This window comes from Pseudomonas sp. 21LCFQ02 (genome assembly GCF_024129895.2).
Taxonomy (GTDB): Bacteria; Pseudomonadota; Gammaproteobacteria; order Pseudomonadales; family Pseudomonadaceae; genus Aquipseudomonas.
Map to the genome: position 1 here is coordinate 341,927 of NZ_CM178749.1, position 57,456 is coordinate 399,382.

Here is a 57,456-nt window from a genome sequence, read left to right on the forward strand (position 1 = left end):
TCAGGCAGCTTCGTTGATCAATCCACCGACAGCATTGCCAACCTGGTCGCCCTCAACACGACCGCACTGGTCCGACTCTCCAGCGCTATCGCCCCTCGGCTCGCGCAAGCCGGTAGTGGTGCGATTATCAACATTAGCTCGGTCGTCGGGCTGGCACCGGAATATGGGATGGCGGTCTACGGTGCGACCAAGGCGTTTGTGCTGTTTCTCTCGCAAGGGCTGAACCTCGAACTCTCACCCAAAGGTGTGTACGTCCAGGCCGTACTGCCAGCCGCGACCCGTACAGAGATCTGGGAACGTGGAGGCTACGACATCAATACCATCAGCGAAATAATGGAAGTCGCAGACCTGGTCGATGCCGCACTGGTTGGTTTTGATCGCCGCGAACCGGTGACCATTCCACCTCTGCAAGAAGGCACTCGTTGGGATGCCCTACAGGCTGCCCGCCAAGGCTTACTGTCAGATATCCGCCAATCCGCAGTCGCCGAACGCTACAAAAACTGAGGTGCGATTGTCATGCAGCAAACGTTCATATGTTGCTGACACTGAAGCCAAAACAGTCCCTCCTGGACGCCTGAGCAAGTACGTCGATACACGTAGGTGCCACTGGCCTGCGCGCCGCTTTCTGCCATTAAGGGTCGAATAATCATGAAGGCTTTTTTTATCAAGCAATACGGCAAGCGCAGTGGCAGTATCGGTGAGTTACCGGAGCCAAAAGTAGGCGCCAACGACGTTCTGGTGCAAATAAAGGCCACCAGCATAAATCCTCTGGACGCCAAGATCAGATCAGGGGAATTCAAACAGATTCTTCCCTACACATTCCCTCTGATATTGGGCAATGATTTGGCTGGCGTTGTGGTTCGTGTTGGGCCTGGTGTTCGCCAGTTCAAACCTGGCGACGAAGTCTATGCACGGCCTGCGCAAGATCGAATCGGGACATTTGCCGAGCTTATTTCTGTCGACCAGGACTCGTTAGCTCTGAAACCTCGCAACATCAATATGGAGCAAGCGGCGTCATTGCCTCTAGTCGCGCTGACGGCATGGCAAGTGCTGGTTGAAACTGCCCAATTGAAGAAAGGCCAAAAGGTGCTCATCCATGCAGGGTCTGGAGGCGTAGGTAGCGTTGCCATTCAGCTTGCCAGGCATCTGGGTGCTTTCGTTGCCACGACGACAAGCACGCCGAATGTTGAGTGGGTAAAAGCACTCGGGGCTGACATCGTTATTGACTACAAAAAGCAGGATTTCGAGACTGCCCTGAATGACTATGACGTTGTAGTTAACAGCCTAGATCCGGTTGTTCTCAAAAAGTCGGTGAATTGCCTCAAGCCGGGAGGTCTGCTCGTATCGATCTCCGGGCCACCAACCCCTGAGTTTGGCGATGCACAAGGTTTGTCTTGGCCGATCAAACAGATCCTGCGCTTGCTTAGTTTCAGGATCCGGAAAATTTCACACGCAGCCGGGGTCAAATATTCATTCGTTTTCATGCGCGCCAATGGCGCGCAACTGAAAGAAATCACGTCGCTGGTTGAATCGGGCGCCATCAAACCGGTTATCGACAAAGTCTACCCATTTACATCGATCGCTGACGCACTCACGTATGTCGAACAGGGAAGAGTCAAGGGAAAAGTCGTGATTAACCTTGCGTAACCCGGAGTGGGCGAGGATCCAGAAATGGGCCGTAGAAACATCGAAACATCGGGCTCAGTCGTGGGAATGCCAGATGAAGCTTTTTACCGGCAGCGGCAGCCGCAGCGTTCGTGGACTCAAGTGCATCAACATCCCATGTGGAGATAACTATGAACTACCAAACGTTCGGCAATACAGGGCTGCGTGTCTCAGAACTCGCACTCGGCACAGGCAACTTCGGTACTGGCTGGGGCTATGGCGCAGATCCCGACTCCAGTGCGGCGATCTTCAACGCTTACGCAGAGGCCGGTGGCAACTTCATCGACACCGCAGATATCTATCAATTTGGCCAGTCCGAGGAGTTGCTCGCAACGCTGCTTGAGGGACGACGCGACGACTTCGTGCTAGCCACGAAATTCACCAACGGTGCGGCAGCCAGCCCTAACAGGCTTGCGACAGGTAACAGCCGTCGTGCTTTGGTGAGCTCGGCAGAAGCGAGCCTGAGACGTCTTAAAACAGACCGGATCGACATTTACTGGGCCCATCACCCAGACGGTGTAACTCCGGTGGAAGAAATTGTCAGAGGCTTCGAGGATTTGGCACGCGCAGGGAAGATTCTGTACGCGGGCCTGTCCAACTTTCCGGCGTGGCGACTTTCCCGAGCCGTCACGTTAGCCGAGCTCACCCATGCGTTGCCTATTGCAGCGGCTCAATTCGAGCACAGCCTGGTCCACCGGGAGCCCGAAGCTGATCTGTTCCAGGCTTCATATGCTCTGGGTCTTGGCATCGTGACGTGGTCGCCGTTAGGCGGAGGCATGCTGACCGGTAAATATCGACAAGGCGAAAAGGGTCGTGCCGAAGGTTTCGGTGGCAAAGTATTTCAAGCTGAAAACTCCCCTCAGCGCAGCTTGATCCTGGATACAGTTCTGGAGATTGCAGGTGAAATCGGCGTCAGTGCTGGCCAGGTTGCGATTGCATGGGCTGGCACCCACGGGTCGATTCCAATCATCGGGCCGCGCTCCAAGCAGCAACTTACCGACAACCTGGGCGCATTGTCTGTGAACCTCACACATGAACAAATTTGCAAGCTCGATGCGGTCAGCAGCGTGGTTCCTTCTGCGCCGTTGAGGCTGTCAGGGTATGAAGCGGACCGGTCTCGCGCAAGGGTCGTTGCTTAAGGTGATGGGAACTTAACCGGAGGCCCGGCCAGGCCTCCGTGTTTTGGCCGATCCCGAACGCTCAAGGCAATCCAATGCGCGACGCAGTGCGTCGCGCATTGATGAGCCACCAAATTAAAAAGGACTCACCTGTCCACACTCAGGCGCCACGTCCCCCGTGGTAAGCCAAAACGCATATTTCCTGAACCGCTCATGATTGGCGACTTTCAGGAAAGGCTGCCGCCCCATCTCAGTGATCGCAGCTTCGTACTTTTTCCAGCTACTGATACTGATGCCAACAACCTCACAAAACTCACCCTGCGTCAGGCCCTCCCGGGCGCGGATGGCTTTCATTTTTTCAGGCAGATCCACGCTTCGACATCTCCATTGACAAGTTCCACCCCGCCCCGCCAGCGCCATTGATCACACCGGCAAGCGTCGCGGCAAGATGACGGCCATTGCCTGGTATCGCCGTAGCCATTCCGGCAAAGCCACGGTCTGGCTGTGCCGCTGCGATTGCGGGCTGTTTGAATACCGGCGCCCCGGCACCTGGGTTGCCCGGCCTTTCCCTGATGATATGTGTCGTGCGTGTCTGCGAGGCAAAGGCCCCAATGCCCGGCATACAGCCCCGGAGCGTCTGCAGCGATGGTGTGCTGAACTGCGCAGCCTTGGCCTGACCGACGTGGAGATTGCCCGGATTCAGGCACCTGGCGCGACTGTGGAGACCAGAGGCAAGACTGCGGCCGAGATCCGCGAGCAGCTGTAGCTGCAACAGTGTTCACCAAGGTACTGGATGCCCGCGGTGGGAGCTACCTTGGTAGCGAAGAGGCCGGTAAAGTCACAGCAACTGCTGCGAATGTGCTGGCGCCTTCGTCGGCAACCGGAGCGTCGGCCGACTGCTCCCACCGGGGGCATACGTGCTTAAGTGAACAGCCTTGCGGCTAAAGCCGCTCACAAATTGCTGAGGCCCAGCCAAGCGATTATCCGGCCCCACTCAATCCGCTATGCATTGAATTCCGGATCGGGAGCGCCGGCTAGAACGCATGCAATGTCCCGGTCTACTTCGGGTTCTGGAACTGGCCGATCAATGATCAGTTGCTGGACGAGCTATCGGCCATGACCGGGCATCGCTATCGTCTGGTGCATCAGCACACCTGAATCGGGAGCACACAATGAATCTCGACAACGATACGTACGTGACGACCAGCGAGGCGCTGGCGCAGCTCTGCGGCGCCGTGGCCCGGCCCTTAAGGAAGTCGATCACCTGATTGATAGCGAAGCCGATGATAAGGCGCTGCCTGGGCGTATTGCCGCCAGCTTGTATCAGGCTTGCAGAAACAGTGATTGGACCCGCTGCCAGTGCTCTGGAAAATCGGGTCGCAAGATTCATTTACCAAGCTGGCGCGAAAAGCCCCTTCCTTCAGGTGGGGGATAAAAGCGCCACCGCGAAGCGGTCATAGGGGTTAACATCCATAAAACCGCCCCATCCTGTGTTTCATGACTGAAATGAAAGCGACCAAAACCCTCAGGATTCGAGTGCGAGACAAGCACGCAGCGCAATTGAGTGAAGCTTCTCGTGCTGTGAATTTTGTGTGGAACTACGTAAACGAGTTGAGTAGTCGCTCGATTCGCGAGCGTGGTCGTTTTCTGTCGGCGTTCGACATTCACAAGTACACCAACGGGGCCGGCAAAGACCTGGGACTGCACAGCCAATCGGTGCAGGCTGTTGCCGACGAATATGTCACACGGCGCAAGCAGTTCAAAAAGCGTCAGCTACGCTGGCGCTGCTCGGGCGGCGCTCGGCGCAGCCTGGGCTGGGTGCCCCTCAAGGCCGGCGCTGCTGTCTGGAAAAACGGCCAGGTCGTCTTCAACAAACAGCACTTCAAGGTCTGGGACAGCTACGGCCTGGCGGGCTTTAAATTCAGATCCGGTAGCTTCAACGAGGACAGCCGTGGACGCTGGTATTTCAACGTCGTGATCGAAGTCGACCGGCAGTTATCGCCAGGCCAGGACGCGGTGGGTATCGACCTCGGACTGAAAACCACGGCCACCTGCAGCGACGGTGATCGCCTTGAAAGCGGTAGGTTCTACCGGGATCTGGAAAGAGCCCTGGGCACGGCCCAGCGGGCCGGCAAGAAGGCCCGTGTACGGGCGATTCACGCCAAGGTTGCGAACCGCCGCAAGGATGCCCTGCATAAGTTCAGCAACGCGCTGGTCGCGCGTTGTGGCGTCATTGTGGTGGGCGATGTGAGCTCACTGAAACTCGCGAAAACCAGGATGGCCAAGTCGGTGCTGGACGCCGGCTGGGGCCAATTGAAAACCATGCTGGAATACAAATGCGATCACGCAGGCACGGTTTTCAAGGTTGTCAGCGAGAGAAACACCACCCAAACCTGTTCGAGCTGCAAGCAATTGCCGGACTCGAGGCCCAGAGGTATCGCAGGGCTTGGAATAAGGGAATGGACTTGTTGTGGGTGCGGTGCCACCCACGACCGCGACGTCAACGCCGCAAAGAACATTCTCGCGCTCGGGCATGAGCGTCCAATTGTGGGAATCCCCGCCCTTTAGGGCGGGGAGGATGTCAATTCAGTGCTTGCTGAACGCGCCCGATCGAACATGCTGAAAAAACTGACCCACTCATCAACTAACAAGTTCGGGCTTCATAACTTCCTCACCATCGAGGTATAACGCCTGCTTCAAGTTATCTTTCCCATACGAACGTTTAGCCGTTCCAGAAGAAGCTTGACCACCTCCTCCTGACTGAGCGCACCGCGCTTTGCGTAGCACACGACCAATAGTTCCAGCGGATGGACGCCCATCCTCGCTGCCAGTTGATCGAGCTTCTCCAGCGTGGGGCTTTTCAAGCCCCGTTCGATTTCAGAAAGGTAGGTCCGGCCGCTGACCCCGACAAAATCTTCCTGGGTCAGTCCTTTGGACTCTCGAATTTCTTTCAGCGCAGCACCGACGGCTTTGCTCAGCTCCATGGCGTGCCCCTTTACAAAAGAAAGGGTTTTCGCTTGAATGCATGCAATAGCACTACACGCTATAGCAGTCGCACCTAAAATTTATCCCCTCAGTTTTAGTACCGCCCCCAGCAGGAAGCAACTCGCTCATGATCACCAAGGACTTGCAAACGCAACTAACGGCCCATCTTTTTTCATTATTGTCCCCCGATTCCCCGTCAGGCTCAGCGCTCGAAACTTGCACCACAAATGAACAGGCCCATGTGCGTGCCGAAATGGTCAGCGCGCTCTGCTGCTATTTAATGAAAGACTGGGAACAGCTGCCCGAGTACAGCAAGCGCCCAATCGATTTCAACTTCGTGGCCGGCAGCGAGGCTGAGGAAGTCGCCCTGAAACAACTGGCCAGGGTCTTCATGGAATACGCGGAGATTGCCTTGAAAAACGCGCTGGCTTCGCAGCGCGAGCGGCAGGCAGACAAGTAACCAAACGTTTCTTTGCGCACAGCGCCCGGTGCTGCCCCGCCAAGCCACAACAGGTTCAGGCTGGGGCTTTCGGCTCGTTGCTGACGGGAGTTCTGCGAACATCGCTTGATCTGGATCAGCTCGTAACGCGGCGCCGCCGTTAATCTTGGCAAAATGCCACTAAAGTTTTCGCACTTCTGTTCGAGACACTGGCTACAGAAAATAATTCAGCCTGGATGCTGCACTATGCCTTTGCGTAATTTCAGTTTGCAAACCAAGCTGCTGCTGGTGTTGACCGTGGTCAACCTGATCAGTGTGGTGTCGTTCATCAGCTACGCCCAATACGCCAAGACTCAGGACATCCGCCAGCAGATCGACAATCGCCTGCGCACCGCAGCTTATGCGGTGCCACGAGTGCTGGGCGACAACTACCTTGACCGCGCGCGCAAGGCCGATGGCCTCAAGGAAGGCGAGTACCTCAGCCAGGTGCGCAACCTGGGCGAGTACGCCGGGGATGTGGATCTCAAGTATGCCTACAGCATGATGGTCGATGCGCAGGGCCAGGTGTATTACCTGGCCGACGGCTCCAGCGCTGCCGACATTGCCAATAACAGCTATTCAAAACACCTGCAGCATTACACCGATGCCAGCCCGGCAGTGCTGGAGGCGGCGCGCAGCGGGCAAGCGCAGTTTGACGAGTACACCGACAGCTATGGCAGTTTCCGCTCGATCTTCCTGCCACTGCGCACCGCCAGCGGCCAGGCCTATGTGATCGGTGTGGATGTCACCCTGACCGCCCTGCAACAGGCTATCCGCGCCAGCCTGTACAGCCTGTTGCTGATCGGCGCCGCCACCTTCGGTATCGGTTTGCTGCTGTCGTGGCTGGCGGCGCGGATGCTGGTGCAGGGCATTCACCACCTGACCGGCCAGCTCAACCATATTGCTGACAAACGCGACCTGTCGACCACCGTGACCGTCATCACCGGCGATGAAATGGGCCAGATGGGCAAGCGCCTGTCGAGCCTGTTGCAGGACGTGCGCCAGACCCTGGGCAGCGCCTCGGGCATGGCTGACAACAACCAGCGGCTGGCCGCGACCTTTCTGTTGCTGGCTGAAGACATTGCCAGGCGCATTCAGCAAGCCGGTGGCCAACTGGCCGATATCAACCAGCACGGCCAGTCGATTCGTCAGTCGGCCGAGCAGTCGTCCAATCTGGCCGGCACGGTGCGCGGTTACCTGGAATGCGCCACCAGCGAACTGACCCGCACCCATCAAGACCTCAAAAGCCTGATCGGCGATGTGCACCACAGCACCTCGGCCAATATAGAACTGGCCGGTGACCTGAACCGCCTGAGCAGCGAGGCCGAGCAGATCGGTCAGGTGCTGCAGATGATTGCCGGGATTTCTGACCAGACCAACCTGCTGGCACTCAACGCCGCCATCGAAGCTGCGCGTGCCGGTGAAGCCGGGCGCGGCTTTGCGGTGGTGGCTGATGAAGTGCGCAAGCTGGCCGGCCAGACCCAGAGCGTGCTGACCGACGCCCAGCAAGTGATCAGCGCTGTAACCCAGGGTATCCGCCAGACCGCCCAGCGCATGGGCAGCGCGGCCGAACAGTCGCGCAACCTTGCCACCGCCTCGGACGGTACCCTGGATGTGATCGACGGGCTGGTCAAACAAATGGGCCAGGTCAGCGACACCATGGACCGCGCCCTGGCCAGCAGCGAAGAAATCCAGCACGCGGTGACCGACATCGCCGGCCGCCTGGGCGGCATGCATGAAACCTTCGAACAGACGCATCAGGGCGTGACCGAGATCCACGACTCGGCCACCACCCTGGGCAACAATGCTCAGGCGCTGAAGGTAGGGCTTGGCGTGTTCATGACCTGAGTAGTGGGTCTGAGTAGCGAGCTTTGCTCTCTCAGAATGCGGTTCCGTCTGCTGGAGCAAACATCGCTTACCAAAGCATCCATTCTGCAAGACCGGCTGCGGCGCAGTAGCCGGATTGTCAGAGCACCGGGCTGATTCCCGAATACAAACTCGCTGCGACACATCCTGACTATTGCCTGCTGCAAGCTGTCTCTACTGCCCCTCAGGAGAGACACCATGCCCACCAAGGCCCTTGCCCCCCATCGCCCACAACAGCCCGCGCGCCGAGGACACCTGCGCCTTGTCATTGAAGTGGTGCTATCAATTGCTGCTGGAGCTTGGCGAGCATCGGACTTTTATCAGGCGGCATGGCCTCAACGACGACGATCTGGCCGTCGAGTTGGGCCTTGGCAAGTGGGTGGACGCCGATGAGGCCAGCCCGGTCCAGTTGCGCCGCGCCCTGCGCGGGGCGGCGCGGTAGTTCGATGTGGATCATCCGTGCCTGACCTATCCCGACCGCCTGGCCGCTAACCTGATGGCGCTGGGCGAACTGTTGGCCTTGAACGAGACCGAGTTGCAGGTGCTGGGTTTCTGCGTGCTGATGTGCAGCGACCCGATTCTCAACGACACCACCGATCAACTGGGCATGCTCGGTTTCAACCGCGCTGTACGGGTCTTGTCGGTATTGTTGGGTTTGCCACAGCCCAGGGTCGAAGCCTGCCTGAGCAACGACAGCACGCTGGTGCGCAGCGGTTTGCTGGAAGTCAGCACCTCGGCCCGGGCCTCAATGGTACTCACGGCGATTATCTCGGTGGCTAACCCGGAACTGCCGGGGCTGCTGCGCTACAGCCAGGGCACGGCTCTGGAGCTGTTCAGCTATGCCTTTCGCCTGAGCCCGTCGGGTAACCTGGCTCACGAACATTACAGCCACTTGCGCCAGCCGCTGACCATTGCCGAGCGCTATCTGAACAAGGCGCTGATCAATAAACGCCGGGGCGTGAACATACTGCTGTACGGCCCGCCCGGTACCGGCAAGACCGCCTTCGGTCGCTGGCTGGCACAGGCGTTGGGCAAGCCGTTGCTGGCCAAGCGGGTGTCCGACCTGGTCTCGCCCTACGTGGGTATGACCGAGCAGAACCTCGCAGGGGCCTTCGAGCAAGCGCAACAGCAAGATGCAGTGTTGCTGCTCGATGAGGTCGACAGTTTCCTGCAAGACCGACGCAAGGCTCGCCAGAGCTGGGAGATCACTGCAGTAAACGAAATGCTGACGCAAATGGAGAGTTATCGCGGACTGTTCATTGCCTCGACCAATCTGATCGCCGATCTGGACCAGGCGTCGCTGCGCCGCTTCGACTTACAAGGTGTACTTCGGCTACCTGAGCGCGCAGCAGGCGCAGTCGCTGTTCGCCACGCACCTCAAGGGTCTGAATCTCAAGGATCCACAACAGGCCGCCGCCAGCCGCCTGCGCGGCGAAGCGCACCTGACGCCGGGCGACTTTGCCGCGGTGACCCGCCAAGCGCGCTTCAAGCCCTTCGCCACGGCCAACAAGCTGGCCACTGCCCTGCTCGCCGAGTGCCGCCTGAAACCTGCGGCGCAGCAACGGCCGATCGGTTTCATTCATTGATTGACACTCAAATTTTCGGGCTCTGCGCCGATAGCCCGCAAACCGGAATTATTAGACGGCTTACTGCCGCCTGGCCACAAGGAAGAATGCTTTGCCCTCTGCCAAAACGAAGTCGGCTTTGAGCCGCCAGTGGGACTTGCTCAAGCTGCTGCCACGCACCTCGCCAGGTTACACCGTGGCCGATCTGCACAAACGCCTTATCAATGGAGGGCATGAAATCACCCGGCGTACCGTCGAGCGCGACCTTCTGGATCTGTCCTTTGCGTTCAACCTGCACAGCGAGGAAAGCACTACCCCACGCGGCTGGTTCTTGCCTCGCGGAGCTGATCTGGCACTGTCAGGGATCAGCCTGCCCGAAGCCGTCAGCCTGCGCCTGGTCGAAGATGCCGTACGCCCGCTATTGCCAGCCAGCATGCTCAGTATTCTGGACTCACGCTTTAATCTTGCCCGCAGCAAGCTTGAGGGCGTTGAGGATGGCAGCCCTGGCGCACGCTGGCCCGAGAAAGTCGCCAGTGTGCGCTCTGACTTCAACCTGTTGCCGCCACAGATCAATGCCAGAACGTTGGAAACCATCCAGCAGGCGCTGATCACCGAAAAGCAGCTCCGCTGTCGCTACTACTCGGCGCATTCAGACAAATCCAGCGAACTGACCCTCAACCCGCTGGCCATCGTGCAAAGGGGCCAGATCACTTACCTGATCGCTACGGCCGAAGGCTACAGCGACATCCGTCAGTACGCGGCGCATCGCTTTCAGGACATCGAAGAACTGCAGGTGCCGTGTGAGGGCGTGCAGCAGTTCAAGCTGCAGGATTACCTGGCCACCGACGCTCTGCAGTTCGGCACGCCGACAAAAATCCGCTTCAAGGCCTGGATCAGTGCCCGCCAGGCCCGCCTGATTCGCGAAACACCGCTCAGCCAGGATATGGAACTGCAGGCGCAGGAGGACGGTTTTCTGGTGCAAGCCACCGTGAGCGATACCTGGCAATTGCAGTGGTGGGTTCTGTCTCAGGGTGATGACCTGGTGGTCCATGAACCGGTCGAGCTTCGCCAGCGAGTCCAGAATACGTTGCGCCGGGCTCTGCGGGCTTACGACGACAACCACTCTCATCAAGCAGCGCAACAAACCGAAGCAACAACCGACAACCAAGGAAAGTAATGAAAAAGGCCATCAGGAAAGAACACCGGGCGCGCCGTGCCATTCTGGTACTTGAATCGCCATGGCAACTGGATGAGCGGGATGCCAACCGCTCCAGTGTCGTACCCTTTGTGGAAGGCATCGCCAAATACGCTGGCGATACTGAGGTCTACCACGCCAACTTCTACAACAAGCGCACCTTCGAGCAGGCCTTTGATGTGCTGCGTCGTTGTGGCGCAGACAACGCTCTGGTGTACATCGCCGCACACGGCGCCAAAGGCAAGATTGCAGGGTCGAAAATCGAAGACCTGATTTTCACAATCGGCGCGCATGCCCAAGAGTCCAACATCACCGGCATCATGATCGGGTCCTGCTACGTGGGTGAGGACACAACCATGATGGAAGTGTTCATGGAAGGCACCGGGCTGCGCTGGTGCGCCGGTTATGGTTCCAGTTGCGAATGGCTGACCGGTACCATGATCGACTGCGCGATCATGGCGCAGATGCTCGAACTCGATGAAGATGATCTAAGCGACCGAGACCTGATGGTTGAAAACCTCGGAGCAGCATTGAGTCCGTTTTCCAGAAGTTTTGCTATTGGTGCCGACACCGCGAACAACGATGTCGCGCTGGAAGACTCCATCAACTTCGTCGTCCAGCCTTCCGGACGGGGCTTCCGGGCCCGGGACGTCAAGGCGGAAGTTCTCGCCGAGTACGAGTTCTTTCAGATCTACGAAGACTATGACGAAGAAGACGAGGACGATTGATCCTCGATACCCGCCTGAGGATGATCAGGCACTGGTCCGGCAACTGGAAGAAACACGTTATCCATCCCCGCCCTGACCGGCGGGGCTGGTCGCGCCCCGATGGTCAGGACATTCACGGCCCCTGCCAGAGTAGCCGCCGTCTGCCCATGAATACGTTTGGCGACATACCCCTGGAGCATACGACCCTGACCATCGATGCAGATCGACACCTGCGCCTTGTCTATTACACTCCGGGCGAAAACTGCAGCACAAAGATCGAGTTCGAACAGTGGCTGGCTTCACCGCAGTTGTGACGAAACAGAAACGGATCCTAGAATCCCCCCGAACCTCACAGGGAGTCACGCATGTCATTCAGGGTGCTGGTTGTCGGCGGCTACGGCAATTTCGGTTTTATCGTCTGTCGGCATCTGTCCGATGTGCCGGGCATCGAGCTGTTCGCGGCCGGGCGCGATGCGGCGCGTTTGCACAAGCTGGCAGGCCAATTCCCGCTGCAGACCTGGTGCGGTGACGCCCAGGGGGCAGGGTTTGCCGAGGCGCTGCGTCAGTTGCAGATCAATCTGGTGATCCACACCGGCGGGCCGTTTCAGGGGCAGCCCTACCGGGTCGCCGAGCAGTGCATCGAAGCGGGCGTGCATTACTGCGACCTGGCCGACTGCCGGACCTTCGTCAACGGTATTGATGTGCTCGATGCCCAGGCCAAAGCGGCCGGGGTCGCCGTGCTCAGCGGCTGCAGTTCGGTGCCGAGCCTGTCGGCGGCGTTGCTGGATGAACACCGCCAGCGCTTCAGCCGCATCGACCGGATCGAGCACGGCATTTCCTCGTCCTCGAAGATGCCCGGCCTGGCCACCATCGAGGGCGTCCTGGCTTACGCTGGCCAGCCGATCCTGCAACGCCGCAATGGCCAGCCCCACGCGGTGCCAGGCTGGCTGGGCTTGCAACGCCGGCATTTAGCGGGGCTGGGCTGGCGCTGGCTGGCCAATGTCGATGTACCGGACATGGACCTGTTCGGTGCCCGTTATGGCGCCCGTGAGCTGGTGTTCAAGGCCGGTCCCGGCCTGATGCCCGGCGCCTTGGCCAATGCGCTGCTGGCCCAGGCGCGGCGCATGGGGCTGATCAACGACCCGCAACCCTGGGCGCGGCGCCTGCACCGGCTGGGCACGGCCTGCGAACGGTTCGGTAACGGTCTCAGCGCGCTGTACATCGACGCCCATGGCGTGGACCACAACAACCTGCCGTTGCGCCTGAATATCCAGCTCACCGCCGCACGCGAGAAAGGCCCGGAAATACCCAGCTGCGCCTCGGTGGCGTTGGCCCGCAAGCTGGCCAACGGTTACCGGCCTGCAGCAGGCGCGCGCCCTTGCCTGGACGAAATCAGCGTGGCCGAGTACCTGGCCGCCATCGACGCACCGAACGATATCCGGCTCAGCGTGCAGTACCAAGGTCCGGCATGACTTACCTGTACCTCAAGTATCTGCACGTCATCGCAGCGGTATTTCTGTTCGGTTTCGGTATGGGTTCGTACCTGTACCTGATCGCCGCGCAGCGTACCCGCAACCCTGTGGTCATCGCCTCAGTGGCACAGATGGTGGTGCGCTTTGACACCTGGATCACCACCCCGGCCGGGGTCCTGCAATTGGCCACCGGCCTTGGCATGCTGCACCTGACCGGTCTGTCGATAGCCCAGCCCTGGCTGCGCGATGCGCTGATCGTGTTTGTCGCGGTCGGCCTGTTGTGGCTGCCGGTGCTGGTGCTGCAAAAACGCATGCAGAGCCTGGCCGAACACGCCGCCGAGCGCGGTCTGGCACTGCCGTCGAACTGGAACCGGCTGTACCGGCCATGGCTATGGATGGGCGTGGCGGGGTTCGCCGGGATGTTCGTGATTGTGCTGTTGATGGTGACCAAGCAGGGCTTGTTTTAAAGCATGCCCTCATGGCGCGGGCGGATCGTACTCGTTCACGTGCGGAATGTTTTTCTGTAAGCGCCCCAGCAGGTCGACGAGTGTATCCACCTCGGCGGACGACAGGCCGTCGAGCAACCGGCTCTCGCGCTCCAGCGCGACTTTCAATACCCGATCATGCAAAGCCTTGCCTTCTGGCGTCAGGCTGACGGTATAGCGCCGACCGTCGAGCTTATCCACCTGGCTGGTCGCATAGCCCTGTTGTTCCAGGGCCTGAAGGGATCTGCTGACCGCCCCCTTGTCCAGCCCGATGACCTGGCATACGCGGTTGGCCGTGATGTTGTTCTCCACCGCAAGCATTGAAAGCAAGCGCCACTCGACCACGCCGATACCAAAGTGCTTGCGGTACGTCAGAGAAGCGCCCGTAGCCAGTTTGTTGGCCAAGAAGGTCAGCAACGCCGGAACGTAGCGAACAAGATCAAGCTGAGTGGGTGCAGGCATAAAAATACGAACCTTAAGAATCAAACGTTTCAGGCAAATTGGTTGACACCGCAACTAAATACGCCGATTCTACATTCCACGAACCGTGCGTGCTGATCGCATCATAAGCGACAGCCTGATCCCACAAGAATAAATAACGGGAATCCTCATGAACCACACACCTATCCTGCACCCGCCCTCCGCCACCACGTGAGCTAAGCGCTCAGCCCCTATTGAACATTTTTGTGCCACTTGACTGTGGAGGGAGAAGCCATGCTCCGTGTAAAGGTTAGCCACAAGCACCTTGTGGCCGATGATATCTGCAGCTTCGAGCTGTCCCCCGTCGACGAGCAGATCCTGCCCGCGTTCACCGCAGGCGCCCATATCGATGTCTGGACCCCAGCAGGGACGGTGCGCCAGTACTCGCTCTGCAACCACCCTGAAGAACGCCATCGCTACCTGATTGGTGTCCTGCGTGATCCCCACTCAAGGGGCGGTTCGCAGGCCATGCACGAGCTTGTGCAGGAAGGCCAGGAACTCACCATCAGTGCGCCACGAAATCTTTTTCCACTGTCGCCCGATGGGAAAAAACACCTTCTGCTCGCCGGTGGCATTGGCATCACACCCATGCTGGCGATGGCCTATGAGCTGTCCCAGCGCGGCGTTGATTTCGAGTTGCACTACTGCTTTCGCGCCAAAGCAAAAGCCGCGTTTATCGATGTGCTTGAGTCAGCGCCCTTTGCCCGGAACGTGGTGCTGCACGATGACAGCGCCGGCCCGGACGCCGCGTTGAATGCGAGCCTGTTGCTGCAGTCCCCCGTGACTGGCGTTCACCTGTATGTGTGTGGCCCAGGCGGGTTCATGGATTACATCCTGAAGGCCGCCGAAGCTGCGCACTGGCCGCAGGAACAGGTTCATCGGGAGTTCTTCGCCGCCGCACCTGTCGATCAGACCGGCGATCAAGCGTTTGAAGTGGTGCTCGCACGATCGTCCCTCACCTTTCAGATCCCGGCCGACCGCAGCGTCTTCGAAGTGCTTGATGAGGCCGGTATCGAGATACAAAGCTCCTGTGAACAGGGCATCTGCGGCAGCTGTATGACCCAGGTCCTTGAAGGCACGCCCGATCATCGCGACCAGTTCATGACCAAGGCCGAGCATGCATTGAACGACCAGTTCACCCCGTGCTGCTCACGTGCCAAAACACCGCGTCTGGTCCTGGATCTCTGACTTTCCCACTCTAACAACAGCATCGGAAAAGCCTATGAACACCTCAACCAAAGAGCTGGCCTATGAGGTCGGCAAGCAATCCACCCTGCCCAAATTTCCACTCGATCAGTGGTATGTCGCGGCGCTGGGCTGGGAGCTGAAAGACAAACCGGTCGGCCGCACACTGTTGAATAAAGCGGTGGTGCTGTTTCGTACAGCGGACGGGCAAGTCGCTGCTCTGGAAGATCGCTGCTGCCACCGGGCGCTGCCACTCTCCAGCGGCACACTGGAAAGCGGTGGGCTTCGTTGTGGATACCACGGGCTGCTGTTCGATTCTGCAGGCAAGTGCATCGAGATTCCGGGTCAGGAAAAAGTGCCCGGCAAGGCCAAGGTCGCCCTGTTTCATGTCCGCGAGCGTGACCAGATCGTCTGGGTCTGGTTTGGCAGCGAGTCGCACCCGGAGCCGACCTGCGAACCGCCCGAGTACAACGTGCACAGCAGCGGCAAGTATCTGTTTGACGGTGACGTGTACCACTACGACGCGCCCTACCAGCTTATTCACGACAACCTGATGGATCTCAGCCATCTGGGTTATGTGCATCTGAAGACGATTGGCGGCAATGCCAACGTTCATATGCATGCGCAAATGACCGTGCAAAGCGAAGGCGATGTGGTCAAGGTCATCCGTCACATGCCCAACTCGACACCGCCGCCCACCTACTCTGCCGCCTACCCGTTCAAGGGAAACATCGATCGTTGGCAAGAGATCGAGTTTCATGTCAGCCACCTGCGCATCTGGACGGGCGCCGTTGACGCCAACACAGAGTCTCTGCAAGACCCTGAACGCGGCGGATTTCACATGCGTGGGTTCCATGGCGTCACACCCGAGACCGAAAATACAACCCACTATTTCTGGTCGATGGCCACCAACCCCGAAAGCAATCATGCAGAGGTCAAGGCAAAGGTCATCGAACAAACCGCGCTGACCTTTGATGAAGACAAAATCATCATTGAGGCCCAGTACAAGAACATGTGCCGATTCGGCGAACGCCCCATGATCGATATCCATGTCGACGTCGGCGCAAATCGGGCGCGCAAAATCATTGAGCGCCTGCGCCAATCCGACCCGGCATGAGGCCGCTACACCTGCCCCGCCCCCGTCTGCAAGTCCAACGGCAGACTGACTGAAATGAGATGAAAGCAACGCCTTTGTGACTCGTCGAGAAACTGAGGTGCTGGTTAACCCGTGCGTGCTGTTTAAACAACAATAAAAGGTATAGCGCTATGTGTAAGCAATCTTCCCGATTTATCGGGCAGGCTTCGGCCGCCTTGCTTTTGCTCAATTCATTGCCATTGAACAAGGAGGTTTGACGATATGGTCAAGTCAATTGGGCAACTAATGGACGAAAAACCCATGGTCAGTTCTCAATGGGGCGTGATCGCTCTTTGCATCCTGATCAACATGCTCGACGGCTTCGACGTGCTGGTAATGGCCTTCACCGCCGCGTCGGTTTCGGCAGACTGGGGACTCAACGGCATCCGCGTCGGCTACCTGCTCAGTGCCGGATTGGTCGGCATGGCAATCGGCTCGTTGTTTATTGCGCCCTGGGCGGACCGGTTCGGCAGACGCCCGCTGATCATGTTTTGCGTGAGCATCGCCGGACTGGGTATGCTCGCCTCCTCTCAAGCAAACAGTTTCGAAACACTCGCCATTCTGCGGCTGATTACGGGGCTTGGCATTGGTGGGGTTCTGGCCGCAGTTACGTAATTGCCGGCGAATACGCCAACAAAAAATGGCGCGGGCTGGCAATCAGTTTGCAGTCGACGGCCTACGCGCTGGGTGCAACGATTGGCGGGATCATTGCCGCTCAGATCATCCCGACCCAAGGATGGCGCTCGGTGTTTCTGTACGGCGGCATCACCACGCTCTCGACACTGCCGTTGCTGTTTCTCTGGCTTCCTGAGTCACTTGCCTTTCTGACGTCTCGCCAACCGGTCGGCGCCCTGGCCAAGATCAATAAACTGCTGGTACGCGTAAAACTGAACACCATCAGCGCGCTGCCCACCGTTAACGACACCAGCCGTGCGCGCATGCGCGATACGGTAGCCGAATTGTTTTCACCGGCACTGCTGCGTTCAACCTTGCTGATCTGGCTGGCCTTCTTTCTGGTGATGTTCGGCTTCTACTTTGTGCTGAGCTGGACGCCCAGGCTACTGGTCTCGGCCGGCCTCTCCAACGCCCAAGGCATCACGGGCGGTGTACTGCTTAACATGGGCGGCATCGTCGGCACGACCGTCATCGGGCTGCTGGCTGCCCGCTACCCACTGGCTCGCCTGCTGATGCTGTACCTCATCATCAATGCGCTGTTGCTCGCGCTGTTCGTCCAGTTCACCCACAACCTCACACTGGCCTTTGCCGTGGCACTGGCCATCGGCGTATTCGTCAACGGCTGCGTCGCCGGGCTGTATGCCCTTGCCCCGTCTTTCTACAGCGCGTCACAGCGGGTAACAGGCCTGGGCTGGGGAATCGGCATGGGCCGTATCGGGGCCATCCTCTCACCGTTGGTTGCCGGTCACTTGATCGACGCCAACTGGAGCCCGTCGAAGCTCTACATCTTGTTTGCCAGCGCCTTCGTTCTGGCCGCGCTGGTGGTCTGGGGCCTCAAGCGCCGGGCAACGGCGCGCCTGGCACCGGCCAGCGCCACCTGACTGAACTGACAAAAACAAGAAATCAGGATGCTCGCAATGACTAACCGTATGAGTTGCCCCCAGCTGTTGAGCATGGGCGCGCTGGGCGTGTGTGTGTCTTTCTGCGCCGAGGCAGAACTGCTGAAGGATTCAACCGTGACATTAATGTCACGCAACTTTTATCTGGACCGTGATTACAAGGGTGCCACACCGTACGCCGAAGCCAGGGAATGGGCGCAGGGTTTCATCCTCAAGGCCCACTCCGGCTTCACCGAAGGCCCCATTGGGCTGGGCCTGGACCTGACCGGCATGCTGGGTCTGAAGCTCGACTCGTCACCCGACAGAACCGCAACCCAGCTATTGGCCTTTAACCCGCAGACCCGACAGGCGCGTGACGAATACTCAGAGCTGGGGGCGGCACTCAAAGCCAGGGTTTCCAAGACCCAACTCTCGGTAGGCACACAATTTCCCAACCTGCCGGTCCTCACCGGCAGCCCTGCGCGCCTGCTTCCACAAACCTTCCGGGGCGCCTATTTACAGTCAGGTGACATCAAGGATTTATCACTGCATCTGGGGCGAATGGACCGAGTGAACATGCGCGACTCCACGGACTACCAGCCCATCTCGATCGCCTCTCCCAATGGCCGCTTTCGGCCCGGCGCCTCTTCGCAAGAGTTTGATTTCATCGCCGGTGATTACAAGTGGTCCGACGCGCTGACGCTGCGTTACAACTACGCCAAACTCGACAACATCTATCAACAGCATTTTTGGGGGCTTTTGCACACGCTGCCCATCGGTCCGGGCCTGTTGAAAACTGACCTGCGCATTTTTGATAGCCGTGAGGATGGGCGCGCAGAATCTGGCCGGGTGGATAACCGGAGCACCGGGGTGATGTTCACCTACCAGATGGGCGCACACAGCTTCGGCCTGGGTCACATGCGCCAGACCGGTGACACCGCCATGGTCTACCTCGCAGGTGGCGAGCCTAATGTGTTGAGCGACGGGACAATGAGTGCGGACTTCGTCAACCCGAAGGAGCAGACCTGGGCGCTACGCTACGACTACGATTTCGCCGGGCTGAGCATTCCCGGCCTCAGGGCCATGGCGCGCTACCTGCACGGCAGTCACATCAATCTCCCGGCACTCGGGGGGGATGACTTATCGGAGTCGTCCAAGGATTTCGAGCTGTCCTATGCAGTGCAGTCAGGCCCTGTGAAGGGGCTGGCGCTGCGGCTGCGGCAGAATTTCTATCGCAGCGACCTGAGTTCGGCTGCCACGTTCAGAAGTGACAACGAAACCCGCGTGAACATCGATTACACCTGGAAGCTTTGGTAACCATGCGCTGCCATTGGCGCAAGGTCTGACCCACGCCACGACAACCCCCGGCATCAGGCTGGGGATTGTCGCTTTCAAGGTGACAGTAAAACGCTTTTTAGCCGATTTATCCCGTTCAGGTAAATCCTTAATCTGTGCCCAGGTTGAACACAGCGCTGAACCCAGCGCACTGACTCAACAACTTACTCAAAACCTCTCAGATAAAGGACTTACCCCATGGCCAACTTCACCTACAACCGCCTGAACAAAGACGACGCCGTAGTACTGTTGATCGACCACCAGACCGGCCTGATCTCGCTGGTGCAGGATTTCTCGCCAAACGAGTTCAAGAACAACGTGCTGGCGCTGGGTGATCTGGCCAAGTTTTTCAACCTGCCGACCATTCTCACCACCAGCTTTGAACAAGGCCCCAATGGCCCGCTGATCCCTGAATTGAAAGAGCAGTTCCCGGATGCGCCGTACATCGCCCGCCCTGGCCAGATCAACGCCTGGGACAACGAAGAGTTTGTCAAAGCGATCAAAGCCACCGGCCGCAAGCAACTGATCATCGCCGGAGTGGTGACTGACGTGTGCGTGACCTTCCCGGCCTTGTCGGCTCTGGCAGAAGGCTTTGATGTGTTCGTGGTGACTGACGCTTCCGGCACCTTCAACGAGACCGTGCAGCAAGCCGCATGGAACCGTATGAGCCAGGCGGGCGCGCAGTTGATGAACTGGTTCTCGGTGGCTTGTGAGCTGCACCGCGACTGGCGCAACGATATCGAAGGCCTGGGTAACCTGCTGAGCCAGCGCATCCCTAACTACCGCAACCTGATGAACAGCTACACCGCGCTGACTTCGCGCTGAGCCGAAGGCCTGCCGGGAACTCAAGCTGACGCTCCCCGGCAGGCCTGCTTTTACGCGACTGGGCGACATATTCCTCTCTGGAATATGCATATCTCTTATTAACTGTTTCAGGAATAAGCGTTTACTTCTATAAGAGCGTTCACCCTCTTGCAGCCCCTGCATCCAACCGAACGCTCAGATGTAAACCATGCATATCGACCTTCGCCAGCTTCGTCACTTTATCGCCCTAGCCGAGCACCGCAGCTTTGTCGCGGCCGCCGCCGCGGTCAATCTGTCGCAGTCGGCGTTCAGCCGCAGCATCCAGGCGCTGGAGCACAGTGCGGGGTTTCAACTGGTCGACCGGGCCAGCAAGGAACTGCCGCCGACCCAGCAGGGCCTGGTGGTGCTGGAACACGCCCGACGCCTGATCCGCGAGGCCCAGGAGCTGAACAACGAGATTGGCCGCCTGAACGGAGCAGAAATCGGCACCCTGCGGTTCGGTTGCGGACCGGCGCCGGCCGGGCAGCTGGTGCCCAGGGCCGTAGCGCTGTTCATCGCCGAGTATCCCAAGGCCAAAGTGCATTTTCAGGTGGATAACTGGCAGGACCTCAACCAGCGGTTGATCAGCGAGGACATCGAATTTTTCGTGGCCGACACCCGACGCTTTGAAGCGGACCCCGATTACCGCATCACCCGCCTGCGTGCACAACGCATGCGCTTTTATTGCCGCGCCGATCACCCCTTGGCGCAGCAGGCATCAGTGACTTGCAAAGAGCTGTTCGGCTATCCGCTGGCCACCACCTTCCGCCCCCCGAACATCCGCAAGTTACTCACCGAATACAGCGGCCGCCGCGATTTCGTGCCTCAGGTGGAATGCGAGCACACCTACGCGTTGCTCAATGTGGTCCGCCATTCGGATGCCATTGCCATCGGTAATGCAATGAACCCGGAACCGGCCTTGTTCACCGCTGAGTTGCACTGGCTGCAACCGGTGGACCTGCCGCCGCATCTGGAAGAAATGAACACGCGCTACGGCATCGTCAGCCGTAACGCGAGGTCCTTGTCATCGCTGGCCAAGGCGATGATCGGCCTGATCGAAAAGACCGATCTGCACCTGGCCGACCACCTCAGCGGCGTGCCAATGCCGCATGTCGGGGTGTAGATAGGCCCGGCCGGGCCTACAAGCATTCACCCGCAGGAGATGCTTATGCCTCAAAGCATTTCAGAAGTCGTAACGCCCGGTCACACCCACGGTCCGCGGTGCGCCCATAAAGCCCGAGTAGCCGCCGTTAGGCTCACTCCACAACGAGGTGTAGTAGGTCTTGTCGAAGGCGTTCTTCACCCACAGCGACACATCCCACTGACCCTGGCCCCAGTCGCCGCGCAAGCCGGTGGCGAAGTTGGCCACGCCGTAGCCGGGGATCTGCGCATGCACGGAGTCTTCGACGATGCCCACAGCCCGCGAGCGATAGGCGTAGCTGCCGGTCACGTACTGCTCCAGGCCGTTGTCCCAGCCCCACGTGTATTCACCGTTGAAGTTAGCAATCCACTTCGAGGCGCCGACCACCTGATTGCCGCTCAGGTCGCAGGATGCCGGGGCACCGGGACGCAAGCTGACCTCCGGCGGGCACGGCGCATCCTTGTACGACAGATAACGCACGTCGTTGTAAGAGCCGTTGAGGTTGAGGGTCAGGCCGCGCAGCGGCACCACAGTAGCCTCCAGCTCCGCGCCGCGTGAACGCACAGAGCCTGCGTTGGTCAGGTACTGCACGCGGTTGGCTTGGTCGTAAGCGGTGGTCTGGTAGCCGTTGACCTGGGTCCAGAACAGGTTGCCGTTGAGTTGCAGACGGTTGTCCCACAGGGTGCTCTTGACGCCCAGCTCGAGGTTGTTGGCGCGCTCGGCACCGATCAACAGCGAGTCGGCACCGGCAGTCGGTGCGGTGCCAACCGTGAGATTGACGCCGCCAGACTTCTCGCCGTGCGACAGGGTCGCGTAACCCAGCACATCGTCGCTGAACTTGTAGCTCAGGTTGAGCAGCCCCGACGGGCTGATGCTGTACTGGTTAAGATCGCCGGAGTCATAGACACCATACCGACCGTTGCGCGCGGTCAGCGCAGCACCGGTCACCGCCACGCCGCCGGTTGGCGCGCTGCGGTTGACCCAGGCGCTCTTTTCTTCATAGGTGCCGCGAATGCCCGCAGTAAAGTCCAGCTTTGGCGTCAGGTGCCAGGTGCCCTGGCCAAACAGTGCGAAGCTGTTGGTGTCGATATGGCCCTTGGCAACGCTCTCGACATTGGCCAGCGCGCCTGCGGCAGTGCCGTTCCAGACATCGGCCAGCGGGCCGTTGCTGGCCTTGTTGGTGTTGTCCAGGTCCGAGCCATAGTAGTAAGCGCCAAGCACGTAATCGAAGGCACCGCCGGTGGGCGAAGCCAGCCGGATTTCCTGCGACCATTGCTGGCTCTGTACCGAGACACCACCGTTGTAACTGGCCGGCACGTTGATGCCGTCGTCGTTACGCGGGCTGAAATCCCACCAGCGATAGGCGCTGACCGAGGTCAGGGTGAAATCGCTGGGCAACTTCCAGTTGGCTTCCAGTGACAAGCCGCCCTGGTGCACAGTGACCCGCTGGGTGGCGTCGATATTGACCTTGCGCTCGCGGCCATTGACCAGAGTGGCGCCGGCAGCGGCAGCCCGCGACTCATAGCGGTTTACGCCATTGATGGTCGGGCCGGTGCTGTACAGCGCGCGGGTGCCGGCACTGGAAGACTCTTCGTTATAGTCGCCGATCAGGCGCAGGTTGAAGTCTTCGCTGGGCTTGTACAGCAACTGACCACGAAAGCCTTCGCGCGAGCCGCCATTGAGGTCATGGCCGCTGTATTCGTTTTTCAGGTCGCCATCGCTACGGCTGCGGTAAGCCGAAAAACGCCCGGCCAGTTCATCACTGAGTGGCCCGGAGATCGTGCCTTTGGTCTGGAAAAAACCGTCTTCAGCCACCGAGGTTTCAATCGTACGTTCCGGGGTAAAGCTCGGCGCCCGGGTGCTGATATTGACCACCCCGGCGGTGGTGTTTTTGCCAAACAGCGTACCTTGCGGGCCGCGCAGCACTTCCAGTTGCTCGATGTCCATCAGGTCGAACACCGCCATGCCGGGGCGGCCCAGATAAACGTTATCGATGTACAACCCGGCACTGCCCTCCAAACCGTCACTGGCCGGGTTGTTACCCAGACCGCGGATCGACACACTGGACTGCCGGGCGTGCATGTAAGCCACGTTCAAGCTTGGGGTCAGTTGTTGCAGGTCCTGAATACGATAAACGCGCTGGCTTTCCAGGGTCTGGCCACTGACCACACTGATCGGCGTCGGCACGTTCTGCGCACTCTCCTCACGGCGTCTGGCCGTCACGGTCACGGTTTTCAATTGCGCGTCGGCGGCCTGCGAGGTGCCCGCCTGGGGCGGCTCGGCATTGAGCGAGGTCTCGGCGGCATGGGCATATGACCCGCCAGCACAACCCGCCAGCAACAGCGCCAAAGGTAGACGTTTAAGTGGCCAGCGCGGCAGCGGATGAGTCGTTGCGGACGGGTTCATACAGGCTCCTTTCAAGCAATCACACACAAACGGCGACTCGCTCGAATATTCTATTAAGTTATATATTTATTAATTAAAAGATTTCAAATGCATAAGAGCATGCATTTAAAAGGAGTCCATCCAGACTTGGGAAATGCATTTGCCCAATATTTTTAATGTGCAAAATGCATATGCGAGAAGTGCTGATGTTATGCACGCCGCGCATCGTGGATATTCAATAAATGCGCTTGCCGCATAGGTTCGTAACGGCGCAAATAAGCCTTTTTGCAATCGGTGGTGAACCGTGTCCAAGCCTGTGCGCAATGTGCTTTACATCATGTGCGACCAACTGCGTCGTGATTACCTGTCCTGTTACGGCCACCCGCACCTGCACACGCCGAACATCGACCGCCTGGCCGCTGCCGGGGTGCGCTTCAGCCGTGCCTATACCCAGGGCACCATTTGTGGCCCGTCGCGGATGTCGGCCTATACCGGGCGTTATGTGAGCAGTCATCAAGTGGCGTGGAATGCCGTGCCGCTGCCGCTGGATGAGCTGACCATCGGTGACTACCTGCGCCCGGCCGGCATTCGTACCGCGCTGGTGGGCAAGACCCACGCCACCCCCAACAGCGACGCACAGCAACGCCTGAACCTGCCGGCAGGCAGCGCGCAGGTGCAGCAACTCGACGAAGTGGGTTTTGAACCCTATGTACGCCACGACGGCCTGTACCCTGACGACCCGGTATTCACAGAAAAACGCGAGAGCGCGCCTTATACCCACTACCTGCGCGAGCAGGGCTTTGCCGGCGACAACCCGTGGCATGACTGGGCCAACGCGGCCGAAGGCGAAAACGGTGAGCTGCTCAGCGGCTGGAAGATGCGCAATGCGCATCGACCGGCGCGCATTCCCGAACAGTACTCAGAGACGGTGTACACCACCGAACGCGCGATCGACTTCATCGATGAACAAGGCGAGCAACCCTGGTGCCTGCACCTGTCGTACATCAAGCCGCACTGGCCCTATATTGCGCCTGCGCCCTATCACGCACTGTACAGCCATGCGCAAGTGATCGACCCGATCCAGCCGGCCGAACCCAACGATCACCCGGTGTACGCCGCGTTTCGTCAGCATCAAGAGAGCCAGAACTTTTCTCGCGATCAAGTGCGCCTGAATGTGGTGCCGACCTACATGGGCCTGATCAAGCAGATCGACGATCAACTTGGCCGGCTGTTCGAGCACCTGCAAAGCAACGGTCGCTGGGACGACACGCTGATCGTATTCACCAGCGATCACGGCGATTTTCTCGGCGACCACTATCTGGGCGAAAAAGAGTTTCTACTGGAACAGGCGGTGGGCATCCCGCTGATCGTCCGTGACCCACGACCGCAAGCGGATGTGACCCGCGGCACAGTGGATGAGCGCCTGGTAGAAACCATCGACGCCCTGCCGACTTTTTTGCAGGCGTTGGGTCTGCCGGCAGCCGATCACCGCCTGGAGGGCCGCTCATGGATACCGCTGCTGCACGGTGAACAACCCGACTGGCGCCGCTACGCCATCGCCGAGTACGACTACGCCTTCCAGGCCCCGGCCCGCGAACGGCTGGGCCAGGCCATCGACCGCTGCCGCATGTACATGGTGCGCAGCGAGCGCTTCAAGTACCTGGCTTACGATGGCTTTCGCCCGCAGTTGTTCGACCTGGAAAACGACCCGCAGGAACTGCACGACCTGGGCAGCGACCCGGCCTATGCCAGCGTGCGCGAACAGCATCAGGGGTATCTGTTCGACTGGCTGCGCGGCCTGAAACGGCGCACCACCATCAGCAACAGCGAAATCGACCTGCGCGGCCAGCGCTTTCGCTATGGCGAGCCGGCCGAACAAAAGCTGGTACCGATCGGGGTGTGGTAAGCGGCACAACGCTGACCCGCTGGAAGTCAGCGTGCTGGCCAATGCAGGCGCCGCATACCTGTTGCCAGCCACCCATCAAGCGCCGCGTGTGGTGACGCTGCGCTGGCCATGCACACCCACCGGCACTTCACCTTGCAGGGTCACGCGGCGCACGATGCGCGCCTGATCGCCGTAGTCGTCGACGGCGTAGTGTTGGGTCGCGCGGTTATCCCAGATGGCCACGTCGCCCACGCTCCAGCGCCAGCGCACGGTGTTTTCCAGACGAATCACGTGGCTCTGCAGCAACTCAAACAGGTGCACCGAATTGGCCTGTGAATAGCCCTTGATACGTTTGACGAAGTGCCCCAACAGCAACGAGCGCTCGCCACTGAGCGGATGCACACGCACCACCGGGTGCTCGGTCTCGAACACTGTGGAAGTGAAGGTCTTGCGGTACTTCGCCGCCTGCTCTGCAGTGACGTTCGGGCGCGGGTTGGCATAGTCGTACTCGTTGCTGTGCACCGCCCATAGCTGGTCGGCCAGCTCGCGCAGCTCGGGGCTCAGGTCGTTGTAAGCAGCCGCGGCATTGGCCCATACCGTGTCGCCCCCGGACTGCGGAGCCACCACCGAACGCAGGATCGAGGCCTTGGGATAGGCCGCGACGAACGTCACGTCGGTGTGCCAGGAGTTGGCGCGCTGGCCATCGGCGGCGCTCAGTTGCATCAGGTAGCTGGAGCCTTCGCGCACGGGCACCGTCGGGTGTGGCATCGGCTCACCGAGCAGTTTGGCGAACGCTTCCTGGCCTTGGTCGTCTAGGTGGGTCTGGCCACGGAAGAACAGCACCTTATGCTCCAGCAGTGCCTGTTGAATGGCCTCGACCAGCACCGGGTCGAGGGTGTCGCTCAGGGTGACCCCGCGCACTTCGGCACCGATGCGCCCAGCCACCGGCTTGAGGTCGAGTTGATGAGGCACAGGTTGCTTGGCGATTGCGGCATTGCTCATGGTGGATCCCTCAGGGCCGGCAGACAGTGGTCAACGAGGCAGCGAGCTATAGATATGCATAAATGCTATATCTAAAAAACAAACGCTTCGTTGACGGAATAAGAGTCTGCATTTAAAACCTGTCCCCAGCCCGAGGGCCAATACCTTCGACCTATTTTTCAAATGCCGGGAATGCATATGGATCTTCGCCAGTTGCGCTACTTCATCGCGCTCAACGAACACCGCAGCTTTGTCCGTGGTGCCGAGGCCATGGGCATTACCCAGCCGGCATTCAGCCGCAGCATCCAGAGCCTGGAACAGGAGTTCGGCTGCGTGCTGGTCGACCGCGCCAGCAAAGACCTGCGCCCGACCCCGGAAGGCCATGTGGTGCTGCAGCACGCCTTGCGCCTGGTCAAGGGCGCCAACCAGCTCACCCGCGAAGTGGCCGAAATGACCAAGCTCGATGCTGGCGAGCTGCAATTCGGTTGCGGCCCGGCACCGGCGGTAAAACTGGTGCCCGATGCGGTCGCCAGCTTCATCAGCGCCTACCCAAGGGTCAAGGTGGGCTTTGAAGTGGACAACTGGGAAAAACTCAGCCGCAGCCTGAGCCGTGAAGAAATCGAGTTCTTCATTGCCGATATCCGCCACTTCGAGTCCGACCCGAACTTCCACACCCAGGCGCTGACACCCAAGCGCGGGGTGTTCTTCTGCCGGCCCGGCCATCCGCTGCTGGCCAAGGACAGCCTGTCGACCAACGATATGTTCGACTACCCGCTGGCTGCCACCCTGCTGCCGCCGGGGTTTCGCAAACTGCTGGCCAGCGCCAGTGGCCGCGACGACTTCAGCCCCGGCATCCAGACCGATCATTTCGCCAGCCTGATGAAAATCGTCCGGCAAACCAACGCCATCGGCATCAGCACCGAAGAGTGTTTTACCGAGGATGTCGCCCCCGGCGAACTGGTCCGCCTGCACTGGCGCAACCTGCCCCTCGAACAGATGGGCGTCGGCGCGCGCTGCGGCATCGTCAGCCGCGCAGGCTTTCGCCTGTCACCGGCAGCCAGAGCGATGATCGACACGATTATCAGCCTGGATCAGGTGCACAAGGCGGCTTAGATCATAGATCCCATTGCCTCGGCACCACGCTGTCGCACAATAAACCCGGCCCCCCGTAGGAGCTGCTTTAGCAGCGAAGCCTTCGCGGCTAAAGCCAATTCTGTTCGATTACGAAAAAAGATGAGACCCCACTCACAACCAGACCACACTTCAGAAACTTCCTACACCATTATCAGGACAAGTTAGCCGCCGGCTGGCCGTCACAAATAGCGAACCATTCAACTGGAGTATCTCGCTATGACTATCACCGGTATCACCTCAACGATCATACCTGCTCACTTGCCTGCCAAACCCGCCGTAACCAGCGCGGAACAGGCAGCGCCCAACCTTGCGCACAGCGTCGAAGACGAAAGACACGCTCGGGCAAAAGCGTTCTACACCCGCGAGGCAGAGCCGTGGCTGAAAGGCTATAACAAGAGCGAAATGACGCCAGAACAAAGCGCGGCAGCCAAGGAAATGTATCTGAGTGAGCTGAAGAGAGATTCAATCGATGCGCTAAAATCTCAGGGTGAGCACTATGGAAAATGCCTCACCGAAGTAGGTATCTACCGGCAGGATCTGGCCAAAAAGAACTTCAGCTATACGCTGGGCGATGATGGAAAAGTCAAACTTCTCGACCCGGAAAACTCGTTCACCGAGCACGAACGTAAATACCTGACATCGCTTTTGAACGAAGACAAAAAATTCACAAATAGCGTGGTCAAGTTCGCCAAACTGGCCATGGAACTGGTTGACCATGATGACAAGGCGTTCGGCGGAAAATACAAGCTGGACCTGCTGAACTTTAAGGACACGGTGGATTACAGAAAACTGATGACGAGCGACTCACAAGACATATACAAAAACCTCATTAGCCAGATTCTTGAAAAGGGCGAGAAGCGCGAAGAGCCGTTGGTGGATGTTGTCGTTTAATCGTGAAGCGGGGCGCTCTGCCGATAAAAATCAGCAGAGCGCCCCTTGACTCATCAGTTTCTGGACCAGTTGATCAGCCAGCGCTTACAGATGTGCCCAAAGTTATAGAGATGGGGTTCTTCAGCTTGAGTCCCAGCCAATAAATTCAACGCTTTGTAATCTCCCACTTCGTACCGTGTGGCCCAGGTATTTCTGCCATTGTTTACATGAAGAAACGGATCAGCATAATACCCGCCTGTACAACCTTCAAATTTCACAAGCTCCAGAATCTTCCCGTTTCTGTCGGATGTATAGTTCGTTGTTTTTCTGTTTTTCTTTTTACCGCTAGGCCTGAAGTCGAAGGCAACCACCCCGCCAGCGAGCGGGTGCCCGGTGCTGTCAGTAAAACTGACATCAAGCATGGCCTCGGTCATGGCCTGAGTGGCAAGAAATCTAGGTTCCGTGCGCCCAATGGGAATGGGTAAAAAGCCTTCTTGGTGATGAAAGTCGTAGCGCATATGCGGAAATGAGCCCAATCCGATCCGATAACCTACCTCATCGAATTGGGCGCCTTCGACGGCCATTACCCTGACTTCAACTTTGGCTCCCGGTGACAGCTTCTGAAATTTCTCGGTCCAGTTCCATCGTTTGACCTTCCATTCCCCAGCATCAATCCGGTATTCCAGCTGCCATAGCTTTCCGTATGTCTGTGCCTCTGAAATTAACAACACGACATCCTGCCCACGTACCGCAGTAAAGCTGTAATGATGCACCTCTGACTTACTTCCCAGCGTATTGCTCAGCAAATGAACCTTATCCTCCAGAACCGTCGCCACTGACGCGTCAGTCGTCTGCGGCCCATTCACTTGATCCGCCTGAGCGAATACCTGCATGGCGGTAGCGGCCAACACACCCGCTACCACACTGTTCAAACGTTGTTTATTTATCATTGTAAAGTCTCGTTTGGTTAGTTCGATTAATCCGTGGTTCTTCTGGCATTAACTCCAGAAACGTGACCGACGTAATCACCCGAACACCAAACGTTCAATACCCAATGAAAATTTCAGAACACTCCTACACACCCTACAATTTCGGAGATTTTGTAGGACCTATACGCGCAAGCCTTGCCACAACTGCATAAATCACAACGCCTTATCCGACACCCACTCACTGACCTTGAACGGCTTGCGCACCAGACGCTGCTCCGCCGCCAGGTCTACCGACTTCTGCAAGCTGGCAAGAAATTCAGGGTCAAGACGCGAATCGAAGCGCACGCTCAGGTCCAGGCCCTTGAGGTCGTCCTGCAAAACCGCCTGGGGGTAGTTGGCCAGTTCCGCAACCAGTGCAATGTAGGCCTGGCGGTTGCTCTCCTGTTGCAGCCAGTGCAGCGCCTGGGCGTTGGCCTTGAGCAGTTTGTCGACCGCCTGTGGATGCGCATCGATAAACGGCCCGTAGCCCAGCAGCACGCTCTGGATGCTGCCGGCCCCGCCCAGGTCCAGCGTGTTGAGCGGGATTTCGGCAAGGCCGCGTTCACGCAGCGAGTTCAATGACGCCGAGCCCCAGGTCGCGTCGATCTGCCTGGCGCCGAGGGCGGCGACGGCAGCGTTGATGTCCAGGTTGATGACTTTGAGGTCTTTTTCCTTGAGTCCCTGGCTGGCCAGTGCAGCGGCGAACGACAGCTGGTAGGCGGTGCCGCGAAAGATTGCCACACGCTTGCCCTTGAGGTCTGCCAAGGTCTTGATCCCGGAGTCCGGTGCGACTGCCAGGTACTGCTTTATGCCCCGCCCGGTGGCGCTGAGCAAGCGGGTGTCCAGACCATTGGCCTTGCCGATGATCGCCGCCAGATCGCCCAGGTAGGCGACGTCTACCTGACCGTTGGCCAGCGCTTCGTTGATGGCCGGGCCTGCGCCTTTGAAGAAATTCCACTGCACCTTGATGCCGTCGGCGGCAAACGCCTGCTCCAGCAGTTGCTGGCTGCGCAGCACGTCGGTGACACCCGTACCGCTTTTCTGCGGGCCGGCACTCAGGTCCGGGACCGCGATGCGGATTTCCTTGAGTTCGGCTGCGTTGACAATGCCTGCGGCACACGCCAACAGGCCGGCCAGCAGCGGCGCAGCGAAACGGAGGGCAAAACGGGGAAGTGAGAGATTCATGCGAGGCTCCTGGCGCATCTGAAGATGGGCGCCAGTCAGGCATACATCGCACCTAAAATAAAATACTAAAAAATGATCTTTTAGTAACTTTAAAGAATATTAAGTCTGTAACCCTTGTGCTTGCTGGGCCATGCACATCTCGCATGAAAAATATTCCGGGAATGCATTGGCTGCAATTGCCCAAGACGGTATTAATGGCAGCCTTTATCCCATATTTGAATCAAATTAATTTTTTATATTCATTTAAAGAATAAGCAAATAAGCATTGGTTTGCGACGGAGAGCCTGATGACCCGTGATGCCACCCTCCCCTTACCGCCCGCCGCACTGCGCCCCAATGGTCGCGCAGTGGTGCTGCTGGCACGCCTGCAGGGCTGGTATGTGCCAATCCTGATTTTCGCTTTGTGGTGGGTTGCCAGCCGCGAGCACTGGATGAGCGAACAGATCCTGCCCGAGCCTGCACTGGTCTGGCAGAGCGCGCTGGAACTGGCCAGTGGCGAGATCTGGGTCAACCTGGGCATCAGCCTGCAACGCCTGGCCTTCGGTCTGCTGGCAGGCATCGGCAGCGGTGCCCTGCTGGGTGCCTGGCTGGGCTCCAGCCCACGGGCTGAACGGCTGATCCTGCCGACCTTCAGCGCCCTGGCACAGATCCCGACCCTGGCGTGGATTCCGCTGTTCATGGTGTTCCTCGGCATTGGCGAGGTGCTCAAGCTGGTGGTGCTGATCAAGGCCATCGTGGTGCCGGTGACCCTGCATACCCTGGTCGGTGTGCGCGATGCACAGCCGCGCTTGCGTGAAGCCGCAGCCGTGCTGCGGCTGCCGCGCGCCCTGCTGATCCGCCGGCTGATCCTGCCTGCGGCCCTGCCCTCGTTCATGGCCGGCGTGCGTCTGGCGCTGTCGGCAGGCTGGTCGTCGCTGCTGGCCGTGGAGCTGCTGGCCTCCAGCGAAGGCATCGGCTACCTGATGGTCTGGGCCCGGCAGTTGTTCATGCTTGATATCGTCTTCGTCTGCATCGCAGTGATCGGTGTGGTCGGGGTGAGCATGGACCTGCTCATCGGCCGGGCCGACCGCAAGCTGGTGCACTGGCCGCACCCACCCACCGCACAACTGAATCGTGGCCGGGCCCAATCGGGCTGGGCCGCCTGGTACCTGCCCATCGCGTTGCTGCTGCTCTGGCAGGCCGCGTATCAGTTGCAGTGGGTCGACCGGCAGATTCTGGTCTCGCCACTGCTGGTGCTGCAAACCACTTGGGCCGGGCTGCTCGACGGCAGCCTGCCCGGCGCCATGCTGATGAGCCTGAGCCGCACCCTCGGCGGCCTGTTGCTCGGTGGCCTAGCCGGGTTCAGCATCGGCCTGCTGCTGGGCCTGTCGAAACCCGCCGAGCGGCTGTTCGGCCCGAGCCTGGGCGCGCTGCGGCAGATCGCGATCTTCGCCTGGGTGCCGCTGCTGACGGCATGGTTCGGCCTGGGTGAACCGGCCAAGTGGGTGTTCGTCTCGTTCGCAGCGTTTTTCCCGCTGTACATCGCCACCCAGCGCAGTGTCGCCAACCAGTCACCGCAACTGGCTGAAGCGGCGCGGGTGCTGCGCCTGAGCCCGTTGCAGCGTCTGGGCCGGTTGGTGTTGCCCGGTGCGGCGCCCGGTATCTTCGGCGGCCTGCGCCTGAGCCTGATCTACGCCTGGCTGGGCACCATCGGTTCGGAATACTTCATGCCCTCGAATGGCGGCATCGGCAGCCTGATGATCGGTGCCCAGCAACTGCTGCGCATGGACGTGATCATGGCCGGCATGTTGCTGGTCGGACTGACCGGCGCCTTGCTCAACTTCCTCGGACAACGCATCGAAGCGCGGGCCACGCGCTGGAGACACGCATGACTCAAGCTATCGTCAGTTTCAACCATGTCGGCAAGGTCTTCGAGGTCGATGGCGGCCAGATCGAGGCCATCAAAGAATTCAACCTGCAGATTGCCGAAGGAGAATTCGTCGCCATCGTCGGCTCCAGCGGCTGCGGCAAATCAACCCTGCTGCGCCTGCTGATCGGCCTGGACACCGAGTACCGTGGCGAGATTCGGGTCGACGGCAAGGTGGTCGAAGGCATCGGCAGCGAACGCGGCATCGTGTTCCAGGAGCACCGGCTGTTTCCTTGGCTGACCGTGCAGGACAACATCGGTCTGGGGCTGGTCAACGAGCCACTGAGCAACGAACAGAAACAACAGCGGGTCGCCGACTTCATCGACCTGGTGGGCCTCAAGGACTTTGCCCGTGCTTACCCGCACCAGTTGTCCGGCGGCATGGCACAACGGGTGGCCATCGCCCGTGGCCTGGTGGCCAGCCCGCGTATCCTGCTGCTCGACGAACCGTTTGGCGCCCTCGACGCGCTGACCCGCCAGCAGATGCAGAACGAACTGCTGGCAATCCGCGAACGGGCAAAAATCACCACGGTGCTGGTGACCCATGACGTCGAAGAAGCGATCTTCCTCGCCGACCGGGTGGTGGTCATGGAGCCGCGGCCGGGGAGGATCAAGCGCGTGGTCGACATCAACCTGCCGCACCCGCGCCAGCGCAGCGGCTATGACTTTCACCTGCTGCGCGAAGAGCTGCTGCATGAACTGACCAGCGACGAGCAGTACGTCGCGCCCAAGCCCACGCACATTCACGACCTGCACCCGGCATTGATTGCGCTGTAGGAGCGGCTTTAGCCGCAATACTGTTCAGTTAAGTACTGGCATGCCTTTGTAGGAGCGACCTTGGTCGCGAAGAGGGCGGCACATTCGCAGCAGATGTAGTGTTTTTACTGGCCTCTTCGTCGAAATGCCGCCCAGACCAAGGTCGCTCCCACAAAGGCATGCAGTGCTTATCTGAACAATATTGGCTTTAGCCGCGAAGGCACCAGCTCACGAGCATCACTGCCCGCCCCTCACCGGAGCTTGATTGCATCGCGCACCTCTCCCACGGCAACTGTTGCTCAGCCAACAGTTGTTGGGCAGCAATCACCGCTGAGCAACAGCAACGCACTCATCCTTGGTGAAAAACCCCGTGAAAAGCCCCGGCCCGCCTGGGTCTGGGCTTGTGGCACAGGACTTGCGAACCCGCCTTGTCCAGCCTGTTAACGGGCTCACATTAAGGAAGCGATCATGAGCGCATTTGTGCATGGCGCTGCGGCCTGCCGCGGCGTCTGCTGTTCATTCACCGTCATTGATCAAGGTCACTCAGGGAGCCGCGCATGAATGTGTTCTGGTTTCTGCCGACCCACGGTGACGGTCATTATCTGGGCACCGCCAAGGGGGCCCGGCCGGTCACCCTCGGTTATCTCAAGCAAGTGGCCCAGGCGGCCGATGGGCTGGGTTACCACGGCGTGTTGATTCCCACCGGGCGCTCCTGCGAGGACTCCTGGGTCGTGGCCTCGGCCCTGGCGCCGCTGACTGAAAAGCTGCGTTTTCTGGTGGCGATTCGGCCGGGCATCATTTCACCGACCGTCTCGGCGCGCATGGCCGCCACCCTGGATCGCTTGTCAGGCGGGCGGGTGCTGATCAACGTGGTGACCGGCGGCGATCCCGATGAAAACCGTGGCGACGGGATTCACCTGAGCCACAGCGAACGCTACGAAGTCACCGACGAGTTCCTGCATATCTGGCGCCGCGTGCTGCAAGGCGAGGCCGTGGATTACCAGGGCAAGCACTTGCAGGTAAAAAATGCCAAGGCCCTCTACCCGCCGATTCAGCAGCCTTATCCACCGCTGTATTTCGGCGGATCTTCCGCCGCCGCCCATGACCTGGCAGGCGAGCAGATTGACGTGTACCTGACCTGGGGCGAGCCGCCAGCGGCAGTGGCTGCGAAGATTAGCGACGTGCGGGAGCGCGCGGCCAAACATGGCCGTACGGTGAAGTTCGGGATTCGCCTGCATGTGATCGTGCGCCAGAACGAAGAAGATGCCTGGCGCGCCGCTGATGAGCTGATCGCGCACATCGACGACGCCACCATCGCCGCCGCCCAGCAGTCGTTTGCCCGCTTCGACTCCGAAGGCCAGCGGCGCATGGCGCAGTTGCACGGTGGGCGCCGCGATAACCTGGTGGTTGCTCCCAACCTGTGGGCCGGGGTCGGTCTGGTGCGCGGCGGTGCGGGCACGGCGCTGGTGGGCAATCCTGAGCAGGTTGCCGAGCGCATCAAGGAGTATGCCGACCTGGGCATCGAGAGCTTTATTTTCTCTGGCTACCCGCACCTTGAAGAAGCCTACCGGTTTGCCGAACTGGTATTTCCGCTGCTGCCCGAACCCTACGCCAGCCTGGCCGGCCGTGGCCTGACCAACCTGACCGGCCCGTTTGGCGAAATGATCGCCAATGACGTGTTGCCCAGCGCCCGAAAGCAGCCGGCGTAAACCAGAAACGGCTTAATTTGAGGATTTTTTCGTGACGACGCCTGTGATTGCTCCTGTGAAGGCCCCTTTACCTGCCTCTTTCACCAGCCCCTTACACCTGGCCCGTAACCTGGCCTGCGAATTTGCCTCCAACGCCGCCGAGCGCGACGCCCAGGGCGGCACCCCCCAGGCCGAGCGCGATGCGTTGCGCCACAGCGGCCTGCTGGGTTTGAGCATTCCGACCCGTTTCGGTGGCCTGGGCGCCAGCTGGCGCGAGACTTTTGATGTGGTGCGCGAATTCGCCAAGGTCGACAGCTCGATCGCCCACGTGTTCGGCTTTCACCACCTGATGCTGGCCACCGTGCGGCTGTTTTCCCGCCCGGACCAATGGCAACCCTGGTTCGAACAGACCGCCCGGCAAAACTGGTTCTGGGGCAACGCCCTGAACCCGCTGGACACCCGCACGGTGCTGAAGACCTTCGACGGCTGGCGGGAATTTTCCGGGCGCAAGAGCTTTTGCTCCGGCGCCAGCGATTCGGAAATGCTCATCGCCTCGGCGGTGGATGAAAGCGCCGGCGGCAAACTGATCATTGCCGCCATCCCCAGCGGGCGCACCGGCATTACCCTGCACGACGACTGGGAAAACATGGGCCAGCGCCAGACCGACAGCGGCAGCGTGACCTTTGAGCGGGTACGGGTCGAAGAGTCGGAATTGCTGCTCGACCCAGGCCCGTTGAGCACCCCGTTTGCTTCACTGCGGCCGCTGATCGCCCAACTGCACTTCACCAATCTGTTTCTCGGCATCAGTGAAGGCGCGTTCGAAGAAGCGCGGCATTACACCCTCAAGGAAAGCCGCCCGTGGTTCACCTCCAAGGCTCAGGACATCAGCGAGGACCCTTACATTCTGCGCCACTACGGCGAGTTCTGGGCATCGCTGGAAGCGGTACGGGTGCTGGTCGAGCGCGCCTGTGTGCTGCTCGATGCCGCTTGGAACAAAGGTCCGGAGCTGGGCAGCGAAGAACGCGCGCAACTGGCGCTGGCGATTGCCAGCGCCAAGGTCAACGCCAGCCGCACCGGCCTGGACCTGACCAGCCGCCTGTTTGAAGTCACCGGTGCCCGCGCCACCCATGCTGCCCTGCGCCTGGACCGCTTCTGGCGCAACCTGCGCACCCAGACCCTGCACGACCCGCTGGATTACAAACTGCACGAGCTGGGTGACTGGGCCCTGAACGGTGCCCGCCCGACCCCGACTTTCTATTCTTGAGCGAGAGCCCTCATGCAACTGCTAACCCTGCCCCCTTCGCCGGCCCTGGCCACGTCCATTCGGGCCACAGCCCAAGTGTTCGAAGACCCTAAATCGCGCGCGTTGTTGGCCCACCTGCAACAGATCGCCCCCAGTGAGGCCAGTGTGCTGATCATCGGTGAAACCGGTACGGGCAAGGAGTTGGTGGCCAGGCACTTGCACAACCTCAGTGGCCGACGCAACGGGCCGTTCGTGGCGGTCAACTGCGGCGCGTTTTCCGAATCGCTGGTTGAGGCCGAGCTGTTCGGCCATGAAAAAGGCGCCTTCACCGGCGCGTTGAGTGCCAAGGCCGGCTGGTTCGAGGAGGCCAACGGCGGCACGTTGTTTCTCGATGAAATCGGCGATTTGCCGATGGCCATCCAGGTCAAGCTGCTGCGGGTACTGCAAGAGCGCGAAGTGGTCCGCCTGGGCTCGCGCAAAAGCCTGCCGATCAATGTCCGGGTGCTGGCAGCGACCAATGTGCATCTGGAAAAAGCCATCAACGCCGGGCACTTTCGCGAAGACCTGTATTACCGGCTGAACGTGGTGACCCTGTCGTTGCACGGCCTGCGCGAGCGGCCGGGCGATATCCTGCCGTTGAGCCGGCATTTCATCCGCACCTACAGCGAGCGCCTGGGTTACGGGCAGATGACCCTCAGCCCCGGCGCCGAAGCCAAGCTGGTGGGTTACAGCTGGCCGGGCAATATTCGTGAGCTGGAAAACGTTATTCACCACAGCCTGCTGACTTGCCGCGACGGTGAAGTACAAGCCGATGACCTGCGCTTGTCCAACCTGCGCCTGGAGCGCCAGGACGACGCCGGCTACTCGCGCAACGGCGCCGACGGCGACTCGCTGGAGCAACTGCTGCAACACACGTTCCGCCGGCTGTGCGAGGAGCAGCCCGGTGCATTGCACGAGCGGGTCGAAACCGCGCTGCTACGGGCGGCCTACCATTTCTGCCATCACAATCAGGTGCACACCGCCGAACTGCTGGGCCTGTCGCGCAACGTCACCCGTACGCGGCTGATCGCCATTGGCGAACTGGTGGTCAACAAACGCCGCAACCAGGATCACGAACTGGATAACCGCCTGTTGCGCCTGTCGATCTGAGCCGTTTCAGCCATCATCCTGCTTCAAGCGCAAGCGACCGACGACGGACTTGCCGCTTGTGGCCTGCAACAGGCCCAGCATCAACTGTTGCCTGAGCAACAGTGCCTCGACATTCTGCCGCACCACATACAGCAGCCCGCCGCCGGCAAACCGTCCCAAACGCCCGCACTACGTGGCCAGCAGCCTGATGGCATGTCCCGTGCAAACAGTCATGGTTACCCAACAGCTGATTCACAGCCCGTCTTCCATGCCTTGCGGAACCTACCCATGCGTCTGACTCTCCTGGCCTCATCGCTGACCCGTCTGCCCCGCTCCCTGAAAATTCTGGCCGCCGCCTGCATCGCCGGCCTGGCCCTGAACAGCACCGCTTATGCCGAGACCGCGCCCAAGGAAGTGCGCCTGGATTACGCCTATTACTCGCCGGTGAGCCTGGTACTCAAGCACTTCGGCTGGCTGGAAAAAGCCCTGCCCGATTCGAAAGTCAGCTGGGTATTCAGCCAGGGCAGTAACCGCTCGCTGGAATACCTCAACAGTGGCGGCGCCGACTTCGGTTCGTCGGCCAGCCTGTCCGCCGTGTTGGCCCGCGCCAACGGCAGCCCGATCAAATCGGTGTACGTCTACAGCCGCGCCGAATGGACCGCGCTGGTGGTCAGCAAGGATTCACCGCTGAAAAGCATCAACGACCTCAAGGGCAAGAAAATCGCGGCCACCAAAGGCACCGACCCGTACCTGTTCACCCTGCGCGCCCTGGCCGGTGCCGGGCTGAACAAGAACGACGTGGAACTGCTGCACCTGCAACACCCCGATGGCCGCACCGCCCTGGAAAAAGGCGATGTCGATGCCTGGGCAGGCCTGGACCCGCACATGGCCGCCAGTGAACTGCAAGCCGGCTCGCGCCTGCTGTATCGCAACAAGGACTTCAACAGCTACGGGGTGATCAGCGTGACCGAGACCTTCGCCAAAGAGCATCCACAAACCATCAATACGGTGATCAAGGCCTATGAGCAGGCGCGGCGCTGGGCACTCGAACACCCTGAAGAGTTCGCCAAACTGCTGGCTGATGAATCCAAATTGCCGCTCGACGTGGCCAAGCTGCAGCTGACCCGTACCGACCTGTCGGCGCCGCAACTGAGCGACAAAGACATCGCCGCCTCGCAGGCCGCAGCACCGATTCTGGTCTCTGAGGAACTGGTCAAACGTGGCGTGGACGTCAAGCAAGTGATCGACCAGTTGATCGAGCCGTCGTTCGGCAAAGCCAGTATCCAGCCATGAGCCAGACCAGCAAGGCGCTGAGCGCAGCGGCACCTGCCGAGCGCCCGACCAGCAACACCGGCCAGTGGCGGCGGGCCAAGGGCCTGGCACTGCCGGTGCTGATCATTGTGGTTCTGGAAGCGGTGGTGCGCCTGGGCTGGATCGCCTCCTATCAGATGCCCGCGCCCAGCGAAGTGGCGCAAACCCTGGTGCAACTGGCCGACGGCGCGCTGTGGAAACATATCGGCGCCAGCCTGTCGCGAGTGCTGGCCGGTTTCGCAGTGGGCGCCAGTCTGGGGCTGCTGTTCGCCGCCTGGGTCGGCCTGAGCCGCGAAGCCGAGGCCTGGCTGGAGCCAACCTTCGCCAGCCTGCGCGCCATTCCCAGCCTGGCCTGGGTGCCGTTGCTATTGCTGTGGCTGGGCATCGGCGAAACCTCCAAGGTGGTGCTGATTGCCATCGGTGCGTTTTTTCCGGTGTACCTCAATGGCGTGGCGGCGATTCGCAATATCGACCGCAAACTGGTTGAAGTCGGGCGCATGTACGGCTTCAGCCGTGCGCGCCTGGCCCGGCGCATTCTGTTGCCTGCGGCGTTTCCCGGGGTGTTCACCGGCCTGCGCAGTGCCTTGAGCCTGAGCTGGATGTTTCTGGTGGCCGCCGAACTGATCGCCGCCACCCGCGGCCTGGGTTACCTGCTCAGCGATGGCCGCGAAACCTCACGGCCCGACCTGGTGCTGGCGGCCATTATCGTTCTGGCCCTGCTGGGCAAAATCAGCGACGGCCTGCTGGCCAGCCTTGAGCGCCGCTGGCTGACCTGGCGCGACACCTTTGACGGCGCAGGCCCCGGAGCCCAACCATGAGTATTGCCCAGGCAACCCCATCCAGCGCTGATCTGTTGCACTTGCGGGTCGAGCGCAAAGCCTTTGCCGAAACGCCCGTACTGGGCCAGATCGACCTGCGGTTGCAACCCGGCGAAATCGTCAGCCTGCTCGGCCCCAGCGGTTGTGGCAAAAGCACCCTGCTGCGCCTGGTGGCGCAACTGGACAGCGACTTTGTCGGTGAGCTGCGCCAGCGGCCCGAACAGGTCGGTTTCGTGTTCCAGGAACCGCGGCTGATGCCGTGGCTGAGCGTGGCCGACAATATCGGCTTCAGCGACGACCGCCAGTACGACCGTGAGCGGGTTGCGGCGTTGATCGACGAAGTGGGCCTGAGCGGCTTTGCCGACGCCCTGCCCAAACAGCTGTCTGGCGGCATGGCGCAACGGGTGGCCATCGCCCGTGGCCTGTATGGCCAGCCTGAGTTGCTACTGCTCGACGAACCGTTCAGCGCGGTGGATGCCTTTACCCGCTACAAGCTGCAAGACCTGCTGCTGGAGCTGGCCCGCCGACACCATATCGGATTATTGGTGGTGACCCACGACATCGACGAAGCGCTGTACCTGAGCAATCGGGTGCTGGTGATCGGCAACCGGCCCGGCACCGTGCGCCAGGAACTGCACGTACCGCTGAGCTACCCCCGCGAACGCAGCGACGACACCCTGGCAAGGCTGCGCAGCCAGGCGTTGAGCGCATTGCATGATGCGCGGGTACTGTAGGAGCGAGCGGGCGGCGATCCGTCTTGCTCGCGAAAGCTATCTGCCAGACGAAACATATGTATTGTCTGGACCGGCCCTTTCGCGAGCAAGCTCGCACCCACGACCTAAACAAATATCATTAAACCCAGTCTTCAACGCGCAGACCCGGCACACGGTTGAACTCGCACAGGTTATTGGTTACCAGGATCAATCCTGACGAACGGGCATGCCCCGCAATCATTTGATCATAGGGGCCGATTGGCGTACCCGCCCTGGCAAGTTCGGCCCGCAGTTGGCCTGTGTGCGCTGCCGCATCCTGATCGTATTTAAGGACTTCAAGTCGTGCTGCAAAGCCTTCTACATCAGCCAGATTGCGCGCCGGGCTGGAGGACTTTTCCGCGCCGTAAATGAGCTCCATCAAGGTCACAGTGCTGATGCAAAGTTGACCATGTCGCGCTTTGAACATCTCGCGTACATGCTGAGGCTTGTTCTTGATAGTGAAGATGCAGATGTTGGTATCGAGCATGAACTTGAGCATTAAAACGATTCCCGCTCTTGATCGGCGGGCTGTTCACGATCAGTCATGAAATCGGCAGTGACACCTTCACCGTCAAACCAGCTGTCCCAGGACTCACCTGCGGGGGTCAGAATCCGGGTTCTACCGATGACGATCACATCGACACGTTTAACATCATCAGGCAGTGCTGCGGCCTTGGGTAAGCGTACGGCCTGACTGCGATTACTGAGAAACACTGATCCTTGTTCCATGCTCACCTCCACGGATATGTCATATGTATATCCCATGGTAGTTCGATTCATGGATATGTCAATGGGATATACAATCTGTTTGCCTTGATTCCGGCCCCTTGATCAGCTGTGTTAGCAGTCGTAAATTCTGCGTGTTTCACAGATTTCTGGCAGCGCTGCGCACTGCATTCGCCTGCAGAGCAGCCTCCCATAGGCTGCGATGACTGTAGGAGCGACCTTGGTCGCGAAAGGGTCGGGACAGGCGCAGCATTTTTTGCGTCTGGAAAATAGCTTTCGCGAGCAAGCTCGCGCCTACCAAGTGCAGGTCGCAGCTATGCCAGCGGCCTGCGCAGCCGCCACTCGCGCAGTGTGACACCGCCGCGCTCTTGTTCATGCACCAGCCCTTGATCACGCTGGTAACCCAGGGTCTGGTAGAACGCCAGAGCTCGGGCATTGCCTTCCAGCACCCACAGGGTCACCTCACTAAACCCCGCGCCAGCCAGTTCGGCATGGGCCGTTTCCATCAATCGCCGCCCGGCACCCAGCCGCCAGTGGGCCGGGTCCAGGTTGATGGCGTGAATCTCGCCGCAATCAGGCCCCGCCTCGGCATCGCGGCTGTGGCCCCAGACCAGCCAGCCGATGACCTGCCCGGCGCGTTCAGCCAACAACACTCGCTGCCCCTCGCCAATCCGCTCTTGCCACTGCCGGGTGCGGGCGGGCAACTGATTGCCCAGGCCGCGCAGGTAGTGCTCAGGCAGCAAGTGTGCATAACCCTGTTGCCAGGCCTGAATATGAATGGCAGCGATTCTGGCGCCATCAAACGCTGTCGCGGGGCGAATTCCGGTTTCAGTCACCCTTATCTCCTTGCAGCGGTTGCGCCGTATTGGCCAGGCGATAAAACACCACACTCGATGCCGCGCACGATAGCGCACACAACAACAGCACCACGACGATATCACCGACCGAGGTTTTGCTGCGCCCATCCAGGCTCGCCAACTGGCCCAGTAATACCCCGGCCATGCTCACCGAGACGCTCATCACCAGTTGCCCGGCCATGGCCGACAGGCTGCTGGCGGCGGCGCTGCGTTCCAGCGGTACGTCCAGGTAGGTCACCGCGCCCATGGTGGTGAATTGCAGCGAGCGCACCAGCCCTGCGCTGAACAGGATCAGCGCCATCATCCACCCGGCCATGTCGCGGTCAAAGCTGGCGCACAGGGCGATGCCCAAGGCGCTGAGCAGGGCGTTACCAGCCAGCAGGTGACGATAGCCAAAGCGCCGCACCAGCGGCACCGCCAGCAGTTTCATCAGCAAAGCGCCAACCCCGCCACACACCACCAGCCAACCAGCGGCCAGCGGGGTCATGCCCAGGCAGTTCTGCAGCAACAGCACCAACAAAAATGGCTGGGCCGAAGTGCCCAGACGAAACAGCGCGCCACCTGCCTGGCTCAAACGAAAGCCGGGCAGGCGAAACAGTCCGAGGTCGATGAGTGAGTCACGATGGCGCCGGGCATGGATGACATACCCAAGCACCAACAACCCACCACCGACAATCAAGCCGCCAGCCAGCAACCTGGGCAGTTCGCCTTGCGCCAGGGAGTCGAAGCCGAACACCAGCAGCGCCAATGCTCCGCCGCCCAATAGCAGCCCGCGCTTGTCCAGCGGCGGCACCTGGCGCGCCGGAAAGTCCGGCACATGGCGCACAATCAGCCAGCAGCCGAACAAACAGATCGGCAGGTTGATGAAGAAGATCCACTGCCAGCTCAGGCAGGTCACCAGCACGCCCCCGAGCAGTGGCCCCACCAGTGGCCCGACCAACGCCGGCAAGGCCAGCCATGACATGGCTTGCAGCAGTTGTTCGCGACTGGACCAGCGCAGGATGATCACCTGCCCAACCGGGGTCATCAATGCCGCGCAAGCGCCCTGCACCATACGCCCCAGACACAGCTCCAACAGCGTGTCAGCCAGGGCGCAGACCAAGGACGCAACGGTAAACATGCCCATCGCCAGCAACAGCACCTGGCGCGGCCGAAAGCGTTCGGCCGCCCAGCCGCTGACCGGCACGAACAAGGCCAGCGCCAGCACGTAAAGCGACACCACCAGGTTCATGCGCAAGCCCGGTTCGCCAAGGTCCTCGGCCATTTTTGGCAAGGCGGTCATCACCGCCGTGCTGTCGAGCAACTCCATGAACAGCGCTGCGCCGATGATCACCGGCACTTTCGGGCTTTGCTCAGCGGTGGCTAACGTGACCGGTATCGCGCTCAAAACAGGCCCGAGACCGGCGGCCGCGTGCCTTTGAGCTGCCAGGCACCGACCACTGCAGCTTTCCAGTGCCGTGGGTTGTGGTTGGCCACGGTGCGGGCGTTGCGCCAATGCCGGTCCAGGTTGTGCGCCCGCCCGGTGGTGGACGCGCCGCCCACATCGAACACCGTCTCAGCCGCCTTGAGCGCCAGTTCGGCCACCAGGTACTGGGCCTGGGCGACCTCCACGGCGGCCTGCTCGACGTCAGCGTCTTGCAAGCCTTCGGCCCAGGCCCGGTCGATGCTGTCGGCGGCGCGCAACACCAGCGCCTCGGCGCCATAAGCACGGGCAGCGATATCGCCCACCGACAACTCCACGTAAGGGTCGTCCACCGACTGGCTGGCGCTGCTGTGCTTGATCGGCCTGGCATGTTCGCGGGCAAACCGGCTGGCGTCATTCAGTGCATTACGGGCGATACCGGCCTGCACGGTGCCGAGGAACAATTGCAGGAAGGGCGTGACGATGGTGCGCTTGCCTTCTTCCACGGTGCGGGTGCGCAGTTCGCTGGCGTCGACCCGCACGTTATGCAGGTGAGTGGTGCCACTGGCGGTCAGGCGCTGGCCCATGGCGTCGAAGTCGTCGAGCAACTCCAGGCCCTCACGGCCACGGGGCAGGATGAACGACACCGGCTGTTCATCTTCGTCCAGCGCCACGGCGCTGACCCAGTCAGCGAACAGCGCACCGGTGCTGTAGAACTTGCTGCCGGTTGCCCGGTAGTGATCGCCCTCGCGCACCAGCCGTGCGGCAATCGAGCCATTGGCACCGCCCAGTTCCCAGCCGGCATTGCCAATCACCGCGCCATCCAGATAGCGGGCAAACCAATGCTGGCGCTCTGGTTCGGCGTCATCGCTGGTTGAAGCCAGCAAGCCTTCGACAAAGGCAAAGCCGGGACGCAGCGCCTGGGCGACATTGGAGTCCACCGAGGCCACTTGCAGCAGCAGTTCGATCACATCGCGCACACTGCCTTCGGGGCCGCCAAAGCGGCGCGGGATGCGCACGGTGTAGAGACCGGCGGCGGCCAGTCGGGCAATTGCCTCGAACGGCAAGCGGCGTTCACGCTCGCGCTCGGCGGAGCCTGCGCCAATCTCGGGCAGCAGCGCCGCAATACGCGCCTTGAGTTCAGCCACACTGGTCGCCGCAGGCTGGGTGGGCAGTCGTTGATAAGTGGTCATCAGGCAGTCCTTAAATGGCGATTTTCCAGAGGCGGGTTTCATCGAACAGATCGAACGCCTCGTGTTCCGGGTCCAGCGGCGGCACTTGCAGTTCGGCGCCGCTGCCGGGCAAACGCGGCACCGAGCCCAGCAGGCGCCGGGTGTATTCATGGGCCGGCTGCTCAAACAGTTGCTCAACCGGGGCCAGCTCCACCACCTCACCATGGCGCATCACCAACACGTCGTCGCTGACGTGGCGAATCACCCCCAGGTCGTGGGAAATGAACAGGTAAGCCAGGCCCAACTCGTCTTGCAGGTCAGCCAACAGGTCCAGTACCTGGGCCTGGACCGACACGTCCAGCGCCGAGACCGGCTCGTCACAGACAATCACCTTGGGCTCACTGGCAATGGCCCGGGCGATGGCGACCCGCTGGCGCTGACCACCGGACAACTGCAATGGCCTGCGCTCGGCCAGTTCTGCGGGCAGGCGCACCTGATTGAGCAAGCGGGTGATGCGCGCCGGGCGCTGTTGGGCGTCGATACCGGCAACGTGCAAGGCGTCGTCGAGAATCTGCGCCACGCTCCAGCGCGGATCGAACGAGCTGAGCGGGTCCTGGTAGATCACGCTGATCTCACGGCGCAGCGGCCGGCGATGCTTTTCATCAACCCCGCCGTGGGGCAGATTCCACGGCTGGCCCCGGTAATGCACTTCACCGGCATCAGGCTGCAACAGGCCCAAAGCGATACGCGCCACGGTGGTTTTGCCTGAGCCCGATTCACCGACGATGCCCAGCGTGCGGCCGGAGCGCAGCTCAAAGCCGACATCCCGCACCACTTGCCGTACCTGGCCGTCAGGCCCCAGATAACGTTTACCCAAACCCTGGGCGCGCAGCAGCACTTCAGCGTCCTGACGCACTGGCGGCGACACGTAGCTGGCACGCTCCGGCGACAGTCGGCTGCCGCGTGGATGCTCAGCGGGCACCGCCGCCAGCAGCGCTTTGGTGTAGGCATGGGTCGGCTGGCGCAGCACTTGCTCCATCGGGCCTTGCTCGACCACTTCACCGTGACGCATGACCACCACGTCGTCAGCCAGTTGCGCGACCACCGCCAGGTCATGGCTGATGATCAGTAACGAGGCGCCACGGGCCTTGATCTGCTGGAAGACCTCAAGGATCTGCGCCTGCACCGTGGCGTCCAGCGCAGTGGTCGGCTCGTCGGCAATCACCAGCGCCGGGTCCATCGCCAGCGCACTGGCGATCAACGCCCGCTGGCGCAAGCCGCCAGACAACTGTCCTGGGCGCTGCCGGGCACGCAGCGCAACATCCGGCACGCCGACCCGCTCCAGCAATTCCAGTACCCGCGCCTGGCGTTGCGTGCGGTTGCCGAAGCGATGGGTTTCCAGCACTTCAAGAATCTCTTTGCCCACCGGGCGCAACGGGTCCAGCGACACCAACGCGTCCTGCAGCACAAAGCCAATGTCCTTGCCGCGCACGCTGCGCCATTGCCGCTCGCTCAGGCTCAGCAGGTCGCGCCCGGCAAAACTCAGGCCCCTGGCGGCCACCTCGGCCCGGCCGCCGGCCAGCCCGACCAGGCTGCGGGCACTGACGCTCTTGCCCGAGCCCGATTCACCGACCAGGGCCACGCAGCGTCCCGGCGCCAAGGTAAAGGACAGGTCGTGGACCACGGTCTGGCCATCGAACGAGACGTTCAGGCCATCGACAATCAGAGTGTTATCGCTCATGGCAGGCGGCCCTCCAGGCGTTTCTGGATGTAGCGGCCGGTCGCCGTGGTCGACAGGGTGGTCAGCACGATGAACAGGCCGGGAAAGAAGGTCAGCCACCAGGCAGTGGCAATGAAGTCGCGGCCCATCGACAGCATGGTGCCCCACTCCGGCGCCGGAGGTCGGGCACCCAGCCCCAGAAAGCTCAGCGCCGACGCCCAGACGATGGCCTGGCCGACACCCATGGTGATGGTCACCACCAACGGACGCATGGCATTGGGCAGCAACTGGCGCAGGATAATGCGCGAGGTCGGGTGGCCCAGCGCCCGGGCCGCCTCGATGTAACCGGCATTGCGCACCGCCAGTACCTGGCCACGGACCATGCGCGCATAACCGGGGGCACCGCCCAGACCGGTGGCGATGATCAGCGGGCCGATACCGCTGCCGAATACCGCGACGAACAACAGCGCCAGCACCAGACTTGGGAAGGCAAACAGCACTTCAAGCAGCCAGCCCACACCACGGTCGATACGCGCCCCACCCAGTCCGCCCAGCAGCCCCAAGGCAATGGCGATGGTTATGGATAACGCGGTGGCGGCCACCCCGATGAACAGGCTTTGCCGGGTGCCATGGATGATCCGGGCAAAAATATCGCGGCCTGACTGATCGGTGCCCAGCCAGTGTTCCCAGCCCGGCGGCACAAAGGCGTCGCGGGGCACGATGGCCAGCGGGTCGATGCGGGTGAACAACTGTGGGGCCAGCGCGGCGAGTACCAGCAAGCCGAGAAAGCCGATCGACAGCGTTGCGCCCCAGGGTGGCAGGCGCCAACGGCGTTGGCGCAGCAGCGGACGGTGAGTTGCCGCAAGGGTCAGTTCGCTCATCAGTGCTGCTCCTGTTGCCGAGGGTCGATCCATTGATAAAGCAGGTCCACCAGAATGTTGGCCAGCACATAGCCGGCGGCCACCACCAGGCTGATGCCGATCACCAGCGGCAGGTCCTGGGTTTGCACAGCCTGATACAACTGACGGCCCACGCCCTTGCGCGAGAAGATCACTTCACAGACCACCGCGCCGCTGATCAGCGCACCGATGGCCCAGCCCGACAGCGACACCCCCGGCAGCAAGGCATGGCGCAGGGCATGCTTGAAACGTACTTTCAGATCGCTCAGGCCACGGGTGCGGGCAGTCAACACGAAGGGTTGCTCCAGGGTCAGTTCCAGCGACTCGCGGGTCACCTGGGCAATGAACCCGGCCAGCGGAATGGCCAGTGAAAAGGCCGGCAACACCAGGGTTGCCAGGCTGTCGCTGCCGGCTGGCGGGAACCAGCGCAGGCCGAAGGCAAACACCGCCAGCAACACCACCCCCAGCCAGAAATGCGGCAATGCGGCGCTGAGGGTTTCCAGCAAGGAGGCCGCGCCGCCAATCAAGCGCCCACGCCCGGCGGTGATCACCGTGGTCAGCAGCACCAGCGCCCAGGCCAGCACCAGGGCCGCCACGGTCAGTTCCAGGGTCGCGCCGCCCTGCTCGGCCAGAACCCGGGTCACTGGCATATGCTGGGAATAGGAGACCCCGAGGTCACCTTGCAACAGGCGGCCGAGGTACAGCACGTACTGAACCGGCAACGGCTTGTCCAGGCCGTACTCGGCTCGGGTGGCTTCGATGGTTTCCGGGCTTGGGTTGGCGCTCGGCCCGCCGAGAATCGCCAGCACCGGATCACCCGGCATTGTGCGCAAGGCAAAGAACGTCAGGGTCGCGACCGCCAGCAGCACCAGCGCCCCACCGCCCAGCCGCAGCAGCGCACGGCGGCCCAGCGCGGCCAGGCGTTCGCGGCGCGGATCGGTCACGCCTGACGGCGTCGTTGCAATACTCATTTGCTCACCCATGCGTCATAGAGATAGGTCACCGCCAGCGAAGGCTCCAGGCGCACGCCATGGGCGGTCTTGTAGATACCCAGGCGGGTGCTCTGCGGGTACGTGGCCAACTGCAGGTACTCAGCGGCGACCTGCTTCTGCGCCTGGTAGTAGATTTGCCGACGCTGCTCGGGGTCCTGGGTCGCCAGGGCGCTTTCGATCAAGGCATCGAAGCCCGGATCGGCGTAACCGGCGGTGTTCTGGTGATAACCACCGACCCCGGCCGGCTGAATGAATGCCGAGCTGTAGATGATGCGCAGCACATCCGGGGTGTTGGTGTTCCAGTAACCGATGCGGATGTCGTAATCCCAGGCGGCCTGACGCGCCGTGGCCTGGGCATCACTCATCTGGTCCATGACCAGCTCGAAACCGGCCTGACGTGTGGTGGCCTGCACCTGCTCCCAGAGGGTCAATTCCGACGGTGGGGTGCGGGCGCCGATCACCACCACCACCCGCAGCCGTTTGCCGTCCTTGGTGCGATAACCTTCGCTGTCACGCTGGGTCCAGCCAGCCTGGTCGAGCAGTTGCGCGGCTCTGGCCGGGTCGTAGTCCTGGATACGTTCGAAGTCCGGGCTATAAAACGGCGTGGCCACACTCAACGGTCCGCCGGCCCTTGGGAACTCGCCGAAATACACGCTTTTGAGCGCGCCTTCGACATCGGCACTGCGTACAAAGGCTTCGCGCACACGCACATCGGCGAAGGGTTCGCGGCGAATATTGAACGTGCCATTGGTGGGGTTGCCGGGCCGCTGGGCGATGATCAGTTTCAGGTCCGGGTTGCGCCGCGCCGCTTCGTGGGACTCGGGCGGCAGGGTCTCGATCACATCGACCTCGCCGGCCTGCAAGGAAGCAAAACGCACCGAAGGCTCTTGAATGAACTTCCAGATCACCCGCTCCAGATACGCCGGGCCCTGGTGCTTGGCGGTGGGCGGCGCCCAGTTGTAATCGGGGTTGCGCGCAAGCTCGATCTGGTTTTGGCGCTGCCACTTGACCACCTTGAACGGCCCGCTGCCCACCGGGCTTTCGCAGTTCTGGTCCCGGCTGCGGGCCAGCGCGGTGGGCGACTGAATGCCCAGAAAGCCCTGGGCCAGCACTTCCAGAAAGGCCGCATAAGGTGTTTTCAAATGCACCACTGCGGTGTAGTCGTCGATGATCTCGGTGCTGCGGTACTGGCGGATATAGCCCCCGGCGGTACTGGACTGGGTCTTGGGGTTGGCCATGTGGTCGAGGTTGGCTTTGACCGCATCGGCCTTGAATGCGGTGCCGTCGGTGAACTTGACGTCGTTGCGCAGGTGGAAGGTGTAGCGCAGGCCGTCGGCGGAGACTTCCCAGCTTTTGGCCAGCCATGGGCCGATTTGTCCTTGGCTGTCCATCGACACCAGCGAGTCGAGGTACTGTTGGGCGACGAACACTTGCGGCATGTCGCCGGCCACATGAGGGTCCAGGCAGGTGGGTTCGCGGTCGGTGGCATACACCAGGGTGCCGCCGTGTACTGGCTGGTCGCTATGGACACTGGCCTGCTGTTGGCGCTCGCAACCGGCCAGCGCCAGGACTGTGAACAGCGGGGTGAGGTAACGGGTATTGAAGTTCAAGGTCGCTCCTGCGGGTTACAGCGCCAGTGGCGGTTGCAGAGATGGTTGCAGGGGCTATTGCATGACCCGTGCCGGGTCTCAATGCCTTGATTTTGTTGGGGTTCGGGGTGGATGCGATGATGGTGGATGGACAAAGTGTCGAGGGGATGTTGCTGGTACAACAGCTGCTCTTGATCTTCGAGCACAGATGGCACAGACACCACCGATCGCGACGTTGGTGCAGGCCGAACGCAGGCGCCGCGTAGGGGGGATAAGGGCCATGGATGGGCATGTGCGCCGCCCCCCGAAGCGGCGCCGGAGTGAGGGAACCCGACGAACATTCAACCGCGGCAAAAAATCGTCCACCACCGCAAGGCAGCTTTTACCTGTGTGCTGATAGAAACTGCGGATACCTTACGATGAAGCAAGGCTCATCGCCGCAGTTGTTCATACGTCGGGTTCCGCCCCGACGGGCGGGTTACTTTGTCTTGGCAAAGTAACCAAACCGCTTGCTCCGGGTTGGGCCCCTTCGGGGTTCCCTCACTCCGACGCCACTCCGGGGGTCGGCCTGCACCAACGTCGCGCTCGGTGTCGTCTGGGAGATTTGTGCTTGAAGATCAAGGTCAAGATCTACAGCACGTCAACGTCAACGTCAACGCAGCATCATGCTGCCTGGCGATTCCATAAGCGGTGGTAATACCCCTGTCGGGCCAGCAGTTGTTCGTGGGTTCCGTCTTCGACGATGCGGCCTTCGTCAAAGACAATGATGCGGTCCAGATGCGCGACGGTGGACAGCCGGTGGGCGACGACCAGGGTGGTTTTGTCTTCCATGATTTCGTCGAGCTTGTCCTGAATGAAACGCTCGGTGATCGAGTCCAGGCTGGAGGTGGCTTCGTCCATCACCAGAATGGGCGCATTCTTGAGCAACACCCGGGCAATGGCGATGCGTTGCCGTTGGCCACCGGAAAGCTTGACCCCGCGCTCGCCCACCAGTGAATCGTAACCCTGCTCCATGGCCTCGATGAAGTGCCGGGCGCCGGCGCGTTCGATGGCCGCATGCAAGGCCTCTTCGCCGGCATCCAGTTGGCCGTAATGGATGTTCTCGCGAATGCTGCGGTGGAACAGCCCCGGTTCCTGGGGAATCAAGCCCACCTGCTGGTGCAGCGAATGCTGGGTCACGCTGCGGATATCCTGGCCGTCGATCAGCACTTGCCCGGCATTGACGTCGTACAGGCGCAACAACAGGCTTAGCAGCGTCGATTTACCCGAGCCGGATGCGCCCACCAAGCCCACCCGCTGCCCGGCCGGGATGTGCAGGTTGAAGTCGCGAAACACCGGCTTTTCCGGCTGATAACCAAAGCTGACATTCACAAACCGCACTTCACCGCGCTGCACTTTCAGCACCTGTGCGTGCGGCTGGTCGGTGACTTCATGGGGGCGAATCAGGGTGCGCACGCCGTTGGCGATGTTGCCGGTGGCTTCGAAGAACTCCAGCAGGCGCCGCGACAACCCCGAGACGTCGGTGATGATCATCAGCGACAGGCTGGTGGCGGTGACGAAGGTGGCAATATCGATACTGCCGCGCTGCCACAACCACAGCGCCAGCAGCAGGATGCCCAGCTTGAGCAACACGCCGCAGCCGTTCTGGAACCAGCGGATTTTTTCCATGTAGCCCAGTGAACGCTTGGCCGCTTCGACTTCACGGTCGAGAAAACGCCCAAGATACTGGTGCTCGAAAGGATGACGGGCAAACAGGCGGATGTTGGTCAGGTTGGTCACCGCATCAACCACCTTGCCGGTGCTGACGCTGCGCGCCGCTGAAAAGGCCCGGGCCAGCGGATGGCTGCGCCGCGCCAAAAACCAGCACAGGCCCAGAAAGCCCGCCGCCCAAAAACCCATGAACGCCGCCAGCCACAGGTTGGCCGTGGCCAACAGCAGCACCGCCAGCGACAAGGTAACCAGCAGCGGGATCAGGTCGAAGATCAGAATCGCCAGGGCCATGGTGGTGCCCAGTGAGACTTCGCTGATGCGGTGCGCCAGGGCCCCGGCAAACTCGCTGGTGATGTAGCGGTGTGAATGCTGTTGCAGATAGGCGAACAAGGCGTGGGTCACCGCCCGGCGCTGGCGCGGCAGGGTGTAGACATGCAGGGCGCTGGCACAGCGCACAAAGAGCATTTCCAGCACCAGCAAGGCGGTCAGCCCCAGCAGTGGCCAGGTCAGCGCATCGAACGCGCGATCGGTCTCCAGGCCCTGGGTCACCAAGCGGGTGATCTGCCCCAGCGCCCAAGGCACCAGCACTGCACAAATCACCGCCGCCGTTTGCAGCCCCAGCATGCCCGCATAAGCCACCCGGTAGCGCTGGATAAAGGCCCAGACAAACGCCAGCGGAGTGTCGGGCAGATGACGAATGTTCCAGCCGCCATCCTCTGTTGCCGGGTCACTCATGGCTGACCTGCCTGAGCAAATCTCAGCGGCGGCAAAGGCTGGCTGAGCGCGGCCGGGTCGCGGTAGCGGGCCGCCGGGTGATTGGCCGGCAGGCGCGCCTGGCCTGCGCCAAACAGCCGCTCGCGCAGGGTTTCGCCCGGCGTGTAGCGCTCACGAAAACGTCCGCGTCGGCGCAACTCAGGGACCACCAGATCGATGAAGTCACGGGCGGTTTCAAACGACAGATACTGGCGCAGGTTGATGCCGTCGATGCCGTCCACGTCCAGCCAGCGTTCGATCTCGTCAGCCACCACCGTAGGCGTGCCGGCCACGAAATAGCGGTCCTCTTGCAGGCCGGCGAAGCCTTGCAGCATCTGCCCGACCGTGGTCTCGGGGTTGAAGCGGTTGAGAGCGCCCCAACCGATATCGCCACGTTTGATGATGTCGGTCAGCCGCTGATGGGGCGCGTAAGCGCGCAGGTCGATGCCCAGTTGCGCATGCCCCATGGCGCCGTCGGCGCTGACCAGCCGGCGGTAGTTGTCGAGTTTGGCGGCGACCGCCTCATCGCTGCGCCCGGCGATCACACCGGCCTGGACGATGAACTTGATGGCAGCCGGGTCGCGGCCTTGTTGTTCGGCGTTGCGGCGCATGGTTGCGATGTTGCGGCGCACATCTTCCGGGGTCGCGCCGCCGGTGAACACCACCTCGGCATGGCGCCCGGCAAAGGCGCTGCCGGCCGGCGAGCCGGTGGCCTGGAACAACACCGGGGTGCGCTGACGCGAAGGCTGGCACAGGTGCGGGCCGGCGACCTTGAAATGCTCACCCACGTGGTTGATGTAACGCACCTTGGCCGGGTCGGTATACACGCGCTGCTCACGGTCCTGAATCACCGCGTCGTCGTCCCAGGAACCCTCCCAGAGTTTGTAGAGCACATCAAGGTATTCGTCGGCGATTTCGTAGCGGTGATCGTGGGGCACTTCCTGGTCCAGGCCGAAGTTACGCGCAGCATTGGGCAGGTAGGAGGTGACGATATTCCAGCCCACCCGGCCCTTGGTCAGGTGATCCAGGGTGCTCATGCGCCGGGCAAAGGCAAACGGCGGCTCGTAGGTGGTGGAGAAAGTCACCCCAAAGCCCAGTTCACGGGTCACCGCCGCCATGGCCGGGATCAGTAACAACGGGTCATTGCTGGGCACCTGCAAGCCTTCGCGCAGGGCGGTTTCCGGGCCGTTGCGAAAGCGGTCGTAGACGCCCACGACATCGGCGAGAAACACACCGTCGAAGGTGCCGTACTCCAGCAGTTGGGCCAGCTCGGTCCAGTAGTCCAGGTCGTTGAAGCGATGACGGTTATTGTCCGGGTGAACCCACATGCCATGCATGATGTGGCTGACGCAGTTCATTTCGAACAGGTTGACGTGCAGTTGCTTGGGCACAGTGATGTCCTTATACGGCGATACGATTGGCCCACGCCGGCTGCGGCGCAGGAAGCTCGGGCACTGCGTCGAGCAGCGCGCGGGTGTAGGCATGACGTGGCTGACGCAGAACCTGGGCAACCGGTCCCTGCTCCACGACGTGGCCGCCCTGCAGCACCAGGACCCGGTCGCTGACCTGCTCGATCACGCCAAGGTCATGGGAAATAAACAGACAGGCCAGGCCCAGTTCGGCCTTGAGTTCAGCGAGCAATTGGAGAATCCGCGCCTGCACCGAGACATCCAGTGCTGACACCGGCTCGTCGCAGACCAGTACCCGCGGCTTCATCGCCAATGCCCTGGCAATAGCGATGCGCTGGCGCTGACCACCGGACAATTCCTGCGGCCGCCGGTCGAGGACGCTGACCGGCAGGTGTACGCGCTCCAGCAAGCTGGCAGCCTCGGTGCGTCGCAAGGCACGGGGCACACCGGCCAGCGCCAAGGCTTCGCTGAGCACCCGTAGCACGCTGAAGCGCGGGTTGAACGAGGCCTGCGGGTCCTGGAACACCACCTGAATACCTTGCCGGGCCAAGCGCTGTTGCTCAGGCGACAGGCTTGACCAGTCACGACCATCGAGCAGCACCTGGCCGCTGTCAGCCTGTTCCAGGCCGAGCAGAATGCGCCCCAAAGTGCTTTTGCCAGAGCCGGATTCGCCGACCACGCCAAGGGTTTGCCCGCCATGCAATTGCAACGAGACGCCGTGCAGCACCGGACGCGGCGCGCCATTAGGGCCGGGGAAACTTTTACGCAGCGCGCAGGCTTCAAGCAGCGGCGTACCGCTCGCAGGCACAGGGTCTTCGACCAACCCCAGAAGCGGCGCGGCCGGGCGCTGGAAATGCACCGCACGGGCGGCCTTGAGCAAGCTTTGCGTGTAAGGGTGGACGGGGTCTTGAAGAATCTGTTCGGCGCTGCCCTGCTCGACCACTACCCCGGCGCGCATCACCGCCACCTGATCGGCCAGCCGCGCCACCACGGCCAAGTCGTGGCTGACCACCAGCAAGCTGTTGTCGCTGCCGCGCAGTTGTTCAAGCAAGCGCAGAATCTGCGCCTGCACCGTCGCGTCCAGCGCGGTGGTCGGCTCGTCGGCAATCAACAAGCGCGGCTGGCAGGCAATGGCCGAGGCGATCAAGGCACGCTGGCGCAGGCCACCGGAAAGCTGCCAGGGGTACTGGCGGGCCCGCACCTCGGGCTCCGGCACGCCGACCTGTTGCAACAGCTCCAGCACCCGCCGCTGTTGCTCGGCATGACTGAGCCGGGTGTGCAGGCGCAGCGGCTCTTGCACCTCAGCCCCGACCCGGCGCAACGGGTCCAGCGAACCCAGCGCGTCCTGCATCACAAAACCGATGGCCGCGCCGCGCAGGCGTTGCCAGTCGCGCTCATCGAAATCGCGCAAATCAATGCCGGCAAACGCCAGGCGCTCGGCGCTGATCCGCGCGCCTGGTCCGCTCAGCCCGACCAAAGTACGGGCGGTGACACTCTTGCCCGAACCGGACTCCCCCACCAGCGCCAGGCACTGCCCGGCATGCAATTGCAGGCTGACACCGCGCACCACCGGTACGCCGCCGAAACTGACCCGCAGGTTGTGGATATCTATTAACGGTGCGTGCTTGTGGATAACGCTCATAAGCCTTTGCCCTCGCTACGCCGCAGCCAGTCACGGCCAATGACGCTGATGGAAATGACACTCAGGGTGATCGCCAGCGCAGGCCAGGCCACCAGCCAGGGTGCGTTGGCCAGAAAGTTGCGACCGATGGCCAGCATGCCGCCCCACTCGGCGGCCGGTGGCGGTGCGCCAAAGCCGAGAAAGCTCAATGCCGCACCCGCCGTAATTGCGCCGCCCAAGCCGATGGTGGCCATGATCAGCACCGGCGCGATGGCATTGGGCAGCACATGGGTGCAGACCACCGCCAGCGGGCGCCGGCCCAAGGTGACGGCCGCCTCGACGAAACCGGCGTTGCGGATGCTCAAGGTCTGTGCCCGCACCAGCCGGGCATAACGCGGCACCGCAGCGATGCCCACGGCCAGAATCAGGTTGCTGGTGCCTTGACCAAACAGCGTGATGATCACCAGTGCCAGCAGCAGGTCCGGGAACGCCAACAGCACGTCCACCCCGCGCATCAACAGGTTGTCCAGCCAGGCCGGTGCCAGGCCGGCGAGCAATCCCAGCAAGGTGCCGGCGCCCAGCCCGACCAGGGTCGCCGCCAGTCCAATGAACAGCGACGGTCTGGCGCCATGGATAATCCGGCTCAGCACGTCACGGCCGTTTTCATCACTGCCCAGCCAGAACTGCGCCCCCGGCGCCTGATATGCCTGCCGGGCATCGGCGGCCAGCGGGTCAAACGGCGCCAGCCAGCCCGGCAGCAGAACCGCTACCAGCAAAAGCCCGAGCACAGCCCAGGCCAGCCACAATCCGGGGCGGCTGGCAGGCCAGCGCCAGGCTGGGCGGGAGCGGCCGGCACGCATCAGGGTCAGTACCGCGTCAGGAGCGTTGCTGGTCATACGGGCCTCTTCGCGAGCAGCGCTCGCGCCCACAAGTGGTGTGTTTACAACCCGATCAGGGTGCCGGGTTGGGGATGCGCTGGTGTAGCGCCTGAATCTCGCCGAGCACTTCGTCGTTCAGGGTCACCTGCAGCGCACCGAGGTTGTCCTGCAATTGCTCAAGGGTGGTCTGCCCGGTGATGGCGCTGGCGACGAAGGGCTGGGCAATGACGAACGCCAGGGCCAGTTGCGCCGGGCTGATGCCGTGGCGGCGGGCGATGTCGACATAGCCACTGATGGCGTCGTTGGCCGACGGGCTGTCATAGCGGTTGAAGGTGCGATACACCGACGACAGCCGCGCGCCTTCAGGCCGGGCGCCATTGAGATATTTGCCGGTCAGGGCACCGAAAGCCAGCGGCGAATACGCCAGCAGGTTGATGCCATCACGGTGGCTGAACTCCGACAGGCCGTTCTCGTACAGGCGGTTGAGCAGGCTGTAGGGGTTCTGGATGCTGGCAATGCGGGCCAGGCCGCGATCCTCGCTCTGGCGCAGAAAACGCGCCACGCCCCACGGCGTTTCGTTGGACACACCAATGTGGCGAACCTTGCCGGCTTTGACCTGCTCATCGAGTACCTGCAGGGTTTCTTCAATCGCGGCGGTGTGCGGATGGTCAGCCACGTAGGGGTAGTCGCGAATGCCAAAAAAGTTGGTGGTGCGGTCCGGCCAGTGCAGTTGGTACAGGTCCAGGTAATCGGTTTGCAGGCGCTTGAGGCTGGCATCCAGCGCGGCCACGATATTGTGCCGGTCGTGATGCGACAGGCCATCGCGGATATGGCTCTGACCGTTGGGGTCGCGGGCAGGGCCGGCAATTTTACTGGCCAGGATTACCTGCTCACGCTTGCCGCTGGCGGCCAGCCAGTTGCCGATGTAGCGCTCGGTGGTGGTCCAGGTGTCGGCACGGGTCGGGGTCGGATACATCTCGGCGGTATCGATCAGATTGATGCCGTGGGCCAGGGCGGCGTCCAGTTGGCGGTGGGCATCGGCTTCGCTGTTCTGATGGCCCCAGGTCATGGTGCCCAGGCTCAGAACGCTGACTTGCAGGTCGGTATGACCCAAACGACGGTATTGCATGCTTAGCTCCTTAATAACCGGACGCGGCTTGTGCGCGGGCGGCGGTGAACTGGTTTTCGGCCACGGGCAGGCCAAGGTGGTCACGCAGGGTGCGGCCCTGATATTCACGGCGGAACACGCCGCGCTGCTGAAGCAACGGCACGACCTGTTCGACAAAGACCTCAACGCCGGAGGGGAACATGTCCGGCATGATGTTGAAGCCATCCCCGGCGCCCGCCAGAAACCATTGCTCCAGGGTGTTGGCGACCTGTTCGGGAGTGCCGACCAGCAGCCGGTGGCCGACCAGAATGCGCCGCGACAATTGCCGGATGCTCAGATTCTCGCGGCGCGCCAGGTTGATCTGGGCTTCGAGAAAGCCCTGCGAGCCGCGCTCGAAATCGG

53 protein-coding genes and 1 pseudogene (2 of these 54 only partly in view) are annotated in these 57,456 nt (G+C 61.2%); 31 read left to right on the top strand and 23 right to left on the bottom strand.

The window, feature by feature from the left end; genetic code table 11:
- The 3 genes from NJC40_RS01640 to NJC40_RS01650 form a co-directional block, all read left to right on the top strand.
- Positions 1 to 504, top strand: the 3' portion of a protein-coding gene (locus NJC40_RS01640; protein WP_253140583.1) for an SDR family NAD(P)-dependent oxidoreductase. Its footprint begins 279 nt before the window's first position; 504 of the gene's 783 nt are visible here — the last part of the coding sequence; its start codon lies off the left edge, out of view; its stop codon occupies positions 502 to 504.
- A gap of 144 nt (positions 505 to 648) precedes the next feature.
- Positions 649 to 1,647 carry an NADP-dependent oxidoreductase gene (locus NJC40_RS01645; protein ID WP_253140584.1) on the top strand — a complete coding sequence of 333 codons (999 nt, stop codon included), beginning with the start codon at positions 649 to 651 and terminating at the stop codon, positions 1,645 to 1,647.
- Between the two features lie 149 nt (positions 1,648 to 1,796).
- Entirely contained in the window at positions 1,797 to 2,804 is a 1,008-nt protein-coding gene (locus tag NJC40_RS01650) for an aldo/keto reductase (RefSeq protein ID WP_253140585.1), read from the top strand.
- Between the two features lie 114 nt (positions 2,805 to 2,918).
- Here NJC40_RS01650 and NJC40_RS01655 read toward each other — a convergent pair whose 3' ends face one another.
- On the bottom strand, positions 2,919 to 3,155 hold the full coding sequence (locus NJC40_RS01655; protein ID WP_253140586.1) for a helix-turn-helix domain-containing protein: 237 nt from the start codon (positions 3,153 to 3,155) through the stop codon (positions 2,919 to 2,921).
- Between the two features lie 76 nt (positions 3,156 to 3,231).
- Here NJC40_RS01655 and NJC40_RS01660 point away from each other — a divergent pair, with 76 nt between their 5' ends.
- The gene (locus NJC40_RS01660; protein WP_253140587.1) at positions 3,232 to 3,549 is read left to right on the top strand and encodes a hypothetical protein; all 318 of its coding nucleotides are present in this window, start codon (positions 3,232 to 3,234) and stop codon (positions 3,547 to 3,549) included.
- Between the two features lie 740 nt (positions 3,550 to 4,289).
- Positions 4,290 to 5,351 carry an RNA-guided endonuclease InsQ/TnpB family protein gene (locus tag NJC40_RS01665; RefSeq protein WP_253140588.1) on the top strand — a complete coding sequence of 354 codons (1,062 nt, stop codon included), beginning with the start codon at positions 4,290 to 4,292 and terminating at the stop codon, positions 5,349 to 5,351.
- 128 nt (positions 5,352 to 5,479) lie between these two features.
- Here the strand turns inward: NJC40_RS01665 and NJC40_RS01670 are convergent, their stop codons facing one another.
- On the bottom strand, positions 5,480 to 5,767 hold the full coding sequence (locus NJC40_RS01670; RefSeq protein WP_045483244.1) for a helix-turn-helix domain-containing protein: 288 nt from the start codon (positions 5,765 to 5,767) through the stop codon (positions 5,480 to 5,482).
- 128 nt (positions 5,768 to 5,895) lie between these two features.
- Between NJC40_RS01670 and NJC40_RS01675 the strand changes: the two genes are divergently transcribed.
- From NJC40_RS01675 to NJC40_RS01715, 9 genes are all read left to right on the top strand, one after another.
- Entirely contained in the window at positions 5,896 to 6,228 is a 333-nt protein-coding gene (locus NJC40_RS01675) for a hypothetical protein (RefSeq protein ID WP_144403193.1), read from the top strand.
- 225 nt (positions 6,229 to 6,453) lie between these two features.
- A complete protein-coding gene (locus NJC40_RS01680; protein WP_253140589.1) occupies positions 6,454 to 8,094 on the top strand; it encodes a methyl-accepting chemotaxis protein in 1,641 nt (546 codons plus the stop codon).
- A gap of 280 nt (positions 8,095 to 8,374) precedes the next feature.
- Positions 8,375 to 8,554 (top strand): hypothetical protein, encoded by a 180-nt coding sequence (locus NJC40_RS01685; protein WP_363321680.1) that lies wholly within the window; start codon positions 8,375 to 8,377, stop codon positions 8,552 to 8,554.
- Between the two features lie 6 nt (positions 8,555 to 8,560).
- Entirely contained in the window at positions 8,561 to 9,820 is a 1,260-nt protein-coding gene (locus NJC40_RS01690; protein WP_363321681.1) for an ATP-binding protein, read from the top strand.
- Positions 9,817 to 10,854 (top strand): helix-turn-helix transcriptional regulator, encoded by a 1,038-nt coding sequence (locus NJC40_RS01695; protein WP_306456502.1) that lies wholly within the window; start codon positions 9,817 to 9,819, stop codon positions 10,852 to 10,854. Before NJC40_RS01690 ends, NJC40_RS01695 begins: the two co-directional genes overlap by 4 nt.
- Positions 10,854 to 11,600 (top strand): hypothetical protein, encoded by a 747-nt coding sequence (locus NJC40_RS01700; RefSeq protein ID WP_045483251.1) that lies wholly within the window; start codon positions 10,854 to 10,856, stop codon positions 11,598 to 11,600. Before NJC40_RS01695 ends, NJC40_RS01700 begins: the two co-directional genes overlap by 1 nt.
- Positions 11,597 to 11,893, top strand: coding sequence for a hypothetical protein (locus NJC40_RS01705; RefSeq protein ID WP_253140591.1), 297 nt, complete (start codon positions 11,597 to 11,599; stop codon positions 11,891 to 11,893). Before NJC40_RS01700 ends, NJC40_RS01705 begins: the two co-directional genes overlap by 4 nt.
- 51 nt (positions 11,894 to 11,944) lie before the next feature.
- Positions 11,945 to 13,051 carry a saccharopine dehydrogenase family protein gene (locus NJC40_RS01710; RefSeq protein WP_253140592.1) on the top strand — a complete coding sequence of 369 codons (1,107 nt, stop codon included), beginning with the start codon at positions 11,945 to 11,947 and terminating at the stop codon, positions 13,049 to 13,051.
- Complete coding sequence (locus NJC40_RS01715; protein ID WP_253140593.1) at positions 13,048 to 13,518, top strand: DUF2269 family protein; 471 nt, start codon at positions 13,048 to 13,050, stop codon at positions 13,516 to 13,518. The genes NJC40_RS01710 and NJC40_RS01715 overlap by 4 nt, the downstream gene beginning before the upstream one ends.
- Positions 13,519 to 13,527: 9 nt before the next feature.
- Here NJC40_RS01715 and NJC40_RS01720 read toward each other — a convergent pair whose 3' ends face one another.
- Positions 13,528 to 13,998 carry a MarR family winged helix-turn-helix transcriptional regulator gene (locus NJC40_RS01720; protein ID WP_045483260.1) on the bottom strand — a complete coding sequence of 157 codons (471 nt, stop codon included), beginning with the start codon at positions 13,996 to 13,998 and terminating at the stop codon, positions 13,528 to 13,530.
- 252 nt (positions 13,999 to 14,250) lie between these two features.
- Here NJC40_RS01720 and NJC40_RS01725 point away from each other — a divergent pair, with 252 nt between their 5' ends.
- The 6 genes and pseudogenes from NJC40_RS01725 (at position 14,251) to NJC40_RS01750 (ending at position 21,190) form a co-directional block, all read left to right on the top strand.
- Positions 14,251 to 15,204 (top strand): PDR/VanB family oxidoreductase, encoded by a 954-nt coding sequence (locus NJC40_RS01725; RefSeq protein WP_045483263.1) that lies wholly within the window; start codon positions 14,251 to 14,253, stop codon positions 15,202 to 15,204.
- A 34-nt stretch (positions 15,205 to 15,238) separates the two neighbouring features.
- Entirely contained in the window at positions 15,239 to 16,318 is a 1,080-nt protein-coding gene (locus NJC40_RS01730) for a Rieske 2Fe-2S domain-containing protein (RefSeq protein WP_045483266.1), read from the top strand.
- Between the two features lie 240 nt (positions 16,319 to 16,558).
- Positions 16,559 to 17,892 (top strand): annotated as a pseudogene (locus NJC40_RS01735) (MFS transporter).
- Between the two features lie 72 nt (positions 17,893 to 17,964).
- On the top strand, positions 17,965 to 19,206 hold the full coding sequence (locus NJC40_RS01740) for an OprD family porin (protein ID WP_253140594.1): 1,242 nt from the start codon (positions 17,965 to 17,967) through the stop codon (positions 19,204 to 19,206).
- Between the two features lie 216 nt (positions 19,207 to 19,422).
- On the top strand, positions 19,423 to 20,049 hold the full coding sequence (gene ycaC, locus NJC40_RS01745) for an isochorismate family cysteine hydrolase YcaC (RefSeq protein ID WP_045483275.1): 627 nt from the start codon (positions 19,423 to 19,425) through the stop codon (positions 20,047 to 20,049).
- 187 nt (positions 20,050 to 20,236) lie between these two features.
- On the top strand, positions 20,237 to 21,190 hold the full coding sequence (locus NJC40_RS01750) for a LysR family transcriptional regulator (protein WP_253140595.1): 954 nt from the start codon (positions 20,237 to 20,239) through the stop codon (positions 21,188 to 21,190).
- Positions 21,191 to 21,250: 60 nt separating this feature from the next.
- Here NJC40_RS01750 and NJC40_RS01755 read toward each other — a convergent pair whose 3' ends face one another.
- A complete protein-coding gene (locus NJC40_RS01755) occupies positions 21,251 to 23,614 on the bottom strand; it encodes a TonB-dependent receptor (protein WP_253140596.1) in 2,364 nt (787 codons plus the stop codon).
- 316 nt (positions 23,615 to 23,930) lie between these two features.
- Here NJC40_RS01755 and NJC40_RS01760 point away from each other — a divergent pair, with 316 nt between their 5' ends.
- The gene (locus NJC40_RS01760; protein ID WP_253140673.1) at positions 23,931 to 25,499 is read left to right on the top strand and encodes an alkaline phosphatase family protein; all 1,569 of its coding nucleotides are present in this window, start codon (positions 23,931 to 23,933) and stop codon (positions 25,497 to 25,499) included.
- Positions 25,500 to 25,574: 75 nt separating this feature from the next.
- Here the strand turns inward: NJC40_RS01760 and NJC40_RS01765 are convergent, their stop codons facing one another.
- Positions 25,575 to 26,480 (bottom strand): TauD/TfdA dioxygenase family protein, encoded by a 906-nt coding sequence (locus NJC40_RS01765; protein ID WP_253140597.1) that lies wholly within the window; start codon positions 26,478 to 26,480, stop codon positions 25,575 to 25,577.
- 177 nt (positions 26,481 to 26,657) lie between these two features.
- Here NJC40_RS01765 and NJC40_RS01770 point away from each other — a divergent pair, with 177 nt between their 5' ends.
- Both NJC40_RS01770 and NJC40_RS01775 read left to right on the top strand, forming a co-directional pair.
- Positions 26,658 to 27,572 (top strand): LysR family transcriptional regulator, encoded by a 915-nt coding sequence (locus tag NJC40_RS01770; protein WP_253140598.1) that lies wholly within the window; start codon positions 26,658 to 26,660, stop codon positions 27,570 to 27,572.
- A gap of 237 nt (positions 27,573 to 27,809) precedes the next feature.
- Entirely contained in the window at positions 27,810 to 28,484 is a 675-nt protein-coding gene (locus tag NJC40_RS01775) for a hypothetical protein (protein ID WP_253140599.1), read from the top strand.
- A 53-nt stretch (positions 28,485 to 28,537) separates the two neighbouring features.
- On the opposite strand, the gene NJC40_RS01780 is transcribed toward NJC40_RS01775, so the two are convergent.
- Positions 28,538 to 29,413 (bottom strand): hypothetical protein, encoded by an 876-nt coding sequence (locus NJC40_RS01780; protein WP_253140600.1) that lies wholly within the window; start codon positions 29,411 to 29,413, stop codon positions 28,538 to 28,540.
- 192 nt (positions 29,414 to 29,605) lie between these two features.
- Positions 29,606 to 30,616, bottom strand: coding sequence for an ABC transporter substrate-binding protein (locus NJC40_RS01785; protein ID WP_253140601.1), 1,011 nt, complete (start codon positions 30,614 to 30,616; stop codon positions 29,606 to 29,608).
- Between the two features lie 287 nt (positions 30,617 to 30,903).
- Here NJC40_RS01785 and NJC40_RS01790 point away from each other — a divergent pair, with 287 nt between their 5' ends.
- From NJC40_RS01790 to NJC40_RS01810, 5 genes are all read left to right on the top strand, one after another.
- Positions 30,904 to 32,487, top strand: coding sequence for an ABC transporter permease (locus NJC40_RS01790; protein ID WP_253140602.1), 1,584 nt, complete (start codon positions 30,904 to 30,906; stop codon positions 32,485 to 32,487).
- The gene (locus NJC40_RS01795; protein WP_045483301.1) at positions 32,484 to 33,299 is read left to right on the top strand and encodes an ABC transporter ATP-binding protein; all 816 of its coding nucleotides are present in this window, start codon (positions 32,484 to 32,486) and stop codon (positions 33,297 to 33,299) included. The genes NJC40_RS01790 and NJC40_RS01795 overlap by 4 nt, the downstream gene beginning before the upstream one ends.
- Positions 33,300 to 33,835: 536 nt before the next feature.
- Complete coding sequence (ssuD, locus tag NJC40_RS01800) at positions 33,836 to 34,987, top strand: FMNH2-dependent alkanesulfonate monooxygenase (RefSeq protein WP_253140603.1); 1,152 nt, start codon at positions 33,836 to 33,838, stop codon at positions 34,985 to 34,987.
- Between the two features lie 55 nt (positions 34,988 to 35,042).
- Positions 35,043 to 36,230, top strand: a complete 1,188-nt coding sequence (locus NJC40_RS01805) for an acyl-CoA dehydrogenase family protein (RefSeq protein ID WP_045483307.1) — start codon at positions 35,043 to 35,045, stop codon at positions 36,228 to 36,230.
- Between the two features lie 12 nt (positions 36,231 to 36,242).
- Positions 36,243 to 37,358 carry a sigma-54 interaction domain-containing protein gene (locus NJC40_RS01810; protein WP_253140604.1) on the top strand — a complete coding sequence of 372 codons (1,116 nt, stop codon included), beginning with the start codon at positions 36,243 to 36,245 and terminating at the stop codon, positions 37,356 to 37,358.
- Positions 37,359 to 37,364: 6 nt separating this feature from the next.
- On the opposite strand, the gene NJC40_RS01815 is transcribed toward NJC40_RS01810, so the two are convergent.
- Positions 37,365 to 37,517, bottom strand: coding sequence for a hypothetical protein (locus NJC40_RS01815; protein WP_253117594.1), 153 nt, complete (start codon positions 37,515 to 37,517; stop codon positions 37,365 to 37,367).
- A 108-nt stretch (positions 37,518 to 37,625) separates the two neighbouring features.
- On the opposite strand from NJC40_RS01815, the gene NJC40_RS01820 reads away from it, so the two are divergent.
- From NJC40_RS01820 to NJC40_RS01830, 3 genes are read left to right on the top strand one after another with little or no spacing between them, the layout of a single operon-like run.
- Entirely contained in the window at positions 37,626 to 38,630 is a 1,005-nt protein-coding gene (locus NJC40_RS01820; RefSeq protein WP_253140605.1) for an aliphatic sulfonate ABC transporter substrate-binding protein, read from the top strand.
- Positions 38,627 to 39,466: an ABC transporter permease gene (locus NJC40_RS01825; protein ID WP_253140606.1), complete on the top strand. Its 840-nt coding sequence runs from the start codon at positions 38,627 to 38,629 to the stop codon at positions 39,464 to 39,466. The genes NJC40_RS01820 and NJC40_RS01825 overlap by 4 nt, the downstream gene beginning before the upstream one ends.
- Positions 39,463 to 40,200, top strand: coding sequence for an ABC transporter ATP-binding protein (locus tag NJC40_RS01830; protein ID WP_253140607.1), 738 nt, complete (start codon positions 39,463 to 39,465; stop codon positions 40,198 to 40,200). Before NJC40_RS01825 ends, NJC40_RS01830 begins: the two co-directional genes overlap by 4 nt.
- Before the next feature lie 118 nt (positions 40,201 to 40,318).
- On the opposite strand, the gene vapC is transcribed toward NJC40_RS01830, so the two are convergent.
- From vapC to NJC40_RS01905, 15 genes are all read right to left on the bottom strand, one after another.
- Entirely contained in the window at positions 40,319 to 40,717 is a 399-nt protein-coding gene (vapC, locus tag NJC40_RS01835) for a type II toxin-antitoxin system tRNA(fMet)-specific endonuclease VapC (RefSeq protein ID WP_253140608.1), read from the bottom strand.
- On the bottom strand, positions 40,717 to 40,947 hold the full coding sequence (gene vapB, locus NJC40_RS01840; RefSeq protein WP_253140609.1) for a type II toxin-antitoxin system VapB family antitoxin: 231 nt from the start codon (positions 40,945 to 40,947) through the stop codon (positions 40,717 to 40,719). Before vapB ends, vapC begins: the two co-directional genes overlap by 1 nt.
- A 311-nt stretch (positions 40,948 to 41,258) precedes the next feature.
- Positions 41,259 to 41,780, bottom strand: a complete 522-nt coding sequence (locus NJC40_RS01845; protein WP_253140610.1) for a GNAT family N-acetyltransferase — start codon at positions 41,778 to 41,780, stop codon at positions 41,259 to 41,261.
- Positions 41,773 to 43,188, bottom strand: coding sequence for an MFS transporter (locus NJC40_RS01850; RefSeq protein ID WP_253140611.1), 1,416 nt, complete (start codon positions 43,186 to 43,188; stop codon positions 41,773 to 41,775). The genes NJC40_RS01845 and NJC40_RS01850 overlap by 8 nt, the downstream gene beginning before the upstream one ends.
- Positions 43,185 to 44,396 carry an acyl-CoA dehydrogenase family protein gene (locus tag NJC40_RS01855; protein WP_253140612.1) on the bottom strand — a complete coding sequence of 404 codons (1,212 nt, stop codon included), beginning with the start codon at positions 44,394 to 44,396 and terminating at the stop codon, positions 43,185 to 43,187. The genes NJC40_RS01850 and NJC40_RS01855 overlap by 4 nt, the downstream gene beginning before the upstream one ends.
- 10 nt (positions 44,397 to 44,406) lie before the next feature.
- Positions 44,407 to 46,116 (bottom strand): dipeptide ABC transporter ATP-binding protein, encoded by a 1,710-nt coding sequence (locus NJC40_RS01860; protein WP_253140613.1) that lies wholly within the window; start codon positions 46,114 to 46,116, stop codon positions 44,407 to 44,409.
- Positions 46,113 to 46,976: an ABC transporter permease gene (locus NJC40_RS01865; RefSeq protein ID WP_045483330.1), complete on the bottom strand. Its 864-nt coding sequence runs from the start codon at positions 46,974 to 46,976 to the stop codon at positions 46,113 to 46,115. The genes NJC40_RS01860 and NJC40_RS01865 overlap by 4 nt, the downstream gene beginning before the upstream one ends.
- Entirely contained in the window at positions 46,976 to 47,965 is a 990-nt protein-coding gene (locus NJC40_RS01870) for an ABC transporter permease (protein WP_253140614.1), read from the bottom strand. Before NJC40_RS01870 ends, NJC40_RS01865 begins: the two co-directional genes overlap by 1 nt.
- On the bottom strand, positions 47,962 to 49,566 hold the full coding sequence (locus NJC40_RS01875) for an ABC transporter substrate-binding protein (RefSeq protein WP_253140674.1): 1,605 nt from the start codon (positions 49,564 to 49,566) through the stop codon (positions 47,962 to 47,964). The genes NJC40_RS01870 and NJC40_RS01875 overlap by 4 nt, the downstream gene beginning before the upstream one ends.
- 672 nt (positions 49,567 to 50,238) lie before the next feature.
- Entirely contained in the window at positions 50,239 to 52,020 is a 1,782-nt protein-coding gene (locus tag NJC40_RS01880; protein ID WP_253140615.1) for an ABC transporter ATP-binding protein, read from the bottom strand.
- Positions 52,017 to 53,429 carry an LLM class flavin-dependent oxidoreductase gene (locus NJC40_RS01885; protein ID WP_253140616.1) on the bottom strand — a complete coding sequence of 471 codons (1,413 nt, stop codon included), beginning with the start codon at positions 53,427 to 53,429 and terminating at the stop codon, positions 52,017 to 52,019. Before NJC40_RS01885 ends, NJC40_RS01880 begins: the two co-directional genes overlap by 4 nt.
- Positions 53,430 to 53,439: 10 nt before the next feature.
- A complete protein-coding gene (locus NJC40_RS01890; protein WP_253140617.1) occupies positions 53,440 to 55,089 on the bottom strand; it encodes a dipeptide ABC transporter ATP-binding protein in 1,650 nt (549 codons plus the stop codon).
- A complete protein-coding gene (locus NJC40_RS01895) occupies positions 55,086 to 55,928 on the bottom strand; it encodes an ABC transporter permease (protein WP_363321683.1) in 843 nt (280 codons plus the stop codon). The genes NJC40_RS01890 and NJC40_RS01895 overlap by 4 nt, the downstream gene beginning before the upstream one ends.
- Positions 55,929 to 56,019: 91 nt before the next feature.
- Entirely contained in the window at positions 56,020 to 57,075 is a 1,056-nt protein-coding gene (locus tag NJC40_RS01900; RefSeq protein ID WP_253140619.1) for an NADP(H)-dependent aldo-keto reductase, read from the bottom strand.
- Between the two features lie 10 nt (positions 57,076 to 57,085).
- Positions 57,086 to 57,456: the end of an LLM class flavin-dependent oxidoreductase gene (locus NJC40_RS01905; RefSeq protein ID WP_253140620.1), read on the bottom strand. Its footprint extends 985 nt past the window's final position; 371 of the gene's 1,356 nt are visible here — the last part of the coding sequence; the start codon falls outside the window, past its right edge; the stop codon is at positions 57,086 to 57,088.

Excerpts from the sequence above, each read along its gene's own strand:
- NJC40_RS01645 (WP_253140584.1), top strand. The coding sequence starts at position 649 with ATGAAGGCTTTTTTTATCAAGCAATACGGCAAGCGCAGTGGCAGTATC.
- NJC40_RS01865 (WP_045483330.1), bottom strand. The coding sequence starts at position 46,976 with ATGAGCGAACTGACCCTTGCGGCAACTCACCGTCCGCTGCTGCGCCAA.
- NJC40_RS01715 (WP_253140593.1), top strand. The coding sequence starts at position 13,048 with ATGACTTACCTGTACCTCAAGTATCTGCACGTCATCGCAGCGGTATTT.
- NJC40_RS01660 (WP_253140587.1), top strand. The coding sequence starts at position 3,232 with ATGACGGCCATTGCCTGGTATCGCCGTAGCCATTCCGGCAAAGCCACG.
- NJC40_RS01790 (WP_253140602.1), top strand. The coding sequence starts at position 30,904 with ATGACCCGTGATGCCACCCTCCCCTTACCGCCCGCCGCACTGCGCCCC.
- ycaC (WP_045483275.1), top strand. The coding sequence starts at position 19,423 with ATGGCCAACTTCACCTACAACCGCCTGAACAAAGACGACGCCGTAGTA.
- NJC40_RS01890 (WP_253140617.1), bottom strand. The coding sequence starts at position 55,089 with ATGAGCGTTATCCACAAGCACGCACCGTTAATAGATATCCACAACCTG.
- NJC40_RS01895 (WP_363321683.1), bottom strand. The coding sequence starts at position 55,928 with ATGCGTGCCGGCCGCTCCCGCCCAGCCTGGCGCTGGCCTGCCAGCCGC.
- NJC40_RS01870 (WP_253140614.1), bottom strand. The coding sequence starts at position 47,965 with ATGAGTATTGCAACGACGCCGTCAGGCGTGACCGATCCGCGCCGCGAA.
- NJC40_RS01670 (WP_045483244.1), bottom strand. The coding sequence starts at position 5,767 with ATGGAGCTGAGCAAAGCCGTCGGTGCTGCGCTGAAAGAAATTCGAGAG.
- vapC (WP_253140608.1), bottom strand. The coding sequence starts at position 40,717 with ATGCTCAAGTTCATGCTCGATACCAACATCTGCATCTTCACTATCAAG.
- NJC40_RS01780 (WP_253140600.1), bottom strand. The coding sequence starts at position 29,413 with ATGATAAATAAACAACGTTTGAACAGTGTGGTAGCGGGTGTGTTGGCC.
- NJC40_RS01810 (WP_253140604.1), top strand. The coding sequence starts at position 36,243 with ATGCAACTGCTAACCCTGCCCCCTTCGCCGGCCCTGGCCACGTCCATT.
- NJC40_RS01650 (WP_253140585.1), top strand. The coding sequence starts at position 1,797 with ATGAACTACCAAACGTTCGGCAATACAGGGCTGCGTGTCTCAGAACTC.
- NJC40_RS01760 (WP_253140673.1), top strand. The coding sequence starts at position 23,931 with ATGTGCGACCAACTGCGTCGTGATTACCTGTCCTGTTACGGCCACCCG.
- NJC40_RS01860 (WP_253140613.1), bottom strand. The coding sequence starts at position 46,116 with ATGAGCGATAACACTCTGATTGTCGATGGCCTGAACGTCTCGTTCGAT.
- NJC40_RS01730 (WP_045483266.1), top strand. The coding sequence starts at position 15,239 with ATGAACACCTCAACCAAAGAGCTGGCCTATGAGGTCGGCAAGCAATCC.
- NJC40_RS01720 (WP_045483260.1), bottom strand. The coding sequence starts at position 13,998 with ATGCCTGCACCCACTCAGCTTGATCTTGTTCGCTACGTTCCGGCGTTG.
- NJC40_RS01675 (WP_144403193.1), top strand. The coding sequence starts at position 5,896 with ATGATCACCAAGGACTTGCAAACGCAACTAACGGCCCATCTTTTTTCA.
- NJC40_RS01710 (WP_253140592.1), top strand. The coding sequence starts at position 11,945 with ATGTCATTCAGGGTGCTGGTTGTCGGCGGCTACGGCAATTTCGGTTTT.
- NJC40_RS01795 (WP_045483301.1), top strand. The coding sequence starts at position 32,484 with ATGACTCAAGCTATCGTCAGTTTCAACCATGTCGGCAAGGTCTTCGAG.
- NJC40_RS01855 (WP_253140612.1), bottom strand. The coding sequence starts at position 44,396 with ATGACCACTTATCAACGACTGCCCACCCAGCCTGCGGCGACCAGTGTG.
- NJC40_RS01820 (WP_253140605.1), top strand. The coding sequence starts at position 37,626 with ATGCGTCTGACTCTCCTGGCCTCATCGCTGACCCGTCTGCCCCGCTCC.
- NJC40_RS01755 (WP_253140596.1), bottom strand. The coding sequence starts at position 23,614 with ATGAACCCGTCCGCAACGACTCATCCGCTGCCGCGCTGGCCACTTAAA.
- NJC40_RS01665 (WP_253140588.1), top strand. The coding sequence starts at position 4,290 with ATGAAAGCGACCAAAACCCTCAGGATTCGAGTGCGAGACAAGCACGCA.
- NJC40_RS01740 (WP_253140594.1), top strand. The coding sequence starts at position 17,965 with ATGGGCGCGCTGGGCGTGTGTGTGTCTTTCTGCGCCGAGGCAGAACTG.
- NJC40_RS01830 (WP_253140607.1), top strand. The coding sequence starts at position 39,463 with ATGAGTATTGCCCAGGCAACCCCATCCAGCGCTGATCTGTTGCACTTG.
- NJC40_RS01825 (WP_253140606.1), top strand. The coding sequence starts at position 38,627 with ATGAGCCAGACCAGCAAGGCGCTGAGCGCAGCGGCACCTGCCGAGCGC.
- NJC40_RS01680 (WP_253140589.1), top strand. The coding sequence starts at position 6,454 with ATGCCTTTGCGTAATTTCAGTTTGCAAACCAAGCTGCTGCTGGTGTTG.
- ssuD (WP_253140603.1), top strand. The coding sequence starts at position 33,836 with ATGAATGTGTTCTGGTTTCTGCCGACCCACGGTGACGGTCATTATCTG.
- NJC40_RS01765 (WP_253140597.1), bottom strand. The coding sequence starts at position 26,480 with ATGAGCAATGCCGCAATCGCCAAGCAACCTGTGCCTCATCAACTCGAC.
- NJC40_RS01900 (WP_253140619.1), bottom strand. The coding sequence starts at position 57,075 with ATGCAATACCGTCGTTTGGGTCATACCGACCTGCAAGTCAGCGTTCTG.
- NJC40_RS01785 (WP_253140601.1), bottom strand. The coding sequence starts at position 30,616 with ATGAATCTCTCACTTCCCCGTTTTGCCCTCCGTTTCGCTGCGCCGCTG.
- NJC40_RS01770 (WP_253140598.1), top strand. The coding sequence starts at position 26,658 with ATGGATCTTCGCCAGTTGCGCTACTTCATCGCGCTCAACGAACACCGC.
- NJC40_RS01725 (WP_045483263.1), top strand. The coding sequence starts at position 14,251 with ATGCTCCGTGTAAAGGTTAGCCACAAGCACCTTGTGGCCGATGATATC.
- NJC40_RS01880 (WP_253140615.1), bottom strand. The coding sequence starts at position 52,020 with ATGAGTGACCCGGCAACAGAGGATGGCGGCTGGAACATTCGTCATCTG.
- NJC40_RS01750 (WP_253140595.1), top strand. The coding sequence starts at position 20,237 with ATGCATATCGACCTTCGCCAGCTTCGTCACTTTATCGCCCTAGCCGAG.
- vapB (WP_253140609.1), bottom strand. The coding sequence starts at position 40,947 with ATGGAACAAGGATCAGTGTTTCTCAGTAATCGCAGTCAGGCCGTACGC.
- NJC40_RS01775 (WP_253140599.1), top strand. The coding sequence starts at position 27,810 with ATGACTATCACCGGTATCACCTCAACGATCATACCTGCTCACTTGCCT.
- NJC40_RS01700 (WP_045483251.1), top strand. The coding sequence starts at position 10,854 with ATGAAAAAGGCCATCAGGAAAGAACACCGGGCGCGCCGTGCCATTCTG.